At 72.3% G+C, this 56,461-nt stretch carries 47 protein-coding genes and 4 pseudogenes (1 of these 51 cut by a window edge); 14 read left to right on the forward strand and 37 right to left on the reverse strand.

What is annotated here, in order from left to right; all coding sequences use genetic code 11:
* Positions 1-211: 211 nt before the first annotated feature.
* Genes STRAU_RS24190 through STRAU_RS24200 form a run of 3 tightly spaced genes read right to left on the reverse strand, consistent with a single transcriptional unit; the run spans position 212 to position 5,968 of the window.
* Positions 212-769: a SigE family RNA polymerase sigma factor gene (locus STRAU_RS24190; RefSeq protein WP_016643011.1), complete on the reverse strand. Its 558-nt coding sequence runs from the start codon at positions 767-769 to the stop codon at positions 212-214.
* The gene (gene yicI, locus STRAU_RS24195) at positions 744-3,065 is read right to left on the reverse strand and encodes an alpha-xylosidase (protein WP_016643012.1); all 2,322 of its coding nucleotides are present in this window, start codon (positions 3,063-3,065) and stop codon (positions 744-746) included. Before yicI ends, STRAU_RS24190 begins: the two co-directional genes overlap by 26 nt.
* The gene (locus tag STRAU_RS24200) at positions 3,062-5,968 is read right to left on the reverse strand and encodes a glycoside hydrolase family 3 C-terminal domain-containing protein (RefSeq protein ID WP_016643013.1); all 2,907 of its coding nucleotides are present in this window, start codon (positions 5,966-5,968) and stop codon (positions 3,062-3,064) included. The genes yicI and STRAU_RS24200 overlap by 4 nt, the downstream gene beginning before the upstream one ends.
* A 260-nt stretch (positions 5,969-6,228) precedes the next feature.
* On the opposite strand from STRAU_RS24200, the gene STRAU_RS39145 reads away from it, so the two are divergent.
* The gene (locus STRAU_RS39145; RefSeq protein WP_016643015.1) at positions 6,229-6,519 is read left to right on the forward strand and encodes a hypothetical protein; all 291 of its coding nucleotides are present in this window, start codon (positions 6,229-6,231) and stop codon (positions 6,517-6,519) included.
* On the opposite strand, the gene STRAU_RS42450 is transcribed toward STRAU_RS39145, so the two are convergent.
* The gene (locus tag STRAU_RS42450; protein WP_158692117.1) at positions 6,512-6,733 is read right to left on the reverse strand and encodes a hypothetical protein; all 222 of its coding nucleotides are present in this window, start codon (positions 6,731-6,733) and stop codon (positions 6,512-6,514) included. The two genes, STRAU_RS39145 and STRAU_RS42450, sit on opposite strands and share 8 nt — an antisense overlap.
* Before the next feature lie 86 nt (positions 6,734-6,819).
* Positions 6,820-7,254: a hypothetical protein gene (locus STRAU_RS39150; protein ID WP_158692118.1), complete on the reverse strand. Its 435-nt coding sequence runs from the start codon at positions 7,252-7,254 to the stop codon at positions 6,820-6,822.
* Between STRAU_RS39150 and STRAU_RS41640 the strand changes: the two are divergent.
* Positions 7,226-7,384, forward strand: a pseudogene (locus STRAU_RS41640) (carbohydrate ABC transporter permease); the annotation flags it as partial. The gene STRAU_RS39150 and the pseudogene STRAU_RS41640 overlap by 29 nt on opposite strands.
* Before the next feature lie 33 nt (positions 7,385-7,417).
* On the opposite strand, the gene STRAU_RS24210 reads toward STRAU_RS41640, so the two are convergent.
* From STRAU_RS24210 to STRAU_RS24295, 19 genes and pseudogenes are all read right to left on the reverse strand, one after another.
* Entirely contained in the window at positions 7,418-8,425 is a 1,008-nt protein-coding gene (locus STRAU_RS24210) for a LacI family DNA-binding transcriptional regulator (RefSeq protein ID WP_016643018.1), read from the reverse strand.
* A gap of 198 nt (positions 8,426-8,623) precedes the next feature.
* Positions 8,624-9,988, reverse strand: coding sequence for a glycoside hydrolase family 6 protein (locus tag STRAU_RS24215; protein WP_016643019.1), 1,365 nt, complete (start codon positions 9,986-9,988; stop codon positions 8,624-8,626).
* A 35-nt stretch (positions 9,989-10,023) separates the two neighbouring features.
* Positions 10,024-10,137: pseudogene (locus tag STRAU_RS43845) on the reverse strand (glycoside hydrolase family 5 protein); the annotation flags it as partial.
* Between the two features lie 167 nt (positions 10,138-10,304).
* The gene (locus STRAU_RS24220; RefSeq protein WP_016643020.1) at positions 10,305-11,648 is read right to left on the reverse strand and encodes an ABC transporter substrate-binding protein; all 1,344 of its coding nucleotides are present in this window, start codon (positions 11,646-11,648) and stop codon (positions 10,305-10,307) included.
* 49 nt (positions 11,649-11,697) lie between these two features.
* Entirely contained in the window at positions 11,698-13,257 is a 1,560-nt protein-coding gene (locus STRAU_RS24225) for a glycoside hydrolase family 43 protein (protein WP_397892593.1), read from the reverse strand.
* A gap of 83 nt (positions 13,258-13,340) precedes the next feature.
* Positions 13,341-14,195 (reverse strand): DUF6807 domain-containing protein, encoded by an 855-nt coding sequence (locus STRAU_RS24230; RefSeq protein ID WP_016643022.1) that lies wholly within the window; start codon positions 14,193-14,195, stop codon positions 13,341-13,343.
* 7 nt (positions 14,196-14,202) lie between these two features.
* Positions 14,203-15,423, reverse strand: coding sequence for a Gfo/Idh/MocA family protein (locus tag STRAU_RS24235; protein WP_016643024.1), 1,221 nt, complete (start codon positions 15,421-15,423; stop codon positions 14,203-14,205).
* Positions 15,420-16,229, reverse strand: coding sequence for a carbohydrate ABC transporter permease (locus STRAU_RS24240; RefSeq protein WP_016643023.1), 810 nt, complete (start codon positions 16,227-16,229; stop codon positions 15,420-15,422). The genes STRAU_RS24235 and STRAU_RS24240 overlap by 4 nt, the downstream gene beginning before the upstream one ends.
* A gap of 20 nt (positions 16,230-16,249) precedes the next feature.
* A complete protein-coding gene (locus STRAU_RS24245; protein WP_016643025.1) occupies positions 16,250-17,128 on the reverse strand; it encodes a carbohydrate ABC transporter permease in 879 nt (292 codons plus the stop codon).
* Between the two features lie 144 nt (positions 17,129-17,272).
* Positions 17,273-19,003 (reverse strand): L-arabinonate dehydratase, encoded by a 1,731-nt coding sequence (araD, locus tag STRAU_RS24250; RefSeq protein ID WP_016643026.1) that lies wholly within the window; start codon positions 19,001-19,003, stop codon positions 17,273-17,275.
* A complete protein-coding gene (locus STRAU_RS24255) occupies positions 19,000-19,923 on the reverse strand; it encodes a dihydrodipicolinate synthase family protein (RefSeq protein WP_016643027.1) in 924 nt (307 codons plus the stop codon). The genes araD and STRAU_RS24255 overlap by 4 nt, the downstream gene beginning before the upstream one ends.
* Entirely contained in the window at positions 19,920-20,606 is a 687-nt protein-coding gene (locus tag STRAU_RS24260; protein WP_016643028.1) for a GntR family transcriptional regulator, read from the reverse strand. The genes STRAU_RS24255 and STRAU_RS24260 overlap by 4 nt, the downstream gene beginning before the upstream one ends.
* Positions 20,607-20,783: 177 nt before the next feature.
* Positions 20,784-23,369: pseudogene (gene pulA / locus STRAU_RS24265) on the reverse strand (pullulanase-type alpha-1,6-glucosidase); the annotation flags it as partial.
* 232 nt (positions 23,370-23,601) lie between these two features.
* Positions 23,602-25,017: pseudogene (locus STRAU_RS24270) on the reverse strand (alpha-amylase); the annotation flags it as partial.
* A 196-nt stretch (positions 25,018-25,213) separates the two neighbouring features.
* Positions 25,214-26,284 carry a LacI family DNA-binding transcriptional regulator gene (locus STRAU_RS24275; protein ID WP_016643031.1) on the reverse strand — a complete coding sequence of 357 codons (1,071 nt, stop codon included), beginning with the start codon at positions 26,282-26,284 and terminating at the stop codon, positions 25,214-25,216.
* Positions 26,272-27,990 carry a glycoside hydrolase family 13 protein gene (locus tag STRAU_RS24280; RefSeq protein ID WP_016643032.1) on the reverse strand — a complete coding sequence of 573 codons (1,719 nt, stop codon included), beginning with the start codon at positions 27,988-27,990 and terminating at the stop codon, positions 26,272-26,274. The genes STRAU_RS24275 and STRAU_RS24280 overlap by 13 nt, the downstream gene beginning before the upstream one ends.
* 69 nt (positions 27,991-28,059) lie before the next feature.
* Positions 28,060-28,938 (reverse strand): sugar ABC transporter permease, encoded by an 879-nt coding sequence (locus STRAU_RS24285; RefSeq protein WP_052029223.1) that lies wholly within the window; start codon positions 28,936-28,938, stop codon positions 28,060-28,062.
* A gap of 5 nt (positions 28,939-28,943) precedes the next feature.
* Positions 28,944-29,963 carry a carbohydrate ABC transporter permease gene (locus STRAU_RS24290; protein ID WP_016643034.1) on the reverse strand — a complete coding sequence of 340 codons (1,020 nt, stop codon included), beginning with the start codon at positions 29,961-29,963 and terminating at the stop codon, positions 28,944-28,946.
* A gap of 2 nt (positions 29,964-29,965) precedes the next feature.
* A complete protein-coding gene (locus STRAU_RS24295; protein ID WP_016643035.1) occupies positions 29,966-31,243 on the reverse strand; it encodes an extracellular solute-binding protein in 1,278 nt (425 codons plus the stop codon).
* A 277-nt stretch (positions 31,244-31,520) separates the two neighbouring features.
* On the opposite strand from STRAU_RS24295, the gene STRAU_RS24300 reads away from it, so the two are divergent.
* Complete coding sequence (locus STRAU_RS24300) at positions 31,521-32,588, forward strand: LacI family DNA-binding transcriptional regulator (protein WP_016643036.1); 1,068 nt, start codon at positions 31,521-31,523, stop codon at positions 32,586-32,588.
* Here the strand turns inward: STRAU_RS24300 and STRAU_RS40515 are convergent.
* A complete protein-coding gene (locus tag STRAU_RS40515; RefSeq protein ID WP_078621443.1) occupies positions 32,491-33,294 on the reverse strand; it encodes a TetR/AcrR family transcriptional regulator in 804 nt (267 codons plus the stop codon). The two genes, STRAU_RS24300 and STRAU_RS40515, sit on opposite strands and share 98 nt — an antisense overlap.
* A 118-nt stretch (positions 33,295-33,412) precedes the next feature.
* Between STRAU_RS40515 and STRAU_RS24305 the strand changes: the two genes are divergently transcribed.
* Entirely contained in the window at positions 33,413-34,114 is a 702-nt protein-coding gene (locus STRAU_RS24305; protein ID WP_016643037.1) for an NAD(P)-dependent oxidoreductase, read from the forward strand.
* Between the two features lie 35 nt (positions 34,115-34,149).
* Positions 34,150-34,572 (forward strand): ArsR/SmtB family transcription factor, encoded by a 423-nt coding sequence (locus STRAU_RS24310; RefSeq protein ID WP_016643038.1) that lies wholly within the window; start codon positions 34,150-34,152, stop codon positions 34,570-34,572.
* Between the two features lie 33 nt (positions 34,573-34,605).
* Here the strand turns inward: STRAU_RS24310 and STRAU_RS24315 are convergent, their stop codons facing one another.
* The 4 genes from STRAU_RS24315 to STRAU_RS24330 all read right to left on the reverse strand — a co-directional run bounded on the left by STRAU_RS24315 (position 34,606) and on the right by STRAU_RS24330 (position 40,069).
* Positions 34,606-35,403, reverse strand: a complete 798-nt coding sequence (locus STRAU_RS24315; RefSeq protein WP_016643039.1) for a hypothetical protein — start codon at positions 35,401-35,403, stop codon at positions 34,606-34,608.
* 218 nt (positions 35,404-35,621) lie between these two features.
* Positions 35,622-36,503 (reverse strand): hypothetical protein, encoded by an 882-nt coding sequence (locus STRAU_RS42455; protein ID WP_016643040.1) that lies wholly within the window; start codon positions 36,501-36,503, stop codon positions 35,622-35,624.
* A gap of 300 nt (positions 36,504-36,803) precedes the next feature.
* Positions 36,804-38,228 carry an ABC transporter ATP-binding protein gene (locus STRAU_RS24325; protein WP_016643041.1) on the reverse strand — a complete coding sequence of 475 codons (1,425 nt, stop codon included), beginning with the start codon at positions 38,226-38,228 and terminating at the stop codon, positions 36,804-36,806.
* An 86-nt stretch (positions 38,229-38,314) separates the two neighbouring features.
* Complete coding sequence (locus STRAU_RS24330; RefSeq protein WP_037661574.1) at positions 38,315-40,069, reverse strand: ABC transporter permease; 1,755 nt, start codon at positions 40,067-40,069, stop codon at positions 38,315-38,317.
* A 451-nt stretch (positions 40,070-40,520) separates the two neighbouring features.
* Here STRAU_RS24330 and STRAU_RS24335 point away from each other — a divergent pair, with 451 nt between their 5' ends.
* Entirely contained in the window at positions 40,521-41,255 is a 735-nt protein-coding gene (locus STRAU_RS24335; RefSeq protein WP_016643043.1) for an MgtC/SapB family protein, read from the forward strand.
* A gap of 31 nt (positions 41,256-41,286) precedes the next feature.
* Here the strand turns inward: STRAU_RS24335 and STRAU_RS24340 are convergent, their stop codons facing one another.
* Positions 41,287-41,745 carry a MarR family winged helix-turn-helix transcriptional regulator gene (locus STRAU_RS24340; RefSeq protein ID WP_016643044.1) on the reverse strand — a complete coding sequence of 153 codons (459 nt, stop codon included), beginning with the start codon at positions 41,743-41,745 and terminating at the stop codon, positions 41,287-41,289.
* Positions 41,746-41,847: 102 nt separating this feature from the next.
* Between STRAU_RS24340 and STRAU_RS24345 the strand changes: the two genes are divergently transcribed.
* Positions 41,848-42,642 carry a dioxygenase family protein gene (locus STRAU_RS24345; protein ID WP_037661577.1) on the forward strand — a complete coding sequence of 265 codons (795 nt, stop codon included), beginning with the start codon at positions 41,848-41,850 and terminating at the stop codon, positions 42,640-42,642.
* 65 nt (positions 42,643-42,707) lie between these two features.
* Here the strand turns inward: STRAU_RS24345 and STRAU_RS24350 are convergent, their stop codons facing one another.
* Positions 42,708-43,643 carry a hypothetical protein gene (locus STRAU_RS24350; RefSeq protein ID WP_037661579.1) on the reverse strand — a complete coding sequence of 312 codons (936 nt, stop codon included), beginning with the start codon at positions 43,641-43,643 and terminating at the stop codon, positions 42,708-42,710.
* A gap of 66 nt (positions 43,644-43,709) precedes the next feature.
* On the reverse strand, positions 43,710-44,726 hold the full coding sequence (locus tag STRAU_RS24355; protein ID WP_016643048.1) for a helix-turn-helix transcriptional regulator: 1,017 nt from the start codon (positions 44,724-44,726) through the stop codon (positions 43,710-43,712).
* A 135-nt stretch (positions 44,727-44,861) separates the two neighbouring features.
* On the opposite strand from STRAU_RS24355, the gene STRAU_RS24360 reads away from it, so the two are divergent.
* Positions 44,862-45,605, forward strand: coding sequence for an NIPSNAP family protein (locus STRAU_RS24360; protein ID WP_037661581.1), 744 nt, complete (start codon positions 44,862-44,864; stop codon positions 45,603-45,605).
* Between the two features lie 19 nt (positions 45,606-45,624).
* Here the strand turns inward: STRAU_RS24360 and STRAU_RS24365 are convergent, their stop codons facing one another.
* On the reverse strand, positions 45,625-46,290 hold the full coding sequence (locus tag STRAU_RS24365; protein WP_016643050.1) for a M15 family metallopeptidase: 666 nt from the start codon (positions 46,288-46,290) through the stop codon (positions 45,625-45,627).
* 130 nt (positions 46,291-46,420) lie between these two features.
* Here STRAU_RS24365 and STRAU_RS24370 point away from each other — a divergent pair, with 130 nt between their 5' ends.
* Positions 46,421-47,446 carry a hydroxyacid dehydrogenase gene (locus tag STRAU_RS24370; protein WP_016643051.1) on the forward strand — a complete coding sequence of 342 codons (1,026 nt, stop codon included), beginning with the start codon at positions 46,421-46,423 and terminating at the stop codon, positions 47,444-47,446.
* A gap of 36 nt (positions 47,447-47,482) precedes the next feature.
* Here STRAU_RS24370 and STRAU_RS24375 read toward each other — a convergent pair whose 3' ends face one another.
* Both STRAU_RS24375 and STRAU_RS24380 read right to left on the reverse strand, forming a co-directional pair.
* Positions 47,483-48,004 (reverse strand): hypothetical protein, encoded by a 522-nt coding sequence (locus STRAU_RS24375; RefSeq protein ID WP_016643054.1) that lies wholly within the window; start codon positions 48,002-48,004, stop codon positions 47,483-47,485.
* A 59-nt stretch (positions 48,005-48,063) separates the two neighbouring features.
* The gene (locus STRAU_RS24380; protein ID WP_016643052.1) at positions 48,064-48,717 is read right to left on the reverse strand and encodes a DJ-1/PfpI family protein; all 654 of its coding nucleotides are present in this window, start codon (positions 48,715-48,717) and stop codon (positions 48,064-48,066) included.
* Between the two features lie 263 nt (positions 48,718-48,980).
* Here STRAU_RS24380 and STRAU_RS24385 point away from each other — a divergent pair, with 263 nt between their 5' ends.
* Positions 48,981-49,931 (forward strand): GlxA family transcriptional regulator, encoded by a 951-nt coding sequence (locus STRAU_RS24385; protein ID WP_037661608.1) that lies wholly within the window; start codon positions 48,981-48,983, stop codon positions 49,929-49,931.
* Here the strand turns inward: STRAU_RS24385 and STRAU_RS24390 are convergent.
* Positions 49,912-50,679 (reverse strand): class I SAM-dependent methyltransferase, encoded by a 768-nt coding sequence (locus STRAU_RS24390; protein WP_037661610.1) that lies wholly within the window; start codon positions 50,677-50,679, stop codon positions 49,912-49,914. The genes STRAU_RS24385 and STRAU_RS24390 overlap by 20 nt on opposite strands.
* A gap of 129 nt (positions 50,680-50,808) precedes the next feature.
* On the opposite strand from STRAU_RS24390, the gene STRAU_RS24395 reads away from it, so the two are divergent.
* From STRAU_RS24395 to STRAU_RS24410, 4 genes are all read left to right on the forward strand, one after another.
* On the forward strand, positions 50,809-51,690 hold the full coding sequence (locus STRAU_RS24395) for a hypothetical protein (protein WP_016643057.1): 882 nt from the start codon (positions 50,809-50,811) through the stop codon (positions 51,688-51,690).
* A gap of 80 nt (positions 51,691-51,770) precedes the next feature.
* Positions 51,771-52,685, forward strand: a complete 915-nt coding sequence (locus STRAU_RS24400) for a slipin family protein (protein ID WP_016643058.1) — start codon at positions 51,771-51,773, stop codon at positions 52,683-52,685.
* A gap of 136 nt (positions 52,686-52,821) precedes the next feature.
* A complete protein-coding gene (locus STRAU_RS24405) occupies positions 52,822-55,290 on the forward strand; it encodes a polysaccharide lyase 8 family protein (protein ID WP_016643059.1) in 2,469 nt (822 codons plus the stop codon).
* Positions 55,291-55,363: 73 nt separating this feature from the next.
* The gene (locus STRAU_RS24410) at positions 55,364-55,936 is read left to right on the forward strand and encodes a putative glycolipid-binding domain-containing protein (protein ID WP_037661583.1); all 573 of its coding nucleotides are present in this window, start codon (positions 55,364-55,366) and stop codon (positions 55,934-55,936) included.
* 97 nt (positions 55,937-56,033) lie between these two features.
* Here STRAU_RS24410 and STRAU_RS24415 read toward each other — a convergent pair whose 3' ends face one another.
* A protein-coding gene (locus STRAU_RS24415; RefSeq protein ID WP_037661585.1) for a trimeric intracellular cation channel family protein crosses the window boundary here: on the reverse strand, positions 56,034-56,461 show its end. The gene runs 442 nt beyond the window's last position; only the last 428 of its 870 coding nucleotides appear in the window; the start codon falls outside the window, past its right edge; its stop codon occupies positions 56,034-56,036.

The raw sequence follows: 56,461 nt of genomic DNA on the forward strand, positions 1-56,461 counted from the left end.
CGCGGGCCCCGTCCCGGGCGCCCGCCAGGCCGCGTTCGACGCGGGCCAGCATGCGTTCCCGGTCGGGCCGGTGCGCGTGCGCCGCGCTGCGCAGCCGCCTGCGCAGGGCCGCGTCCCCCGCCTCGCGGTCCGCGCTCTCGTCGTCCGTCACGTCGTCGTCCGTCATCCGGCCCCCACAGGCGTCAGCCGCTTCATCGAGTCCCCGTCTCCGTCACGCGGTCCCCCCAGGGGCCTGAACGGCGGCATGCATCCGTGCCGGGGTGGCGTGCGGGCCGAGGCGGCGCTGCAGCTCGGCCATGCCCTTCGAGGTCTGGCTCTTCACCGTACCCACGGATATCCCGAGGGCGTTCGCCGTGTCCTTCTCGGACAGGTCGAAGGCGTGCCGGAGCACCACACAGGCGCGCTTGCGGAACGGCAGCCCGCGCAGCGCCTCCTGGACGTCGATGACGGCGGGTACGTCCGGGTCCAGTGTCTCGTCGCCGCGATTGGACCAGAACAGCGTGATGCGGCGGCGTTCGCGCACCGTGCTGCGGATGTGGCTGCGCGCCATGTTGGCGACGACTCCGCGCGCGTACGCGGCGGGGTGTTCGGCGGCGCGCACCCGGTCCCAGCGGTGCCAGAGCGCGAGCAGCGCGTCGGCCGCCAGGTCGTCGGCGCCGTCGTACTCACCGGTCAGCAGGTGGGCGAGGCGGGACAGCTCGGCGTAGTGCCGTTCGAAGAAGGCGTGGAACTCGGTGGCCGCGTCACCGGCGGCCGTCTGCGGGGGCACCGCCACCCACCTCCTTCACTGTCCTGTGCCGGACCACCCCCGGCAGCAGCACCTCACCTGGCCCGTCCGCCCGCGCGCCGCCGTCGACCGTCGTCACGTGGAAGGGCCGTTCGCTGCCGTCGACCACCACCCGCACCCCGTCGCCCTCGCGGGCCGCGCGGAAGGCGGCCGCGGCCCGCCCGTCGGGCCCGGGCACCGTGGTCTCGGCGCCGTCCGTGTCCGCGGTGACCAGGAGCGTCAGGCCGTCGAGCCAGTCGCCGTCGGGCCGCTGCTCGTCGGCGCCCAGGGGCAGCAGCGCGCCGGGGCGTACGTACAGCGGCAGGCTGTCGAAGCCGTGCCGTTCCCGCCGCCAGCCGGGCCCGGTGACCCGCTCGCCGGTCAGCAGGTGCGTCCAGGTGCCTTCGGGGAGATAGAACTCGACGTCCCCGTCCTCGGTGAACACGGGCGCGACGAGCAGGTCGGGGCCGAGCAGGTACTGACGGTCGAGCGTCCGGCAGGCCGGGTCGTCCGGGAACTCCAGGAGCATCGGGCGCATCACGGGCACGCCCGTGCGGTGGGCCTCGACGGCCGCGCCGTACAGATACGGCATCAGGCGGTGCTTGAGCCGGGTGAACTTGGCGGCCACGGCGACCGCTTCGGCGCCGAACGCCCACGGCACGCGGTACGACGCGTTGCCGTGCAGCCGGCTGTGCGAGGACAGCAGGCCGAAGGCGAGCCAGCGTTTGAAGACCGCCGGGTCGGGGGTGCCCTCGAAGCCGCCGATGTCGTGGCTCCAGAACCCGAAGCCGCTCAGCGACAACGACAGGCCGCCGCGCAGCGACTCGGCCATGGCCTCCAGGGACGCGAAGCAGTCGCCGCCCCAGTGCACCGGGAAGCGCTGCCCGCCCGCGGTGGCGGACCGGGCGAAGACCGCGGCTTGGCCGCTGCCGCGCTCCTGCTCCAGGACGTCGAAGACGGTCTGGTTGTACAGCTGTGTGTAGTAGTTGTGCATGCGCTCCGGGTCCGAGCCGTCGTGCCAGACCACGTCGGTGGGCACGCGCTCGCCGAAGTCGGTCTTGAAGCAGTCGACGCCCTGGTCGAGCAGTGCGCGCAGCTTGTCGGCGTACCAGGCGCGGGCATCGGGGTGGGTGAAGTCCACCAGGGCCATGCCGGGCTGCCACAGGTCCCACTGCCAGATGTCGCCGTTCGGGCGCGTGACGAGGTGGCCCTTGGCCGCGGCCTCGGCGAACGCCGGGGACTGCTGCGCGATGTACGGGTTGATCCAGACGCTGACCTTGAGGCCGCGCCCGGCGAGCCTGCGCAGCATGCCCTCCGGGTCGGGGAAGACGTCCGGGTCCCAGAGGAAGTCCGTCCACTGGTACTCGCGCATCCAGAAGCAGTCGAAGTGGAAGATGCTGAGCGGGATGTCGTGCTCGGCCATGCCGTCCACGAAGGCGGTGACGGACTGCTCGTCGTAGCGGGTGCAGAACGACGTGGTCAGCCACAGGCCGAACGACCAGGCAGGCGGCAGGGCGGGTCTGCCGGTCAGCGCGGTGTAGCGGCGCAGCACGTCCTTCGGCGTCGGCCCGGCGATGACGTAGTACTCCAGGGACTGGTCCTCGACGCTGAACTGGACCTGTCCGACGGACTCCGAGCCGATCTCGTAACTGACCTTCCCGGGGTGGTTGACGAAGACGCCGTAGCCGCGCGAGGAGAGGTGGAAGGGGATGTTCTTGTACGCCTGCTCGCTGCTGGTGCCGCCGTCGGCCTGCCAGATGTCGACGCTCTGCCCGTTCCGCACGTACGGGGTGAAGCGCTCGCCGAGGCCGTAGACGTACTCTCCTACGCCGAGGGCGAGTTGGCCGATCATGTGGTGGGTGCCGTCGGGCAGGGCGGCGAATCCGGTGCCGCGGCGGCCGGCGGAGGTCAGCTCCCGCCCGTCGCCGTCGAGGAACTCCAGGCACCACGGCTCGGCGGCGTCCAGGCGCAGGGTGAGCGGCCCGCTGCTCAGCTCGGTGACGGTGCCCTCCTGGCGGACCTTCGCCGCGACGGACTCGGTGCCGAGCAGTTCGAAGGCGGGGCCGCGCTCGCGGCGGCCCGCGTGGTGGGTGGCGCGCACCCCGATGACGCCCTCGGCCGGGGAGAAGCAGTCGACGGTGACGAGCGGGGTGTTGAGGGTGTCGCCCCGGTCGCGCACGCGCTGGACGGCCGCGTGCGCCGTGAAGTGGTCGTCGCCCGCGCGCAGGTCGCGCACCTCGGTCGCGTAGGCGGCGCGCACGCCGTCGCGCATGAGCCAGAAGCCGTCCGTGAACTTCATCGCGTGGGGGTCCTCTGGGTCGGGATGGCCGGGGAGCCGGCGCCGTGGAAGGTGAGCCGGGCGAGGCGGACGGGCCCCCGCAGCCGCACGCTCAGGTCGCGCACGCCGCTGACGGGGAACGCGGTGCTGCGCGTGGTGTACGCGTACGCGCCGCCGCCGGGCGCGAAGGTGAGGGTCGCGGTGGCGTGGCCCGCGCTGAGGTGGACGCTGCCGCCGAGGGCGGCCTCGACGGTCACCCCCGCGGTCGCGGCCTCCGCCCCGGCGCCGGCCACGTCGACGCCGGGGCCGAAGTCGCAGTCGCGGAAGAGCAGTTCGCCCTCGGTGCCGCGGGCGGCCGCGACCGCTTCCCCACGCGTCTTCGTCCGGTCGACGATCTCGGTGCCGCGCTGCTCGTCGTACGCGTGCGCCGCGAGGCCCGTGCCCTGAACGGGCCTCGCGGCGGCCGGCGCGCCGTCGATCCCGACGGCGTAGGTGAGGCGGATGTCCTCGCTGGAGGCACCCGCCTGGAGCTGGTACGTGCCCCGCGGCACGGTCCAGCGCTCGCGGGCCACGTCCCACATGCCCAACTCGGCCACCGGAACGCCGATTTCGACCCGCTGGGAGTCCCCGGCGGCCAGGTGCAGGCGCCGGTGGCCCACGAGCTGTCGGCGCGGCCGGGCCACCGGTGAGACGTCGACGGCGCGCACGTACAGCTGCGCCACCTCGTCGGCGGCGACGGAACCGGTGTTGGTGACGGTGAACGCCACCCTCAGCAGTTCCCCGTCGCGCACGGCGGTCAGCTCGTCGTAGCCGAACGTGGTGTAGCCCAGGCCGTGCCCGAACGGGTAGAGCGGGCTGCCGTCGAAGTACAGGTAGGTCTGCCGGGAGCCGATGACGTCGTAGTCGAGCAGGTCCGGCAGGTCCTCGTCATCGGCGTACCAGGTCTGCGGAAGGCGCCCGGCCGGGGAGACGTCGCCGGCCAGGACGCGGGCGAGCGCGGTGCCCGCCGCCTGGCCGCCGTGCGCGCTCCACAGCAGGGCGGGCAGGTCGGCGTCCGCGTCGCCGACGGCGTACGGATACGACGACACCAGGGCGAGGGCGGTGCGCGGGTTTGCGGCGCGGGCGGCGCGCCACAGCCGTCGCTGGTGCTCGGGCAGGGCGAGCGTGGTGCGGTCCTCGGTCTCGCGGCCGTTGATGTGCGGGTCGTTCCCGGCGACGACGAGCACCGCCTCGGCGGCGGCCGCCACGCGCGCCACGGCCTCCTCGCCGCGCTCGACGTACTCGATCTCGAAGAGTTCGCCCTTGTCGGCAACCTTCACGCCGTCGGCGGCGACAGAGACGTACCCACCCGTCGCCCTGTGCTGAAGGAGGCACCCGTCCTCGTGTCCGACCGGCGTGAAGGTCTCCTGGACCACCCAGCCGCCCGGCTCCCTCGCCGACGCGCGCACGAACCGGTCGTCGGCGACCGAGAGATGGCGGCCATCGGGCGCCCGCAGCGTGCACACCCCCTGGCCCCAGTCGGCCAGGGCGAACTCGGTGGCGTCCGCGGCGTCGGCGGCGACGGTCAGCGGCGGCAGGTCGGTGCGGCCCGTGAGCAGCGCCGGGTCGAGGGCTCCCGCGGCGGCGCCCGGCGCGTCGTCGGCGGCGCACTCGGGCACCCGGAGCCAGCCGGCCGCGCACTTCAGGCGGACGCGGTCGGTGCCTTCGGCGAAGGTGATGTGCTCGGCGCCGAAGCGGGCGCGCAGGCCGTCGAGGGGGGTGTCGCGACGCAGCAGCGCCCCGCTGTACCAGTCGGTCTTGCAGGCGTCGGCGAGCAGTCCGACCACGGCGATCCGGGTGCCGTCGGCGAGCGGCAGCAGGTCGTCGTTCTTGAGCAGCACGACGGCCTGCTCGGCGGCTTCCTGGGCGAGCGCCCGGTGCGCGGGCGTGTCGAAGCCGCGCGCGGAGGCGTCGTCGTACGGGCCGGGCCCGGGGTCGAACTCGCCGAGCCGGAAGCGGACGGACAGGTGGCGGCGCGCCGCGCGGTCGATGTCGGCCTCGCTCACCAGGTCCTGGACCAGGGCGCGGCGCAGGAAGCCGATGGTGGGGGCGGCGTCCGTGCCGTGGTCGGTGAAGCTGTCCACGCCCGCGACGAGCGCGGCGGCGACGGCCTCTTCGTGCGTGTCGAAGTACCCCTGGGAGGCGACGAGGTTGCTGGGCGCGCCCGCGTCGGAGCAGACGAGGAGGTCGTCGTCGGTCCAGGTGCGCAGGTGCTCGGCCAGGTGGGGCGACACGTGGTTCGGGCGGCCGTTGACCAGGTTGTAGGCGGGCATCACGCCGGCGACGGCGCCCGCCTCGACGGCGGCACGGAAGGCGCGCAGGTCGTACTCGTGCAGGACGCGGGGGCGGATCGACGCGGACGAGGTGTCCCTGGCGGTCTCGTTGTTGTGGGCGAGCCAGTGCTTGAGGACGGGGGCGGTGCGCCAGTGCGCCGGGTGGTCACCGCGCAGGCCGCGGGTGTAGGCGGCGGCGAGCGCGGCGGTGAGCCGCGGGTCCTCCGCGTAGCCCTCTTCGTTGCGGCCCCACAGCGGGTGGCGCAGCGGATTCACCGTCGGCGCCCAGACGTTGAGGCCGACGCGGTCGTCGCGGGAGCGCATGGCGCGCGCCTCGGTGCCGACCGCCTCGCCGACCCGCCGGACCAGGTTGTCGTTCCAGGTGGCACCGAGACCGACCGCCTGCGGGAAGACGGTGGCGGGGCCCATCCAGGCGACGCCGTGCAGGGCTTCCTGTCCGGTGCGGAAGGGGGCGATGCCGAGCCGGGGGATGCCGGGCGCGTACTGGTGCAGCAGGGAGATCCGCTCGGTGAGCGTCAGCCGGGACAGCAGGTCGTCCACCCGCTTGCCCAGGGGCAGTTCGGGGTCACGGAACGGCTGACACTCGGTCACGTGGGTTTCCCTTCCCGTATTCGAAGCGCTTCGATGCTCACCGCACGACGGTCCCCCTGTCAAGCGGCAGAAGCGCGATCGCTCCTACACCCAAAGACTCTCGGCCAGTCACCGAACTCACCCCGCACCCAGAGGATTTCGGGCCCGAGCCTTGTTGTGCCCGGCCCCTTCGCCCTAATCTCGCACCGGCATCGAAGCGCTTCGAAAGCTGATCCGCGGTGTCCGCCGTGTGTCCGGGCGCCCCACGAAGGGTTGACGCAATGACACCGAACTCCCCCTCCTCCCCCGGGTCGCTGAGCCGGAGAAGCCTGCTGTCGTCCACCGCCGCGGCCGCGCTCGCGGTCGCCGGCGGGGCGCCGCTGCTCGCGGCCTGCGGCGGTGGCGGAGCGAGGAACGAGGGGACCACCACGGGCAAGAAGCTCAAGGACCTGCTGCCCGCGTACGTGGCGTCGGACCTCGCCGACCCGGACATCCCGTCCAGGAACGGTTCGGCGGCGGGCTTCACGAAGGCGGTTCCCGCCGCCGAGCTGAAGGTGGCCGTGCCTACTTGAGCGGCGACAAGGTCAAGAAGTACCCGAACCTCGCCGCGATCCCCACCGGCGCCTGGCAGCGCTCGGTCTTCGGCGGCAGACTGCGCGGCCTGCCGATGCCCGCGCCCACCACACCGAACATCGCGATGCTCCACCGCGCCGACCTCTTCGCCGAGCAGAACGTCGAACCGCCGGGTACCGCGCGGGAGTTCTTCGACCTGTGCAAGGAACTCAACGCCCCAAGAGCGGGGGGTGGGCCTGCGGCGACATGTCGTGGGCGGCGTTCCGCGTCTTCGGGGTGCTGCCCGAGGACAGGCCGACCTACTGGAAGCTCGTCGACGGCAAGCTCGTCAACCGCTGCGAGACCGACGAGTACCTGGAAGCCCTGAGACCGGCAACCTCGGCGACCTCTGCGCCTCCGGCAAGATCCTCATCTACAACGGCGACCTGTCCGACTGGTACGGCAAGAGCGTCGTCAGCGAGAAGGCCGACGAGAGGACCGTGCGCGACATCCTCGCGCTGGCCGACTTCTGCGCGGCGCCGTACGGCACGAAGGAGCAGCGGCTCCGCCAGTACGGGGTCGAGGGCGTCCACCACACATACAAGGACGGCGTCCTCGCCAAGAACGGCAAGGGCAACAACGAGGTCTTCTCCACGTACGAGTACATCGCCTCGGCGGCCCCCTCCATCGCCCAGCCCGACCACCCGGACGTCGTCAAGGGCATAGCCGACGGGCCTGTCCCAGGCCATCAACACCGGTCAACTGTCGCCGCTCGCCATCCAGATGGCCGTGATGGTCCTCGCGCTGCTCCCGGTCGCCGTCCTCGCCCCCTTCGTGCAGCGGCACTTCAGACAGGGCATGCTCACCGGAGCCGTCAAGGGGTGAGCCCGTCCCGGCTGCGGGAGTTTTCGGCATCCGTCAGTCCGGGGCGGGCCCCGAGCTGGCCCGCACGGTCAGCTTCGGGGTGAGCAGCTCGACCTCGTCCGCGCCGCGCCCCTCCAGTTTGGCGACGATCCGCGACACGGCCCTGCGGCCCATCTCATCGGCGGGCAGGGACACGGAGGTGAGCCGCACGGACGCCTGGAGCGCCACCTGGTCCGAGCAGACGGCGACCACCGACACGTCCTCGGGCACCGCCCGTCCCCGCAGCCGGAGCAGGCCGAGCAGCGGCTCCACGGCGGACTCGTTCTGCACGACGAACCCCGTGGTCCCGGGCCGCTCGTCGAAGATCCGCGCGAGCGTGGTCGCCGTCGGACCGTAGCCCACCTCGCACGGGCGGTGCAGCAGTCGCACGTCCAGTTCCCGGGCCTTGGCGCGCAGCCCCTCCAGGGTGCGCTCGGCGAAGCCGGTGTGCCGTTCGTAGACGGCGGGCGCCTCGCCTATGACGGCGATGTCGCGGTGGCCGAGGCCGGCCAGGTGCTCGACGCACAGCGCGCCGGTCGCCACGAAGTCGAGGTCCACGCAGGTGAGTCCGGCCGTGTCGGCGGGGAGGCCGATGAGCACGGCGGGCTGGGGGGCCTCGCGCAGCAGCGGGAGGCGGTCGTCGTCCAGCTCGACGTCCATCAGGATCATGGCGTCGGCGAGCCCGCTGCCGGTGACGCGGCGCACGGCCGCCGGGCCCTCCTCGCGGGTCAGGAGCAGGACGTCGTATCCGTGGCCGCGGGCCGTGGTGGCGACCGCGACGGCTATCTCCATCATCACGGGGACGTACATGTCGGTGCGCAGCGGCATCATCAGGGCGATGACGTTGGACTTGCTGCTGGCCAGGGCGCGGGCGCCCGCGTTCGGGTGGTAGCCGAGCTCCTGGATGCTGCGTTCGACGCGCTCGCGGGTGCCGGCGGATATGGAGCGCTTGCCGCTGAGGACGTAGCTCACCGTGCTGGCCGAGACTCCGGCGTGCCTGGCGACCTCGGCGAGGGTGACCATTCAGTTCTCCCGGACTCGGCGCTGCATCCTGCACAGGACCTTATGGGGGGTGTCTCGGGCCTGTCCAGGGAGGGCGTCGAAGCGCTTCGAAAGAGCCTTCGGGGGCACGCTCGGCCGCTACGGCCATGCGCCCCGCGGTCCGGGAAGGGCCCAGCTCCTTCCGGACCGCGGGGCGAGCGGTGAGGGTGGCGCCCAGCGCTACAGCTTCGGGTGGGCGTTCTTCAGGAGTTCCTGGAACTGGGCGGGGAACCAGTGACCGGACAGCGGGGCGTTCGGCAGCGCGCCGGACATGTTGTGGCCGTTGCGCGGGTTGCCCGTGTACGTCGGGTCGCACATGCGGTCGAAGCCCTTGCCCTCGTCGTTCGGGATCTCCTTGCTGGCGCCGTCGGACTCGCCCGGCGGCTTCATCCACACATAGGCGTCGACGCCGGGCTCGGGTGCGGCCTTCGGGCGTTCACCGAGGCCCGCGCCGGACTGGTTGCACCAGTTGCCGATGTGGATGCGGCGGTCGAACCGGCCGCCGTTCACATAGGCGTTCACGTCGGTCGTGGGGCCGGGGCCCGTCGGCCGCGCGGTGCCGCCCCAGCCATTGCGGGAGGTGTCGATGAGCATGCCGATGTCGGACTGGAAGCCGGTGGACACGAGCTGGTTGCGGAAAGCCTGCGCGAAGGAGAGCGAGTCGGTGTAGCGGTTCCAGTCGACCCACTTCGACTCGCGCACGGAGCGGCCGCCGACCGTGTCACCGATCTTGACGTGGTCCTCCTTCAGGGCGCTGTAGTTGGCGGTGTTGACGATGAAGCCGTGTACGTTGCCGACGGCGCTGCCCTCGGCGGTCGCGGCCTGGTGCATCATCTGCGCGGAGGCGGCGAAGTTGTCGTCCCAGCCGATCCAGCCGTGGTGGCCCGCGTCCACGTAGTTGTAGACGTTGGGCACGGCGCCCAGCTGCTTCAGGGCGTAGCCGACGCCCTTCACGTAGTTGCCGTTGGCCTTCATCACGTCGCACTCGGGGGTCGCCGTGGGACGGCCGCCGGTGTTGGTGACGAGGTTGGGCAGCGAGTCGATCTCGACGGTGGTGACGATGCGCAGGTTCGCGTACCTGGACTCGGCGAGGATCTTCGCGATCGGGTCGATGTAGGCGGTCTTGTACTTGTCGATCTCGGTCGGGCCGAGTTCACCGTTGGAGGCGAGGGCGGAGCAGTCACGGCCCGGCAGGTTGTAGATCACCAACTGGACGACGTTCGCGTTCTGCTGGAGGGCCGCGTCGAGGTGGGCGCGCAGGCCCATCTTGCCGCCGGCGCCCTCGATGGCGGCGATCCGGTCGAGCCAGACGCCGGTGGGCTGGTGGGACACGGCGGTGCCGCCCGGTTCGGCCGCGGCCTTCTTGGACCACTCGGGGTTCACATAGACCTTGGCGCCCGCGTAGGGGTTGTCGACGCGGGCGGCGGCCTGCACGCCGCTGTCGCCGCTGTCGCCCGCGAAGGCGACGGCGGTGCCGCCGGTGACGGCGAGGACGGTGGACAGGGCGAGCAGGAGGGTGCGTGATCTGCGGTGTGTGCGGCTCATGCGTCAGGGACCTCTCGGGTGTGGAGGGATCGCTCTCAGATGTGGACGGATCGCAGATGGTCGCGCAGGCCGACGCCGAACGCGGTGGGTGTGCCGTCGTAGTCGCTGATCAGGGCCGGTCCCGAGGAGCAGTTCCAGGTGTTCCGGGTCGGGCTTGTGGGGTTCAGTCGCCACCGCGAGCGGAAAGGGTTGCCGCGTCACCCGGAGATTTCTCCGTCGGTCCCAAGGTGTACGGCCGGGTGTACGTGCCGACGAACGGCCGCGGCATCGTCCACGGCGACACCGCCGTCCGACTCGCCCCGTGAGGGACCGGAGGTCAGCCCTTCTGCTCCCGCCATTCGGCCTGCGCCTCGTTGAGCTCTTCCGCGAGGTCGTCGAGGAAAGCCCTCGCGGACGTCTTGCCGAGCAGGACCTTCTGGAACTCCGGCTCGTTGTCGGCCTTGCTGATGGTGTTCCAGTCGGGCAGGTGGTACGGCAGCTGCACGATCTTCAGGGAGCCGTCGTTGAGGGCCTTCGCAGCGAGCCTGGTGGGCTCGGCCCTGTTCACCCAGGGGTCCCGCGCCGCGTCGGTGTTGGCGGGGATGGCGCCCGCCGACTCGTTCCACTTGCTGTTGGCCTTGTGGGAGGCCGCGAACTCCATGAACTTCCAGGCCGCTTTCTTGTTCTTGCCGGCCTTGAACAGGCCGAGGCCGTCCACGGGGTTGGAGACCTGGACGCGGACGCCCTCCTTGACCACCGGGCTGGGGATGCCGCGGAACTTGTCCTCACCGAGCGCCTTCACATGGTCCGCGTACGAGCCGAGGTTGTGGCTGAGCATGCCGATCCGGCCGTTGTCCCACTGGGCGTTCATCTTGGTGAAGTCGTTGTTGAGGTCGGCGGCGGGTGTCGCCTTCTTGTAGAGGGCCGCGTACTTCTCCAGCGCCTTCACGTTCTCCGGCTTGTTCACGGTGGTCTTGTCGCCGTCCCAGAACGAGCCGATCCCGGACTGGCCGTACATCGCGTCGAGGGCCTGGGCGATGGAGCCCTCGCCGCCGCGGATGGTGTAGCCGAACCTGTTGTTCCCCTCGTCGGTGAGCCTCTCGGCGGCCTCGTAGAACTTGGGCCAGGTGGTGGGCGCGTCCAGGCCCGCCTCCCGGAACAGGTCGGTGCGGTAGTACAGGACGCCGTTGCTCGCGGAAGTCGGCACCGTGAACAGCTGCTTGCCGCCGCCTGCCGCCCGGACGCTCTCCACCATGTTCTTGTTCAGCTTGTCGTTCAGGGGGCCGCGCGTGACGCGGTCGTCCAGCGGTTCCAGAGCGTCCTGGGCGGCGATCCCGGCGAGCATCGCGGCGCCGACACCGCCGACGTCCGGCAGGCCGCCGCCCTGGATGGCGGTGTCGTACTTCGACTGGACGCTCTCGGCGGGGACTCCGACGTACTTGACCTCGATGCCGGGGTTGGCCTTCTCGAAATCCTTGATGATCTCCTGCCATATGTCGTGGCGCACGGCCGTGTTGTTGTCCCAGAAGGTGATCTCGCCCTTGCCGGAGCCCTCGCTGCCGCGGTCTCCCCCGGCGCCGCTGCCGTCGTCACCACACGCGGTGGCCGTCAGGGCGAGCGTGGTGACGACGGCGAGCGCGGCCGCTGTCCGGCCTCTGCCGATGCGGGTTCTGATGGTCATGGTCGGTTCTCCTCTTCCGTACGGAATGGGCGTGCGGGCATGGCGTCGTTCAGGTGACGCGGAAGTGGGCGAACGTGGCTGTGCCGGGTGTCGCTTGAGCTGCTGACGCGGCCGCGAACAGGCCCAGGACCGCCCCGCACCAGCCCCACGGAGTGGCGGCGAAGACCTGCCCGGACGGCTGGAACCCGTCGCCGGTGTCCGCCGAGAAGCGGCAGCGCGCGCCGTCCGTGACCTCGACGCGCAGGCGTGCCGTGCCGCCGGGTGCCGGGCGCGGGTGCGCGGCGTCCCGCTCCCGCTCGGCGCCCCGCTCGGCGAACCGGTGCACGAGCCGCAGCACGCCGTCGGCACCCCGCTCCAGGCCGATCCAGGAGTACGCGTCGCCGAGCACCACGAGTCCGGCGCGGGCGCCCACGTCGGTGTCGGTGTCGGTGTCGTCCAGGCGAAGCCGCACCTCTACGGCGCACGGCCGCAGCGGCAGGCGCTGGGTGAGGACCTGCGGCAGCCGGCGCACGTCGTCCGCGGCCGTCGAGGGCACGCACGCGAGGCGCAGGCCGTCGCCGGCGTGCGGGATCACCCACTCCGGGCGGGAGTTGGCGGCCCACTGCCACTGGAGTCCGTGCCGCCCGCCGGGGAAGTCGTCGTCGGTGGCGGGGCCGGACGGGGGCCGCCGGGGCAGCGCGGGCTTCTCGTGTACGAGGACGGGGGCGCCGTCGTCGCCGAGCACCGGCCATCCGTCGGCGTCCCAGCGCATCGGCTGGAGGTGCACGACGCGGCCGTAGGCCCCGCGGTCCTGGAAGTGCAGGAACCAGTCATCGCCGGACGGGGTACGCACCCAGCCGCCCTGGTGCGGCCCGTTGACCTCGGTGCGGCCCTGCTGGAGCACGACGCGTTCCTCGTAGGGGCCGTGGAAGTCGCGCGCCCGGAAGGCGCCCTGCCAGCCCGTCGGTACGCTCCCCGCGGGGGCGAGGATCCAGAACCAGCCGTCGTGCCGGTACAGCTTGGGGCCTTCGAGGGTGAACCAGCCGGGCACGCGGTCGCCGTCGATCAGCAGCCGTCCCTCGTCGAGGAGTTCGCGGCCGTCGCGGCTCATCCGGTGCCCGGTCAGCCGGTTCTTCACCCCGGAGCGGGACCTGGCCCAGGCGTGCACGAGGTAGGTCTCGCCGCTCTCGTCGTCCCACAGGGGGCACGGGTCGATGAGTCCCCTGCCGGGCTTGACGAGATGCGGGCGGCTCCACGGCCCCTCGATGTTCGGGGAGTTGACCTGGTGGATGCCGTGGTCGGGGTCGCCCCAGAAGATCCAGAACCGCCCGTCGTGGTGGCGCAGGGAAGGCGCCCACACCCCGCCGTCCGGGCGGGGCACCGCGAAGGCGTCGGCGGGTTCCAGGCGGTCCAGGGCGTGCCCGACGAGGGTCCAGTCGACCAGGTCCCTGGAGTGCAGGAGCGGCAGGCCGGGAGCGCGTCCGAAGCTGGAGGCGGTGAGGTAGTAGTCGGCACCGACGCGCACGACGTCCGGGTCGGACCAGTCGGCGGGCAGGACGGGGTTGCGGTAGATGCCGTCGCCGAGGTCACCCGTCGGCAGACCGGCGCGGGCCCCGGCCGCCGCTGTCACTCCGGCCGCTCCGGCCACCACTCCCCCTCCGGCCGCTCCGGCTCCCCCGGCCACCCCGCCCGCCCCGGCCGTCCCGCGCGCCCTCACGCCGTCACCGCCTTCCGCGCCAGCGCCGCCACCTCGTCCCGGCCCGGGCGGCCGTCGGCGACGACGGTGACCACGCGGCGTACGACGGTCTCGCCCTGCGCGACGGGCAGACGGTCCGTCGAAGCGAGCGAGGAGCCGACACCCGGATAGTCGGCGGCCCGCACGAACCACGGATCACGCCGGGTGCGCGCGGTGGCGCCGGCGAACACCAGCGTCCAGCCGTCGCCTGCGAGCGCCAGCCAGTCGGCGCACGCGGCGTGCGCGCGGACCTCGCCGTCGGCGGCGGCGGTGAACACCTCGGGCGGCTTCGCCTCCTTGGGGGCACGCCAGAAGAAGCCTCCGTAGGCGGCGCCGCGGCGGCCGTTGGTGGCGGGGCTGCCGATGCTCAGGTCGGCGCCGGTGGCGTTGGTGAGGGCGAAGGTGAAGTCGAGGGCCCAGGCGGACGCGGTGAGCGCGACGGCCGCCACGGTGCGGCGCTCGCGCAGCAGCACCTCACCCCCGGCCGCCCACACCAGTTCCTCCACGAAGCCGTCCGGGTCGTGCAGCTTGAACCCCTGGTGGCGCTGCGTGCCGTGGTTCTCCAGGTCGACCGGGCCCTGGTCGCGCACGAAGGTGCGCCCGCCCCAGAAGTTGCTCCCCGCCACGTCGGGCACGGCCACACTCGCGCCCAGGTGGTGGGGGTGGTCGTCGGGGCTCAGATCGGTGACGGTTCTGCCCGAGAGGGTGCTGACGGGATGGAGGTAGGGGCGCGGCGCGTGACGGCGGTCCACTTCCGGGCGGACGACGTAGCGGACGACGGGGCGTCCCGAGCAGCGCAGGACGAGGGAACGCGGGATGAGGGAATGGTTCATGACGTACTCACCTCTTCGTGGACGTCTTCGGCGGGGTCTGGGCCCAGCGGGCGCCCAGTTCGGAGTAGAGACAGAGGGTGTCGGCGGCGGTCGCGACCAGGCCGTCGACGCCGTGCACGACGCGTCGCCCGGCGCCGTCGCCGGGTGCGCGGGTCCACGCATCCGGGGGCAGCGCGACCGGGTCGGGGGCGGTGCGGACCGCCTCGACGACACGCGTGAAGGCGCCCGTGGCCGCGAGCGGGACGAAGAGCCCGGTGCCCCGCGTGAGGTGCTCGACGAGGTTCTCCAGGAGGTCCGTCCTGGCGAACAGCAGCTCCTCGTCGTCGGCGGAGGGAGCCGTGCGGGACTCCGTGCGGTGGCGCCGGAGGCGAACCCGAACGCGGTCCTGCCTGTACCAGAACGTGAGGGTGCCCTCGCTGCCGTGCACCACGACGTACGGCTCCTCGGGCGTGTCCGCGCACAGGGTCGCGGCGACGGTGATCCGGCGGCCCGGCGCCGTGGTGATCCGTACGCACGAGGTGTCGTCGGACTCGATGGCGTGGGCCCGGAACAGCTCCGTCTCCACCGCGCGCACGTCGTCGGCGCCCGTCGCGCCGTCGAGGGCGAGCGCGGTGGCGACGGCGTGCGCGAGCGGGTTGGTGAGCACCCCGTCGACGACGTCGAGGCCGTCTAGGCGGCGCCGTCCCGCCCAGCGGGCGCGGCGGAAGTACGCCTCGTCGCGCGCCCAGGCGCCGGCCGCGCCCACGCCGCGCACCTCGCCGATCGCGCCGTCCGCGATCCGGCGGCGGATCGCGGGGACCGCGTGCGAGCCGAGCGACTGAAAGCCGACCTGCACCGCCGTCCCGGCCGCCTCGGCCGCGTCGGCGATCCGCCGGAACTCGGCCGAGGAGGGGGCGGGCGGCTTCTCCAGGAGCAGGTGGACCCCGCGCTCGGCGGCGGCGAGGGCCAGCGGCGCATGGGTCGGGATGGGGGTGCAGACGACGGCGACGGCGGCGCCCGTCGCGTCGAGCAGGCGCGCGAAGTCCGGTGACTGCAGGGGCGCGCCGTGCCCGGCGAGCTCCTCGCCGGTGAGCGGCACGGGGTCACAGATCCCCACCAGCCGTACGCGACCGGCGAGTTGGAGCCGCCGGATGTTCTCCAGGTGCCAACGCCCGTGGCCGCGCGCGCCCGCGAGGACGACGGGCAGCGGCGACGCGGAGGGCAGGACGGGCGGCACGGCGGCGCTCATCCCTTCACCGCCCCCGCGCTGAACCCGGTGACCAGCCACTTCTGGATGAAGGCGAAGACGATGACGACGGGCACGGCGGCCACGACACCGCCCGCGGCGAGCGCGCCCAGGTCGACGCTGTCGGCGCCCATCAGCGTGGCGAGGCCGACAGGGATCGTCTGCTTGCCCTGGTCGCTGAGGAACATCAGCGCGAACAGGAAGTGGTTCCAGCTGTGCACGAAGGCGAAGGAGCCCACCGCGATCAGGCCGGGGCGCAGCATCGGCAGGACCACGGCGCAGAAGGCGCGGAACCGCCCGCAGCCGTCGACCCAGGCGGCCTCTTCCAGGGCGTACGGCACGTTCCTGATGAAGCCGCTGAGCAGGATCATCGACAGCGGGAGCTGGAAAACGGTCTCGGCGATGACGACGCTGCCGAGCGAATTGATCAGCTGTAGTTCGGCGAAGATCTCGAAGAGCGGCACCAGCATCAGCGCGCCCGGGATGAACTGCGAGCACAGCAGCGCCAGCATGAAGCCGCGCTTGATCCGGAAGTCGAACCGGGCGAGGGCGTAGCCGCCCGCGAGGGCGACGAGCGTCGTCATCACCATGGAGGCCAGGCCGACGAGCAGGCTGTTCTGGAAGAACGTCGCGAAGCTCCGTTCGGTCCACACCTTGTCGAAGTGCTCGAAGGTGACCGGCCACGGCACCAGCGAGGTGGAGCCGGAGGGGCGCAGCGCGAACAGCAGGATCCAGTAGAAGGGGATGAGGGTGAAGAGCAGATAGAGCCCGAGCGGGGCGTAGATCTGCCAGCGGGGAACGCCCCTCATCTGTCGGCCCTTTCGGCGGGTCACTTGACGTCACCGCCGAACTTGCTCAGGCGCAGATAGACGATCGAGCAGAACAGCAGGATCACGAAGGCGATGGCGGTCAGCGCGGAGGCGTAGCCGAAGTCGTGGGAGTCGACGGCGATGGACGCGATGCGCAGCGGCAGCGTCGTCGTCTCGCCCGCGGGGCCGCCGCCGGTGAGGGTGTAGAGCAGGTCGACGTTGTTGAACTCCCAGACCGCGCGCAGCAGCGTGGAGAGGATGATCGCGTCCTTCAGGTGCGGCAGCGTGATGTGGAAGAACTGCCGCAGCCGGCCCGCGCCGTCCATCTCGGCCGCCTCGTACAGGTCCTTCGACACGGACTGCAGGTCGGCGAGGATGAGGATCGCGAAGAACGGCACGCCGCGCCAGAGTTCGGCGACGACGACGGCCGGGAAGACGGTGCCGGTGTCCGACAGCCACGACGTGCCGTACGAGCCGATGCCCGCGTCGGCGAGATACCGGGTGACGCCCGTCTGGGAGTTGAAGATCAGCAGCCAGATCGTCGAGGTGAGGACGCCGGAGACGGCCCACGGCGAGAACACCAGGGACCGGGCGAGCGCGCGCCCGACGAAGGTCTGGTTGACGAGCAGCGCGAGCCCGAGGCCGAGCAGGAGTTGCAGCACGACCTCGACGGCCACCCACTGGAGGCTGAAGCCGAGCGTGCCCCAGAAGTCCGGGTCGTCGGTGAACGCGGTGACGAAGTTGTCCAGGCCGGCGAAGCCGTCGCGCCAGGGCTTGGTGGGGTTGTAGTGCCGCAGGCTGTAGTAGAAGACGCTCGCCACGGGATACGCGATGAAGCCGAGCATCAGTAACGCGGCCGGGGCGATCAGCAGGTACGGCAGGCGGCGCGGGGTCGCCATGACACTTCTCCGTTCTGGGGTGCGGAGGTGCGGGTGTGCGGGGGCGTGCCGGTGTGCGGGAGCGTGCCGGTGTGCGGAGATGCGGGTGAAGCGCTTCGCAGACGTCGTTCGAGATGTCGGACAAAGAGAGACCAGGAGCCGGGTTCAGCCCGCGTACGGGTCGGGGACCGCTCCCGGACGGGCCAGGAAGTCGAAGTCGCAGCCGGTGTCGGCCTGCGTGATGTGCTCGGCGTACAGGGCGCCGTAGCCGCGTTCGTAGCGGACGGGAGGCGGCGTCCACCGCGCCCGGCGGCGCGCCAACTCCTCCTCCGGCACGTCGAGTCGGAGGCTGCGCGCGGCCACGTCCAGGGTGATGGTGTCGCCGGTGCGGACCAGCGCGAGGGGGCCGCCGACATGGGATTCGGGCGCGATGTGCAGCACGCACATGCCGTACGAGGTGCCGCTCATCCGGGCGTCGGAGATCCGCACCATGTCGCGCACGCCCTGCTTCAGCAGCTGCCGGGGAATGGGCAGCATGCCGTACTCGGGCATGCCGGGGCCGCCCCGGGGCCCGCTGCCCCGCAGGACGAGGACGTGGTCGGCGGTGATGCCGAGGGACGGGTCGTCGATGGTGGCCTGCATCGTGCGGTAGTCGTCGAAGACGACGGCCGGTCCTGTGTGCTTGAGCAGGCGCGGGTCGGCGGCGATGTGCTTGACGACCGCGCCGTCGGGGCACAGGTTGCCGCGCAGGACGGCGACTCCGCCCTCGTCCGCGACGGGGTTCTCGCGGATGCGGATGACGTCGTCGTCGTGGACCCGGGCGGGGGCGAGCTGTTCGCGCAGGGTGGCGTGCGCGACCGTGGGGCGGTCCAGGTGCAGCAGGTCGGGGATGCGAGACAGGAAACCGGGCAGGCCGCCCGCGAAGTGGAAGTCCTCCATGAGGTACGTGGAGCCGCCCGGCCGCACATTGGCGAGCACCGGCACCCGCCGTGCGGCGCGGTCGAAGTCGTCGAGGGTGAGGCGGACCCCGGCCCGGGCGGCCATCGCGATGAGGTGGATGACTGCGTTCGTGGAGCCGCCGAGACCGAGGACCGTCGTCACCGCGTCCTGGAACGCCTCCGGAGTGAGGAGCCGGGACAACGTGCGTCCCTGGCGGACGAGTTCGACGATCCGCAGGCCCGACGCGGCGGCCATGCGGTCGTGCGCGGAGTCCACGGCCGGGATCGACGAGGCGCCGGGCAGCGTCACACCGAGGGCCTCGGCGGCGGCGGTGAGCGTGGACGCGGTGCCCATGGTCATGCAGTGGCCGGGCGAGCGGGCGAGGCCGCTCTCCAGCTCGGCGATCTCGCAGTCGCCGATCAGGCCGGCCCGCCGCTCGTCCCAGTACTTCCACATGTCCGTGCCCGAGCCGAGCACCTGGCCGCGCCAGTGGCCCGGCAGCATCGGCCCGGCGGGCACGAAGACGGTGGGCAGGTCGACGGACGCGGCGCCCATCAACAGCGCGGGCGTCGACTTGTCGCAGCCGCCGAGCAGCACCGCGCCGTCGACGGGATAGGAGCGCAGGAGTTCCTCGGTCTCCATGGACAGCAGGTTGCGGTAGAGCATGGGGGTGGGCTTCTGGAAGGTCTCGCTGAGCGTCGAGACGGGGAATTCCAGGGGGAAGCCGCCCGCCTGCCACACCCCCCGCTTGACCGCCTGGGCGCGCTCGCGCAGATGGACGTGGCAGGGGTTGATGTCCGACCAGGTGTTGAGGATCGCCACGACCGGCTTGCCCAGGTGCTCCTCGGGCAGATAGCCGAGCTGGCGGGTGCGGGCCCGGTGCGAGAACGACCGCAGGCCGTCCGTGCCGTACCACTGGTGGCTGCGCAACTCACGTGTGCCATCGGGCCCGTTCACGCCGCCCACCCCGCGACTATCCTCGCGACCTCGGTCCGCGTGTGCGGCGGCAGCGGGCTGCTCGGCGGGCGCACGTCGCGCCGGCACAGGTCGAGGGACGCCAACGCCTCCTTGACCACCGTGACGTTGTCCGCCGAACGGTCGGCGGCACGCAGCTCCTCGAAGCGGCGGATCCGTTCCCACACCCGCATCGCCGCCGGGTAGTCCCCGTCGCGCAGCGCCCGGAGCATGCCCAGGGAAAGCCGCGGCGCGACGTTCACCAGGCCGGAGGTGAAGCCGGTCGCCCCGGCCGAGAAATACGCCGGAGCGTACGGCTCGGCCAGGCCCGCCACCCACACGAAGCGCTCCAGGCCCGCGTCCCGCGCGAAGCCCGCGAACCGGGCCGCGTCCGGCACGGCGTACTTCACCCCGATGACGTTCGGGCAGAGGTCGGCCAGCTCGGCGAGGCGTTCCCCGGGAAGCCGGGCGTCGCGGAGATAGGGCACCACGCCGAGCTCGGGCACGGCCTCTGCGATCGCCCGGTGGTAGTCCACCCAGCCGGTCCGCGAGACGTAGGGGTGCGCGGGCTGATGCACCATCACCATGCCCGCCCCGCAGGCGCGGGCGTGCCGGGCGTCGGCCACGGCCGTCGCCACGTCGTGCCCGACGCCCACGAGGACCACGGCCCGCTCGCCCGCCTCCTCCCCTGCCACCTCAGCGGTCGCCTCGGTGACGGCACGTCGCTCCTGGGGCGTCAGGGCGTAGAACTCGCCGGTGTTGCCGTTCGGCGTCAGCGTGCGCACCCCCGCCGCGACCAGGCGGCGCAGCAGATCCCGGTGCGTCACGAGGTCGATCGAGCCGTCCTGGGCGAACGGCGTCACCGGGATGGCGACGACGTCGGCGAGCGCGGCCCGCAGCCCTTCGTGTGCCGCGTGCGTCATTCCGCGTCAGCCCCTTCCTGAGGCCCCGGCTCCACGTCCGCGCCGGGGAAGGCGCGCCGCACGAAGGACCCGATGTGGCGGCGCAGCGCGCCGGCCGCGGCGTCGGCGTCGCCGCCGAGGGCGAGCCGCAGGATGTCGCGGTGCTCGGCCGCCTCCCGTTCCCAGGAGGGGTCGGCCGCCCAGGCGACGGCGGAGACGAGCGCGGCCTGGTCGCGGACCTCGTCCAGCATCCGCGCGAGCAGCGGGTTGCCGCAGTCGACGTACAGGGCGCGGTGGAACTCCCGGTTGGCGAGGGACCGTTCGGCGGCGTCGGCGGCCGCCTCGGCACGCTCAAGGGCCTCCCCCGCCGCCGCCAGTGAGCTGCCGCGCCGCACCGATCGCCGCAGGGCCTCCGGCTCCAGGAGCAGCCGTACGTCGTACACCTCGCGCGCCATGGCGGCGTCGACCTCGCGGACCGTGCCGCCCTTGTACTGGCTCATGACGACGAGGCCGGTACCGGCGAGGGTCTTCAGGGCCTCGCGCACCGGCGTCTTCGACACCCCGAACCGGGCTGCCAGCTCGGCCTCCACCAGGGCCTGCCCGGGCCTCAACTGCCCGGTGAGAATGCTGCGTTTGATCGCTTCCTGCACGAACTGCGTACGGGAGGGGATCGGGACGGGGGCGGGGGCAGGGACGGATGTCATGGGCGCTTCGGATCTCCCCTGATCGCGTCTCATATATGACGCATGACGTATGACGCGTCGAAGCTAGAAGAGGCACCACGGATCGTCAACGCTTGTGACAGAAACGCTTGTACAGACAGGCGCGCCCCGCACGGTCAGCCGCGCGAACGCGGGGACAGACAGGCGCGCGGAGGCCGGTCAGCCGCGCCGGAAGACGGCGACCGTGCGCGCGGGCACGTGGAAGGTTCCGGACCTCCGCGCGTACGAGGCCGACTTGACCACCTCGTCGGCGCCCCGCGCCTGCACGGGGTGCAGCGAGTACGCCGCGCCTTCGAGCGCCGCGACGCGCTGCGTACGCTCCTGCGGCGTCGCGTTGAAGACGACCACCAGGTCACCGAGGCGCATCGTGATCACACCCGGGGTCTCCCCCGGGGTCCCGGACAGCGGGAAGGACAGCGCCTTCTGCACCTGGCCGGTCGTCGCCAGTGAGAACGCCGGCTCGGTGGCGCGGAGCTTCAGCAGGTCCCGGTACGCGGCCGAGGCGCCGCCGATCTCCGCGCAGCCCGGCGACAGCGCCGGGTCGGCCAACAGGGGCTTGCCGTAGGGCCACTTGTTCTTGTTGTCCGCCGCCGGCGGCAGCCCACGGCCGAAGCCGTTGCCGTCACGGCAGTCCCAGTGGATCGCGTTGAACCAGTCCCCGCTGTCGTAGGAGTTGCGGTCGAGGGACTTGGAGCGCAGCAGGTCGCTGCCCGCCTGATAGAGCGCCGGGCCCTGCGAGAGGGTCGCCGTGGCCGAGGCGAGGACCTGCATCCGGGCCCGGTCGGCGGCCGGCGTCTGGCGGGGCAGCTTGAAGGCGAGCGCGTCGTACAGCGCCTCGTTGTCGTGGGCGTCGGCGTACGCGAGGGCGTCACCGGGAGCGGCCGCGTAGCCCGCGGGGGCGCCGTTGTAGTCGACGCCCGCGCCGGTCACCTTCCGGCCCGCGGAGTCGGTGAAGGCGTACCCGGCCAGGTTGCCGGTGAGGCCGACCTTGATCAGGTCCTGGTAGTGCAGGAGGCGGGCCTTCTGCTCGGCCGGAGTGCCGTTCGCCTTGGACGTGTTGGGGTCGGTGTGGAGGCCGCTCGCGAAGCCCTGTACACCGGGGTCCTCGTCGAACGGGCCGCCGCCGCGCACGGCGTCGCGGGCCCGGTCGGAGAAGGTGGCGATGCCCGTGCCCGCCATGTTCCGCTGCGTGGCCTGCTCGAACCGGGCGTCGTCGGCGATCTCGCCGAAGTTCCAGCCCTCGCCGTAGAGCACGATCTTCTTGCCGTCGACGCCGTCCTTCTTGGGCGTCAGCGCGTCGAGGGCCTTGCGGACGGCGAGAATGTTGGCCTTCGGATGGTGTCCCATGAGGTCGAAGCGGAACCCGTCGACCTTGTACTGCCTGGCCCAGGTGACGACGGAGTCGACGACGAGCCGGCCCATCATGGCGTTCTCGGGCGCGGTGTTCGCGCAGCAGGTGGAGGTGGCCACGGAGCCGTCCGCGAGCAGCCGCTGGTAGTAGCCGGGCACGATCTTGTCGAGGACGGACTTGTCGGCCTGGCCGCTCGCGACGGTGTGGTTGTAGACGACGTCCATCACGGTGCGCAGCCCGGCGCCGTTGAGCCCTTGCACCATCTTGCGGAACTCGACGGTGCGGCGGGTGCCTTCGGGGTCGCTCGCGTACGAGCCCTCCGGCACGGTGTAGTGCAGCGGGTCGTAACCCCAGTTGTAGGCATCCTTGGCGGCCGCCTTGCCGACGCACGCCTGCTGCTCCTCCGAGTCCGCCGCGAAGGACGCCAAGTCACAGTCGGGCACGGCCTGTTCCGACTTGCGCTCGGGGATGGTGCCGATGTCGAACGCGGGCAGCAGATGGACGTACGACGTACCGGCCTTGGCGAGCTTGCGCAGATGCCGCATGCCGTCGGACGTCCGGTCCGTGAACGCCAGGTACTGGCCCCGGTGGGCGGCGGTGCGGTCGCCGACCGAGAAGTCCCGGACGTGCAGCTCCTGGATCTGCGCGTCGCGCAGCGGTGTCGCGGGCGGCTTGCGCAGGGTCCGCCAGCCCTCGGGCGCGAGCTTCGGGTCGTCGAGGTCGACGAGCAGGCTCCGGGCGGAGTCGGTGGTGAGGGCCGTCGCGTAGGGGTCGGTGACCTTGTTGGTGACGACCTTCCGGACGCTCGGCGCCCACACCTTGACGACGTACCGGTACGGCTTGCCGTACCAGCTCTTCGGCCCCGCCGCCGACCAGACACCCGAGGCCGCGTCCCGCCGCATCGGTACGCTCCGGCCGCCGATGTCGAGCCGGACGTCCTGGGCGGTGGGCGCCCACACGGTGAGCGAGGGCCTGCCGCGGGTGAAGCCGGGGCCCAGCGCGGCCTTGGTGGCGGCGGGGGCGTAGAGGTCGTCGAGTACGCCCTGTGTCTGTACGCCGGTGGCGGCGCGCAGGTCCCCTCCGGCGGCCCGGTGAACCGCGACGACCTGACCGGTGAGGGCCGTGCGGACGCGGCCCCGGTCGCGCGGGTCGACGCGGAAGGCCGCGTAGGCCCGCAGGTGCGGGAATTTCGCCCGCTGCGCGTCGGTGAGACCTCCGGGCACCGGGTCGAGACGGATCCGGCGCGCCGCGCCGGTGAGTTCACCGTCGTCGACGGCGATCCCACCCTTCCGCGCGTACGCCAACTCCGCGTCGGCGCCCGCGCCGGTGTTCCAGGCGACGGTGTCACGATCGATCCACTGCGCCTCGGCCTTGGCGAGGTCGGGGGCGGCGGGGGCGGAGGCGGGCACCGCCACCGCGCCCGTCAGGGGCACGGTGGCGGCGACCAGAACCAGGGCCGCTGCGGCAGCGGTACGGCGTACGAAGCCGGTCACGGGCTTGCGTTCTCCTTCGGTGTAATCAGCAGGACCTAAACGGCTGCGGTGCGGAGGCGCCCTAAAGGGGCGCGGGGAACTGCGCGACCAGCCACAACGAACCCGCAGGCACAAGACGGCCTCATCCGGCACATCCAGCGGAGCGCTTCGCGCCGGTGTGCAGGGCGAGGGCAGTACCAGGGGCGACGGAAGCCGTAAACCGGCCGTCACCGCCGACAGTGACGTTCCGCCCGCTCTGCACGTCGCAGTAGACGCCCGCGGCAAGCGAGGTCTGGAACGTACGGTCCAGCGCCGAGCCCTCGTGGTTGATGACGACGTAAGCCTTGTCACCCCGGCCGAAGGCAACCGCATCGTTGCCGTTGTCCCACCAGTTGGTCACGGCCGCGCCGCGCGAGGCGTTCCGCAGCTTCACCATGCCCGCGACCTCGGGCCACGCGTGCTGGCACTTCCAGCCGTCGCTGTAACAGGAGTTCACCTGGCCGCCGTTCGGGGGCCCGGCGTCGCGGTCGGTGAACTCGAAGCCGGAGTGCACGTCCGGGGAGCCGTAGGGCCAGGCCAGCATGAACACGTGCGCCAGCGTGTGGCTCGAACCGTCCTTGTAGGTGAGGGTGTCGCCGCTGCGCTCGGTGTCGTGGTTGGCGACGAACACGGCGGACTTGCCGGAGGGCATATAACCCCAGCCCTCGCCGTAGTTCTTCAGGTACGCGAGCTTCTCGCCGGTGAAGACGCGCTTGAGGTCACGGGCGTACCGGAACTCCTGGACGTCTCCGCTGCCGAGGTACTCGTCCGGCGAGACGGCCTCGCCCGCGCCGAAGATGGCCTCCTGCTTCCAGTAGGCGTTCGGGTCGCTCAGCCGCGACTTGATGTTCTTCAGGTCGTCCGCCGCCATGTGCTTGGCGGCGTCCACGCGGAACCCGTCGACGCCGAGGGAGAGCAGGTCGTTCATGTACGCGGCGATGCGGCCGCGTACATGGTCCTCGCCGGTGTCGAGGTCCGCGAGGCCGACGAGCTCGCACTCCTGGACGTTGAAGCGGTCCTGGTAGTTGCTGATCGGCGTGGTGCAGTTGTCGAAGTCGGGCCGCGAGTAGATGCCCGGGTAGTCGTACTTCGTGTACGAAGTACCGCCGGTGCCGGTGCCGTTCCCGGCCGCCATGTGGTTGATCACCGTGTCGACGACGACCTTCACACCGGCGGAGTGGCAGGTGTCGACCATGTTCTTGAAGGCCGCCCGGTCACCGAGGCGGCCGCCGATCTTGTAGCTGACGGGCTGGTACGAGGTCCACCACTGGGGGCCCTGGATGTGCTCCTGCGGGGGCGACACCTGGACGTAGCCGTAGCCGTCGGGGCCGAGCCGGTCCGTGCACGCCTTGGCCACCGAGCTGAACTTCCACTCGAAGAGCACGGCGGTGACGTCCTTGGCGCCGGGCGGGGCGGCGGCGGCCTGCGGCGCGCCGCCGATCAGGCCCCCGCCGACGCCGGCGAGGAGAGCGAGCGTGGCGGCCTGCGATCTGCGGCCGACCGAGGGCTTGGTGCGCGTGCGACGGGTCACGGGGGCCTCCTGCGCGGGTGAAGTGGGGGGCCTTCGCGGGCAACGTGCCGTGTTCATCGGGCCGTTGAAGGATGTTGCAGCAAGATTGCGGCAATGTTTTCGGTCGTGACCGTACGACCCTCAACCACCCCGGTCAACCCTCCGCGCGCCCTCAATCCCGCGCGCACCGAACGGCCTTCACCGCCGCCGGACGCCCTCAGTGCCGCGCCTGCGCGGTCGAGCCGCGCACCACCAGTTCCGGCTGGAAGACGAACTCCGTGCGCTGCACGGGGTTTCCGTTGATCTCCTCCAGGAGGGCGCCGACCGCCGCCGAAGCCATCGCCTGCACGGGCTGGCGCACCGTGGTCAGCGGCGGGTCCGTGAACGCGATGAGCGGCGAGTCGTCGAAGCCCACCACCGAGACGTCGCCGGGCACGGCGAGACCCCGCTCCCGGGCGGCGCGGACGGCGCCGAGCGCCATCATGTCGCTGCCGCACACCACGGCGGTGCAGCCGCGGTCGAGCAGCGCGCTCGCCGCCGCGTGCCCGCCCTCGACGGTGAACAGCGTGCGCTGCACGAGCTGTTCGGCCTCCCCCTCCAGCAGGCCGACGTAGTCGTGCAGCGCCGTCGCGAACCCCTCGGCCTTGCGCCGCGAGGGGACGTAGCGCGTCGGACCGATGGCGAGACCGATCCGCTCGTGCCCCAGGTCCACGAGGTGCCGCACCGCCATCCGCACGGCCGCGCGGTCGTCGGGCGACACGAAGGACACCGGGATGTGCTCGTTGTAGCCGTTGATGAGGACGAACGGCACGCCCCTGCCCGCGAGCGCCAGATAGCGCCCGTGGTCGGCCGTGGCGTCGGCGTGCAGCCCGGACAGGAACACGATGCCGCTGACACCGCGCTCCTCCAACTGCTCCACCAGCTCGTCCTCGGTGGCGCCGCCCGGCATCTGCGTACACAGCATCGGCGTGTAGCCGTGCCCGGCGAGCACCTGCTCCACGACCTGCGCGAACGCCGGGAAGATCGGGTTGGTCAGCTCGGGGATCACCAGGCCGACCAGGCCCGCGCTGCGGCGTCTCAGGCGCAACGGCCGTTCGTAGCCGAGCACGTCGAGCGCGGCGAGCACGCGGCGCCGGGTGGCGGCCGCGACGCCCGCCTTGCCGTTCAGGACGCGGCTCGCCGTGGCCTCGCTGACCTCGGCCTGGGCGGCGATGTCCGCGAGCCGCGGGGCGCCCCGGCCCCCGCCCTCGGAGGCCCCCGGCGCCGACGTCGTCGTCACACCGCCCACCAGGCGGTGGTGTCGGCGGGCAGCTCCACATCGCCGTCACCCACGTCGACGGGGCCGCTGGCGAGCAGCAGTCGGCCCGGTGCCGTCAGCCGCACGGGTTCGCCCGTGGTGTTGGCGGTGCACGCGAAGTCCTCGCGGCGGAAGGCCAGCACCCCCTCGGGGGCTTCGGTCCACTGCAGCGCGTCGCCCGCGCCGAGCCCCGGCTGGGTGCGGCGCGTCTGCAAAGCCTTGCGGTAGAGCTCCAGCGTCGAGGTGGGGTCGCCGGTCTGCGCCTCGACGCTCAGCTCGCCCCAGCCCGCGGGCTGCGGCAGCCAGCTCCCGCCGGTGCCGAAGCCGTACGACGGTCCCTCGACGGTCCACGGGATCGGCACCCGGCAGCCGTCGCGGAACCCGTCCTGGCCCTGCGCCCGGTGGAACGACGGGTCCTGGCGGACCTCGTCGGGCAGATCGGTGACGTCGGGCAGGCCGAGTTCCTCGCCCTGGTAGAGGTAGGCGGAGCCGGGCAGCGCCAGCATCAGGAGGGTCGCGGCGCGGGCCCGGCGCAGGCCGAGCGCGCGGTCGCCCGCGGTGCGCAGCTGGGTGCCGAGGCCCGGCGGGTTGGCGAAGCGCGTGGCGTGCCGGGTCACGTCGTGGTTGGAGAGCACCCAGGTGGCGGGCGCGTCGACGGGGCGCATGGCGGCCAGCGAGCTGTCGATGACCTCGCGCAGCTCGGCGGCGTCCCAATGGGTGCCCAGGTACTGGAAGTTGAATGCCTGGTGCATCTCGTCGGGACGTACGTAGTGCGCGGTGCGCTCGACGGTGGGCGTCCACGCCTCGGCGACCAGCACTCGCCCGCCCGTCTCCCGCCCCCGCCCTTCCAAGGAAGGCCCTTCGGGCCCTATTTCATTTTCCGCATATTCCGCAAGGACGTGCCGCCAGCTGCGGTAGATCTCGTGCACGCCGTCCTGGTCGAAGAACGGCATGGTGTCGTTGCCGAGCAGCTTCAGCTGGTCGTGGTGGCCGATGTCGGGCAGCCCCTCGGCCTTGACCAGGCCATGGGCGACGTCCACCCGGAAGCCGTCGACGCCCATGTCGAGCCAGAAGCGCAGGATGGAGCGGAACTCGTCGCGTACGGCGGGGTGTTCCCAGTTGAAGTCGGGCTGCTCGGGCGCGAACAGGTGGAGGTACCACTCGCCGGGCGCGCCGTCCGGGTCCGTGGTGCGGGTCCAGGCGGGGCCGCCGAAGATGGACTCCCAGTCGTTGGGCGGCAGTTCCCCGTCGGCGCCCTTGCCGGCCCGGAAGTGGTAGCGGTCCCGCAGCGGCGAGCCGGGGCCCTCCTTCAGGGCCCGCTGGAACCAGTCGTGCCGGTCGGAGGAGTGGTTGGGCACCAGGTCCACGATGATGCGCAGGCCCAGGGCGTGCGCGTCCCGGATGACCGCGTCGGCGTCGTGGAGGGTGCCGAACATCGGGTCGATGGCGCGGTAGTCGGCGACGTCGTAGCCCGCGTCGGCCTGCGGCGAGGCGTAGAACGGGCTGAGCCAGACGGCGTCGACGCCGAGGTCCCTGAGGTGCGGCAGACGGGCCCGGATGCCCTCGAGGTCGCCCATGCCGTCGCCGTTGCCGTCGGCGAAGCTGCGCGGATAGACCTGGTAGATCACCGCGTCGCGCCACCAGTCCGTACGCGTGCCGGAGTCAGGGGCGGCAGGGGCAGCGAGATGCTGGGTCATGTGTTCCCTGGGAGGTCGAGTCTGTGGGCGGATCGAAAGGGGAGCTTCAGAGGTTCGTCGCGCCGGAGTTCAGGACTTCGTCGCGCCGGCCGTCAGTCCGGAGACGAGGTGGCGCTGCACGAAGCCGAAGATCACCGCCGCGGGCACCGCGACGATCACGGCCGCGGCCGTCAGCGAACCCCAGTCGCTGGTGTACTGGTTGACGAAGGTCTGCAGGCCGCCCGCGAGGGTGAGGTTCTCCTCGCCGGTCATGAAGGCGGAGGCGTAGGCGACCTCGGCCCAGCCGGTGATGAAGCTGTAGAAGCCGGTCACGGCCAGGCCGGGCTTGGCGAGCGGCATGATGAGCCGCCAGAAGGTGCCGAACGGGTTGAGGCCGTCCACCCGGCCCGCCTCGTCGATCTCCACGGGGATGGTGTCGAAGTAGCCCTTCATCATCCACGCGGAGAACGGCACGGCGATCGTCAGATACGTGAGGACCAGGCCCATGGGCTGGTTGAGCAGCTCCATGCTCGCGAGCAGGTTGTACAACGGCACGATGAGCACGGCCACGGGGAACATCTGCGTGATCAGCAGCAGCCACATCAGGGGCCGCATGCCGGGGAACTTGAACCGGCTGACGGCGTACCCGGTGGTCGCCGAGATGAAGACGCCGATGACGGTGGTCAGCCCCACCACGAACAGGGAGTTGCCGACCCAGCTCAGGAACTCGGTGTCGTTCAGCACGTGGTCGTAGTTGCCGAAGGTGAAGTCCTTCACGAGCGCCGTGGAGAACGCCTCGCTCTTCGGTTTGAACGAGGTGACGAGCAGCCACAGCGGCGGCAGGACCGCGACCGCGCTGGCGATCAGGAGCGTGACGTGCAGGGCGACGGAGGCCAGCGGGCCGCGCTCGCCGCGCGGCCTGATCCTGCCCTTGCGCGGGGCCCCGGGTGTGGCCGAGGTGGTTTTCATGGCGGTCACCACACCTCTCCTTGCTTGCGGAGCGCGCGGCGGTAGACCACCGCGAAGAGCGAAAGGAGCAGCAGGATGAGCACGCCCCAGGCCGCGGACCCGGCGAAGTCGCGCGGGCTGACGACGAACGAGAGCCGGTAGGCGTACGTCACCAGGATCTCCGTCGCGTCCCCTGGCCCGCCCCGGGTGAGCAGGAAGATCACCGGGAACATGTTGAAGGTCCAGATGGCGCTGATCAGGATGACGGTGCTGCTCACCGAGCGCAGGCCCGGCAGCGTGATGTGCCGGAAGCGCTGCCAGGCGTTCGCGCCGTCCATCTCGGCGGCCTCGTACAGCTCGCCGGGGATGGACTGCAGTCCGCCGAGCATGGCGACCAGCATGAAGGGCACGCCGAGCCAGACGTTGACGGCGATCACCGAGAGCTTCGCCCAGGTGGGGTCGTTGAGCCACGGGATCGCGTCGATGCCGCCGCCCGCGAGGATCTTGTTGAGGATGCCGCTCTTCTCGTTGAAGAGCAGCCGCCAGGTGAAGACCGAGACGAACGCGGGCACCGCCCACGGCAGGATGAGGGCCATCCGGTAGAAGGAGCGGCCCTTCAGCTTGCGGTTGAGCATGTTCGCGAGGGCGAGGCCGAACACGAACGACAGGGCGACGCAGGAGACCGTCCATATGACGGTCCAGGACAGCCGGTCCCAGAAGACGCCGTCGTCGAGGATGGCCGTGTAGTTGTCCAGGCCGACCGATTCGTACGTCGCCGGGATGTGGTTGACGCCGATGGTGCGCTCGACGTTCGCCTCGTTGGCGTCCGTCGTCGACAGGTACACGCCGCGCAGCAGCGGATAGCCGACGATCACGCCGATGACGGCCACCACGGGGGCGACCATGGCCCAGGCGTACCAGTGGGTGCTGAGCGCCCTGCGCAGGCGGCCAGAGTTTCCGGAGGGCTTGCCGTTCCGCCGGCCGGGGCCGTGGACGCGCCGGGCGTCCACGGCCTCGGTCACGGAGTGGCCGCTGTCGACCGCCATGCCTACTTGTAGTCCTTCAGGAGCTTGCGGTAGGCGTCGCCGATGTTCTTGGCTCCGTCACCGGGCGACGTGCTGCCGTTCAGCACCTTCCCCATCTGCAGCCGGATCGGCTCGAAGAGGGAGTTGGCCTCGGGGATCCAGGGGCGCTGCACCGACTTGTCGACGGCCGGCTTGAAGAACTGGACCATCTGGTTGTTCTTGACCGACGGCACCTCGTAGACGGAGGTGCGGGTGGGCAGCAGGCTCAGCTTCTCGGTGGTCTGCTGCTGCACCTTCGCGGAGCTCATGTACTTGATGAACTCGTAACTGGCGTCGAGGTTCTTGGAACCGGCGTACGCGGCGAGGTTCCAGCCGCCCTGCGGCGACGCCTGGCGGGCGCTGCCGCCCGGGACGGGCGCGACACCGAGGTTGCCCTTGCCCGCGGAGCCCTTGAACTGCTTGCCCTGCAGGGCGCCCTCGATGGACCAGGGGCCGTCGAGCGCCATCGCGACGTCGCCGTCCTTGAAGGCGTTGAGCTGGTTGTTGTAGCCGTCGCTGGCGTCGGTGACCGCGGCCTTGGAGTCGACCAGGTCCTTCATCACCTTGAAGGCGGCGGCGCCTTCGGCGTCGTCGACGGTGATCTCCTTCTTCTTGGTGTCGAGGAGGTCACCGCCCTCTCCGTAGAGGTACGGCAGGTAGAAGTACGGGTCGTCCCCGCGCAGGTAGAGCCCGGTCTTGCCGGACTTCGACTTGATCTTCTTCGCGGCCGTCCTGACCTCGTCGAAGCTCTTGGGGACCGCGACGCCCGCGTCCTTGAGCATCTTCTTGTTGTAGAAGAGCGCGAGGGTGTCGATGGTCTGCGGCGCCGCGTACGTCTTGCCCTTGAACCTGGTGCTCGCGGCGGCCTGCGGGAGGAAGTCGTCCGGCTTGTCGAGCGCGGGCGTGTTCTCCAGGGGCGCGAGGTAGCCGAGGTTGGCGAAGTCGGCCACCCAGGCGACCTCGGTGCGCATCACGTCGGGGGCGCCGGAGTTGCCGCCGGCGGCATTCTTGAACTTGGCGTTGGCCTCGCCGAACGGCACGTTCACGTACTTGACCTCGACGCCCGGGTGGAGCTTCTCGAAGCCCTTGGCCAGCTTCTGGTACGTGGCCTTCTCGGCGTCGTTCGAGGTGTCCCAGAAGGTGACGGTCCCGGAGAGCTTGCCTCCGCTCTTCTTCCCGCTGTCACCGTCGTCGCCGCCGCACGCTGCCGCTGTCATCGCCAGGGCTGCGACCAGTGCGGTGGCCGCTATGCCACGCCGCATGTGAACTCCTTCAACTGGTCCCGGAATGGCCCGGAATGAGGAGAGACGAAGAGGTGCCTCCTGCAGGCCGCACTCGAGGCGGCGCCGGGTTGGCAGGAACGTAACAGGCTTGAAAACGTCCCGAAAGACCTTGCGAGAAATTTCTGCAAGAGCACCGGATCGTTACCGCCGCGTGTCCTTGGGATTTCCGTCCGGCCCGGACTCGGCCAGGTCAGAGCGCCCTGCAAGCTTGCGCAACAAGTGGGCAGACCCCCGGTCGGCCTGTACAGTCCCGTCCATGACCGCGCGGCTCGTCGACATCGCAGCACAGGCAGGGGTCAGCGAAGCCACCGTCAGCCGGGTGCTCAACGGCAAGCCCGGCGTGGCCGCGGCCACCCGCGAGGCCGTCCTGGCCGCGCTCGACGTGCTCGGCTACGAACGGCCCGTCCGGCTGCGCCGGGGCACCAGCGCGGGCCTGGTCGGCCTGATCACGCCCGAGCTGGACAACCCGATCTTCCCCGCGCTCGCCCAGGTGATCGGCCAGGCCCTGACGCGGCAGGGCTATACGCCGGTGCTCGCCACCCAGACCCCCGGCGGCTCCACCGAGGACGAGCTGACCGAGATGCTGGTGGACCGCGGTGTCGCCGGGATCATCTTCGTGTCCGGGCTGCACGCCGACACCACCGCGGACATGGAGCGCTACGCGGCGCTGCGCGCCAAGGGCGTCCCCCACATCCTGGTCAACGGCTTCTCCCCCAAGGTCGACGCGCCGTTCGTCTCCACCGACGACCGGGCCGCGACCCAGCTCGCCGTGCGGCATCTCGCCTCGCTCGGCCACACCCGCGTCGGCCTCGCGGTCGGCCCCCGGCGGTTCGTGCCGGTGGTCCGCAAGATCGAGGGCTTCCGGCTCGGCCTGCGCGAGCGGCTCGGCCTGTCCCCCGCCGAGGCCGACGAGCTGGTCCAGCACTCCCTCTACACCCTGGAGGGCGGTCAGGCCGCGGCGACGGCTCTGATCGCCAAGGGCTGCACCGGCATCGTCTGCGCCAGCGACATGATGGCGCTCGGCGCCGTCCGGGCCGCCCGCGAGCAGGGCCTCGACGTGCCCCGCGACGTCTCGGTGGTCGGCTTCGACGACTCCCCGCTCATCGCCTTCACCGACCCGCCGCTGACCACGATCCGCCAGCCCGTCCAGGCCATGGGCCAGGCCACGGTGCGCACGCTCCTGGAGGAGATCGGCGGCACCCCTGCGCCGCACAGCGAGTTCGTGTTCATGCCGGAGCTGGTGGTGCGGGGGTCCACGGCTTCGGGGCGGCGCGGGGGCTCCGCGGCGACGGTCCGTCCGCCGGGCCGACGCCCAACGAGCTGACGAGCTGGGCCAGTTCCTCGCGGAACAGCTTGTCCGGGCTCGCCGTCTGGCCGCGCAGGTGGCCGTAGATCTCCAGGGACACCAGGCCGTGCAGGCGGCCCCAGATGCGCAGGGCCAGGGCCACCGCCGCCGGGGGCAGGTCGGGGAACGCGGGGCGGACCTTGTCGAGCAGCCCCGGCTCGAAGTCGGACCACGCGAAGTCGCTGTCCGCGTACAGGTGTTGGACATGCGGCCAGGCGGCGGCCGCGAGGGCCGTCAGACCGGTGCAGACCCGGCGGGCGGCGTCGGGCGCGGCGCCCGGCGCCGGAGCGCGGTAGCCGGGGACGGGGTCGCCGTAGATGAGCCGGAAACCCTCGGGGTTGGCCAGGGCCCAGCCCCGGAACGCCTCCGCCCATGCCTGGATGCGCGCGGCCGGGCCCTTGCGTGACGCGTCCTTCCAGGCGGCGTCGACGGTGTCGGCCAGAGCCGTGTACACGTCGTTCACCAGCGCCGTGACCAGGTCGTCCCGGGTGGCGAAGTATCCGTAGATCGCGTTGGCGGTCATGCCCATCTCGCGGGCGATGGCCCGCAGCGTGATGGCGTCCGGACCGCCCGTCGCCATCAGGCCGAGCGCGACCTCCTTGATCTCCGCCGTGGTCTCGGCGCGCAGCCGCGCACGGCGCCCGCCGCTTCCGCTACGTCCCGTGCTTTCGGTGCTGATCCCCACGACGGCCACTGTACAGGCCCCCAGATTCTGATTGCCGTACGGAAACTTCACGCCATATAGTCACTGCACGCCGTGCACTCACATGGGGGCGCGGAAGCATCAGGCACAGGGGAGAGCCATGCACATCGGAGTCATCGGGGCCACGGGCACCATCGGCAGCCGCGTCGTCACCGAGGCCCTCGGGCGGGGGCACACGGTCACGGCGTTCAGCCGGGACGCCTCCCGCGTCACGGAGGACCGGCCGAACATCACGTGGCGGAGCGTCGACGTGTTCGACGCCGCGAGTGTCGCCGGGGCGCTGCCCGGCATGGACGTACTGATCAGCGGCTATCAGCCGGGCAACGCGGCCCGGGACATGGCCGACACGCTGCGCCGCTCGATCGCCGATCCGACCGTGTACGCCACGGCGGCGCGGGCCCTGCTCAAGGCACTGGAGAGCCACCCCCGCACCCGGCTCGTCGTGATCGGCGGGGCGGGCAGCCTGGAGATCGCGCCCGGCGTCGTCCACGCCGACTCCGACGACGTGGTGCGCGAGAGCCTCGACGGGCTCGGTCTGCCGCGCGAGTACGCGGTCGCGGTGCGCGGGCACCGCGAGGCCCTGAACGTCCTGCGTCTCTCCGACCGGCTGTGGACCTACTTCAGCCCGGCGGAGGACATCGCCCCCGGCGAGCGCACCGGGCGCTTCCGGGTCGGCGGCGACCATCCGGTGCTCGACGCCGAGGGGCGCAGCCGCATCTCGGCCGAGGACGCGGCGGTCGCCCTCGTCGACGAGGCGGAGCTGCCGCGCTTCGTGCAGCGGCGGTTCACGGTCGGGTACTGAGGCGGGCCGCCGGAGCCACCCGCTACCCTACTTGCATGGACGCGCAAGGACAGGCGTGGGACGCGGCGGCCGCGGACCGCGCGGTGGCGGTGCTGAAGGCGGTGGCGGATCCCTCGCGGTATCGGCTCCTGTGGGCGCTCAGCCGGCAGGAGCTGCCCGTCAGCGCGCTCGCCGAGCTGCTCGGCGCGCATGTGGCCGCGACCTCCCAGCATCTGGCGAAGCTGCGGGCCGCCGGACTCGTGGTCTCGCGCCGTGAGGGCACCCGGATCTACTACCGCGCGGCGGAGGTGCGGGGGCTGCTGGACGAGGCGGCGCTGGTGGCGGGCGCCGCCGGGGGTGGTGGCGCGGCGGCCGACGCGCCACCGGAGTCGGCGGCCACGGCCGCGCAGGAGCAGGCCGCTCCCGCGCGCCGCCGACCGGTCGGGACGGGCCGCCGCCGACCGGCCACCGAACACTAGGGACTGCCAGCACTGGCGCCTGCCCGGTGGGGCCTAGCACTCCGGCTGACGGCCCAGGGGCCCGCTGACGTACTCGACGCGCACGGAGTCGTTCTCCCGCACCACCCACAGCGTGCCCTTGGAGGGGCGCCACTTCCAGGCCACGAGGTACACGCGGTCGCCGGAGACGTAGAACAGGCGCAGGCCCGTGTAGCGGAACGCGTACGCGCTGTCCTTGCCCTTCACGTACTGGTAGCAGGACCCGTCCCCGCGGATCATGAGGTCCTTCTCGCTGAAGACCACGACGCTGGGGAACGCGGACGTGTTCACCGCTCGCGCGGCTTCCTCGGCGCGGCCGCGGCCGACGATGCCCGCGTACGAGGAGACCGCCCAGAACAGGGAGAGCAGGCACAGGACGAGGGACAGCGCCCAGATCTGGAGGCGCAGCCGCCGTTGCGCTGCGTCGGACGCGGCGTCCGGCGGGGTCCGGGTGAAGGCGTAGGCGGTCGCGAGGAGTCCGGGGATGGCGACGAGGGGGATGATCAGCTCGAAGAGGGCCGGATACAGGCGGTAGAAGGGCGCGAGGGCGGCGGGGAGCAGCCATCCCCAGCGCATGCGCCGTACGGCGGTCCCGGCCCGGCCGGGAGACTTCGTGACCCAGCGCTGGAGCCCGATGCCGGCGAGCAGGGCGCCGACGAGCAGCAGGGCGGGCAGGAAGAGGGGCTCGACGCTGCGCAGCAGGTAGTCGCTGGTGGAGAGGCGGAAGATGCTGTCGTGCAGGCCGAGGGCGCGGGTCTCCGCGTCGGTGCTGGCCCAGCCGAAGTAGAAGAGGACGGCCGCGAGCAGGGACACCAGTGAGCCTACGGTGCCTAGGAGTTCCATCCAGCTGGGGCGTTCGGGGGCCTCTGGTTCCGGGGCTGGGGCCGGTGCCGGCTCTGGTTCCGGTGGCGGTTCTGGTTCCGGTGCCGGTTCTGGTTCCGGCTGCGGAGGAGAGGGGGCAGGTACAGGGGTACGCGTGCCCCGGAGGCGGGCTGTCAGTGATCTGAACCAGGGACCGTCGTCCGGCGTGGTCATGGTCTGGGGGCGGTGATCTCGATGGTGCCCCCGTCCAGGGTGACGGATCCGGCTGTCAGGGTGAGCGGCGCACCCCCCGTGGGCATGTCCGCGGGCACGTGGAAGTTCACGGTGGCGTTGTGGCAGCAACCGGCGTCCGGGTTGCCTTCGTTGACTTCGACCTTGGGCTCACGGCTTCCCAGCCGGATCGTCACCGCGCTGGGCCAGGTCCCGGTCACCGACACCCTGGTTCCCCGAGCCACCTTCCTGTCGGACACCCTGGTGATGACCGCCGGGCAGGCCCGAACCCCATTCGACGCGGGGCGAATTCGAACTCTGCCGTTCGGATGTGCGACGCGGAATTCGGCCAGCGCCTTCAGCGTCCCGTGGCCCGCCCTGAACTTGCAGTCTCCCGACGACGTATTCCTGACGGCGGAGTACGCGTCGATCACCTTTCGCCACTCGTCTTCCTGCCCGCCGACCGCGTGGCAGGCGGCGATCAGCCCTTCCAGGACTTTCCACGGAGCGGGATTGCTCTGCCACCTCTCCGGACCTGCCGCGTTGTACTTGTACCTGGCCTCAGCGCATTTCCTGGACTGCACCAAGTCGTAGACGTGGTCGGTGTTGACCGAGTTCCACTGCGGGGAATTGGGGCCGAACGGAGGCCAGGAGAACTCCTTTTCGGGGGGCGGCTCGGTGGACCTGTCGCGATCCCCGCCGGAGCCGCCGTCGCCGCGCCCGCCGTCGGTCCGGCCGGGCTTCCACGTGGAGCCGCCGCCGCTGCCGGGGTCCCAGGTCGCGCCATCACGGCCCGAGCTGCCGGAGCCACCTGATCCGGACGTGCCGCCGGACGATGAACCTCCGTTCGCCGACCCGCCGTTCGCCGACCCGCCGTTCACGGAGCCACCGTCGGAGGAGGAGCCACCCTCCGAGGAAGAGTCTCCGTCCGCGCCGTCCGCGTCAGGCGCTCCCCCGCTGTGCGGCGGACCATCGGGAGCACCGCCACCCCGAGAATCGTCAGGCGAACCACACCCGGCGGTCACCAGAACACCGGAGAGAACGATCACGGAGATGGCCGTCAACGGATTCCATCTGCACGAATTCGCCCGCCCCGATAAGCCGTCGAGAAACACCTTCACCTTGCGCCCCCCACCCCCACGGCACGGCTGAGAACTGCTCAGCACACCGGCGATACGGGGTCAGATTTTAGCCGAAGCACCCTCGTCCAACCGGTACTCCTGCCGATCGGCGTCGTACGTGTAAAGCTCCGCATAGCGGCCCCAGTCCGTGGCCGTCTCCAGTTGCCGTTCCACCTGTTCGCTCGTGAAGTGGTGGGCGAGCAGGTCGCGGAAGAACCCCGCGCGCACGGCGGCGTCCGGCCGCTGCCGCAGGCTGTTGGTGATCAGCTTGACCAGCGGCACCTCGGTCGCGGCGCGGGCGAAGAGGGGCTTGGACGCCTGTACGTCGGCTCCGGCGAACTCGGTGCCCGCCTCGGTGAGGACCAGGTCGTCGCCGCTGACGCGGGCGAAGCCGAGCAGGTCGAGCGCGTCGACCTGCGGGAGCATGTCGTCGACGTCCAGGCCGAGTTCGTCGGCGAGGTCGGCCAGGTCGCAGCGGCCGCCGCGGTGCGCGACCATCTCGGCGAGGCCGGAGAGGCCGTCGACGGTGGCGGCGGGCAGCGGGGTCCCGGCGACCGTGCGCCTGTCCTGGTCGGCGGCGGGCTGGTCGGCGGGTTCGGCGCGGCCCGAGATCCGCGTCTCCTTGGCGCGGCCGGTCATGATGCGGTAGACGCGGTCGATGAGTTCCTGGAAGGCGGGCGCGTCGCGGTCGCGCGGCCGGTCCAGGCCGACCTCGACGGTCTCGCGGATGGTGCCGTAGGGGCGGGAGCCGAGGACCACGATGCGGTCGGCCATCAGGACGGCCTCCTCGATGTTGTGGGTCACCAACACGACGGCCCGCGTGGGGAATTGACCCGACTCCCACAGCTCCATCAGCTCACCGCGCAGATTCTCGGCGGTCAGGACGTCGAGCGCGGAGAACGGCTCGTCCATCATCAGCACGTCCGGCTCGACGACGAGGGCGCGGGCGAACCCGACGCGCTGCCGCATCCCGCCCGACAGCTCCTTCGGGTACGCGGACTCGAAGCCGTCGAGGCCGATCAGGTCGATGGCCTGCACGGCGGCGCGGGCCCGCTCCTCGGCGGGCACGCCCCGTGCCTCCAGGCCGAGTTCGACGTTCTGCTGCACGGTGAGCCAGGGCAGCAGGGCGAAGGTCTGGAAGACCATGGCCGTGCCGGGGTTGGCGCCGGTGAGCGGCTCGCCGCGGTAGCTGACGGTGCCGGAGCTGGCCGGGATGAGACCGGCCAGGCAGCGCAGCAGCGTGGACTTGCCTGAGCCGGACTTGCCGAGCAGCGCGACGATCTCCCCGGCGCGGACCTTCAGGTCGATGCCGGCGAGGACGGGCAGCTCGCCGTCGGCGCCCGCGTAGGACTTGGTGAGGCCCGCGGTCTCCAGGAGGACGTCGCCGTCGGCGGCGCGCGGCGGGGTGGCGACCGGGCCGGTGGGGGTGCCGGGGGCGCCCGTGGTGCCGGTCGGGAGCAGCTTGCGGAGGGCCTTGAGTGCCATGAGAGGGGCTCCAGTTCGCCGGAGGGAAAGGGAAGTCTGCGGGTGGGCGGGGGATTCGGCCCGGGCCCGGGGGCGGATCGCGCGGATCACAGGGCGTACCTCGTGTCGGCGAGGCGGTAGAGGCGCCGCCACAGCAGGCGGTTGAGCCCCACGACGTACAGGCTCATCACCGCGACGCCCGCGATCAGCCGCGGGAAGTCGCCGTCGGAGGTCGCCTGCGCGATGTACGCGCCGAGACCGGTCGCGGTCAGCGTGGTGCCGCCGAAGGTGACGACCTCGGAGACGATCGAGGCGTTCCAGGCGCCGCCGGACGCGGTGATGCCGCCGGTGACGTACGACGGGAAGATCCCGGGCAGGATCAGCCGCTTCCAGCGCTGCCGGCCGCGTACGCCCAGGTCGTCCATGGCCTCGCGCAGGTCCGTCGGGATCGACATGGCGCCGGCGATGGTGTTGAAGAGGATGTACCACTGGGCGCCGAGCGCCATCAGCAGGATGCCGCCCACGTTGATCGAAAGGCCCGTCTTGAGGAAGAACCAGACGGCGAGCGGGAAGAGGAAGTTGGCCGGGAAGCTCGCGAGCACCTGCACGATCGGCTGGGCGACGCGGGTCAGGCGCGGCGAGAAGCCGATGCGTACGCCGATGGGCACCCAGACGACGGTGGCGACGGCGACGAGCACGACGACGCGGACGAAGGTGACCAGGCCGAGGAGCAGCGGTTCGCCGAACACCCCGAGGCCGGTGCGGTCGTTGAGGTAGAAGCCGAGGTCGACCAGGCCCCAGGCGATGAGGGCGCCCGCGACGATCCCGAAGGTGAGGTCGCCGGTGCGCCTGCGCGCCGGGTCGACCGTGAGCGGCCGGTCGTCGGTGCCGAACACCCGGGCGGCGCGGCCGAGCGCGCGGCCCACGGGACGCAGCGACGCACCGAGCAGGCGGGGCCAGTGGGAGCGGCGCAGGAAGTCGAGGACGGCGGAGCGCTGGATCTCGGTCGCCTCGGACTGCTCGTTCTTGAACCGCTCCGCCCAGGCCGTCAGCGGGCGCCAGAACAGGAAGTTCACGCCGATGACCATGACGGCCATGGTGAGGATGGCCCAGCCGACCTTGCCGAGGTCGCCGTCGGTGACGGCGGCTCCGGCGTAGGAGCCGACGCCGGGCAGCGCGTAGTCCTTGTTGTTGACGCTGATCGCCTCGGACGCGACAAGGAAGAACCAGCCGCCGCCGAAGCTCATCATGCCGTTCCAGACCAGGCCGATCATCCCGGCCGGGACCTCGACCTTCCAGAACCGCATCCACTTGGTGAAGCGGAACGACCGTGACAGCTCGTCGAGTTCGCGCGGCAGCGAGGTCAGCGAGTGGTAGAAGGCGAACGTCATGTTCCATGCCTGGGAGGTGAAGATCGCAAAGATCGACGCGCATTCCAGACCCAGCATCGAGCCGGGGAACAGGGCGATGAACCCGGTCACGGCGACCGTGAGGAAACCGAGCACCGGCACGGACTGGAGGATGTCCAGGGCCGGGATGAGAATCCGCTCCAGGCGGCGGCTCTTCGCGGCGGCGTACGCGTACACGAAGGTGAAGGCGATCGACGCGGCGAGGGCGGCGAACATCCGCAGGAGCGAGCGCGCCGCGTCGTACGGCAGCGCGGACGGGTCGGTGTCCACCGCGACCGACTGATCGGTGGAGAAGCGGACGGTGGTGCCCTGGCCGACCCGCAGGACGAGGTAGAGCAGGACCAGGACGGCCGCGGCCACCACCACGTCCACCCAGGTCATCCGGGACAGGCGGCCGGCGAACCGGGAGGAGAGCGGGGCGCGCGGCGGGGCGCCGCCGGCCTTGAACGACATCACAAGAACCTCCGACCACACTCTGGGCACAGCGGTCCCCAGGCCGCTACCGCAAGGCGCGGACGGCAGCCGGGGTCACGAAGTGGGCAGGTGTGCGCACGTGAACTGGCAACAGGAAGGAGCGGCCGGGGGCGCGCGGTGTGCGCGGGGGCCGCGTCGCGCCGGTCCCGTGCCGTGCGTGCGGCGGGGAGCGGCGGATCAGGTGCTGCCGGGGAGGCAGCGGCTGCTACTGGGAGGGTCCGCGCCCATGGCTGCCTCCTTCGCGAATGCCGGGGTCGTGCCTCCGGCTGCGACGCCGGGGCCTGGTCCTTGCCTCCGGAAGTGTGCGCTTCTTTGCGTGGATACGCAAATAAGGGCACCGAGCGCCGGCCGTCACCCCGGCCCTTTGTTCTTACTTGCGTAAATATGCAAGTATGGACGCGTACCCGGCCATGCCTCAGGAGGTGCCGCCATGCAGTCCCTGACCACGTTCGACTTCGCCCTGCGCCTGGCCACCGGCGTCGGCTGCGGCGCCCTCATCGGCGTCGAGCGGCAGTGGCGCGCCCGCATGGCGGGGCTGCGCACCAACGCCCTGGTGGCGGCCGGGGCCACGCTGTTCGTCCTCTACAGCGAGGCGATGCACGACCCCACGAGCCCGACCCGGGTCGCCTCGTACGTCGTCTCCGGCGTCGGATTCCTCGGCGGCGGCGTCATCATGCGCGAGGGCGCGTCGATCCGCGGCCTCAACACGGCCGCCACGCTGTGGTGTTCGGCGGCGGTGGGCGTCCTCGCGGCCTCCGGGCGGCTGACCCTCGCGCTGCTCGGCGCCGCCACCGTCGTCGGCGTGCACCTCGTCCTGCGGCCCACCAGCCGCCTGATCGACCGGGCCCCGCAGGGCAACGACGACACCACTGCGCACGTCACCTTCCACGTCACCTGCGACCGCCGCGACGAGGCCCACATCCGCGCGCTGCTCGTCCAGCTGCTCAGCAGCGCCGATCCGCGCCTCGCGGGGCTGCGCATCCGGCGCGGCGAGGACGACGGCACGACCACGCTGGAGGCCGCGGTCGTCATCGACGGCGCTCCCGGCGCGGACATGGAGCAGCTCGTGTCGCGCCTCTCCCTGGAGCCGGGCGTCCGCGACCTGCACTGGCACGTCGCCGACCAGGACGAGCAGGCCCGCGCGGAGCGCGAGGCGCTGGTCTGAGCCGGAGCCCCGCCGGGCGGCGTCCCCTGAGTCACCCTCCGCCCAGCCTCCGCACAACCTCCTCAAGGCCCTCCCGCACGGCCCGGCCCCGGTCGTCGCCGAGGACGTCGATCAGCTGGTCGCGGACGACCCGGACGTGGCCGGGCGCGGCCCGCTCCAGGCGTGCGCGGCCCGCGTCGGTGAGGACGGCGTGGACGCCGCGCACGTCGTCGGCGCACGAGCGGCGGCGCACCAGGCCCGCCTTCTCCATCTGCGTGATCTGGTACGTGAGTCCGCTCTTGGTGGTGACCAGGGCGCCGGCGAGTTCGCTCATGCGCAGCTCGCCGCCCTCGGCGGCGGACAGCCGCACCAGCACCTCGTACTGCACATGGGACAGCCCCGACTCGGCCTTGAGCTGCTCCTCGACGCGCCGGTCGAGGAGCGCCCCGGCCGTGAGGAATGCCTGCCAGAGGGCCATCTCGTCGTCGTTCAGCCATTGCGTGTCGCCCATGGGAGCAGCGTACGCCTGTTGTTCAAATTCGAACCATCGAGTACGGTCGGCATGCGTATGTGCTTCAAATTTGAATCACACCCGCACGTCAAGGAGGCGACCATGACCACCGCTCCCCCGGAACGCCCGCCATCGCGCATGCCTGCCCTCTTCATGAGCCACGGCGGCCCGACCCTCGCCGAGGACGCCTTCTGGCCCGGCCAGCTCGCCCGGTGGGGCGCGGGGCTGCCGCGCCCGACGGCGATCCTGATGGTTTCCGCCCACTGGGAGGAGGCCCCGCTCGCACTCGGCGCGACCACCACCGTGCCGCTGGTCTACGACTTCTGGGGCTTCCCCGAGCACTACTACCGCATCCAGTACGCCGCGCCCGGCGCCCCCGGGCTCGCCGAGCAGGTCCGGGGCCTGCTGCGCGCCCCGGGCATGCCGGTGCACGACCTGCCCGAGCGCGGCCTCGACCACGGCGCGTACGTCCCGCTGCGGGAGATGTACCCGGACGCGGACATCCCGGTGCTCCAGATGTCCCTGCCGACGCTGGAACCGAAGAAGCTGATGGACATCGGCCGCAGGCTCGCGCCGCTGCGCGACGAGGGCGTACTGATCGTCGGCAGCGGCTCCTTCACGCACAATCTGCGCGCCATCAACCCGCAGAACGAAGTCCCCTCCCCCCTGGCCGAGTTCGACGACTGGGGGCGCCGGGCCCTGGAGGCCGGTGACGTCGACGCGCTGCTGGACTTCGCGCAGAAGGCCCCGGCCGCCCAGTACGCCCACCCCCGCGAGGAGCACTTCGTGCCGCTGGCGGTCACGCTCGGCGCTGCGGCGGACGACCTGGACAGCCCGCGGAGCGTCATCGAGGGCACCTGGCTGGGGTTGTCGAAGCGGTCGGTGCAGTTCGGCTGAGGGCCTGGTTCATTCGGCTGAGGGCCTGGTTCAAAGGCAGGCTCTCGGGGCCCGCCGCGCCGGTCTCACCCGTGCTGCCAACCCCGGTCGGTGCGCACCAGTTCCGTGAAACCGAGCGCCGTCAGGCGTGCGATCGCTTCCGGGTCGTCGGCCGCCTCGTAGGCGAGCAGCCGGTCGGCTCCGGCGAGGCGCAGCCACTCGGCGGCTTCGCCCAGGAGCCAGGCGTCCAGGGCGTCGATGCCGTGGCCCGGCTCGGTGCGGAAGTTGCCGACGTCGGCCAGCGAGCCGTTGCGGGCCTGGCGTTCGGGGCGGCCGAGCGCGGTGTCGACCTCGATGAAGCCCAGGTCGCGCCCGTCGGCATGCGCGGTCAGCCGCGTACCGCACTCTCCGAGGGTGCGGCGGACGGCCAGGCCCGGCAGCGGCGGCGGGGTGCGCCGCAGGTCGGGCACGGCGGCGATCAGGACGACCTCGGTGTCGCCGGTGTGCCGGAATCCGGCGCGCTCGTAGGCGGCGCGGACGTGGGGCCAGGCGCGCGGCAGGCCGTAGACGGCGGGGGCGGGCAGCGCGCCGTCGGCCGCGCGGGCGCGCACGTCCCAGCGGGCGAGCTGCGCGAGGCAGGCGCTCATGAGCAGGTCCGCGGCCGTGTCGGCGTCCGGCCAGAAGGACGCGGCCGGGTGGCAGACGAACCAGTTGATCTCGCCCAGGTCGCGGTAGTCAGGGCCGACGTCGGCGCCGTCCCGGTAGCGCAGCAGATGCGCGGCGGCCACGACGAACGCGCGCTGCTCGGCGACCAGCGTGACGCGCTCGGCCACCCACGGGTCGGTGATGAACTCGTCGGGCTGCCGCGCGAGATGGCCGAGGACGGTGTTCACGGACACGGAGACGCCGGGCACGACGGCGGCGACGTGGCTGTTCACCAGCTCGGTGAGCTGGTCGCGGTCGTCGCGGTGGAAGGGGCGTACCTGGAGCGCGGACGCGGACACGCGTGGGGACGCGGACATGCGGGGACCTCCCGGTCGGGCTTCGGATGCTTCAGGAGGCCGCCATGCGATGCGGTATGCCGCAGATCATACGGGCAGTCGGCCGACTCCGTACGTCCGGGCGAGCGCGGCCACGGTGTCGGACATGGCCGTGCGCAGCTCGGCCGGGGCGACCACCTCCACGTCGGTCCCGAGCCGCAGCAGTTCGCCGCAGGCGTGCCCCGTGCTCTCGGTCGGGATGACCGCCTCCACCCATCCGTCCGCGCCGACGGCGGTCGCGGTGGACTCGACCGCCCGCACCACTTCGGGGGCGACGTTGTCGGGCAGGCGCAGGCGCCCCCGCGGGGACAGCCGGACGGTGGCGGTGCCGGTGTAGCGGCGGGTGCGGAAGTCGTCGAGGTACGCGGCCCAGTACGCGCCCAGGTCGAAGTCCGCCGGGCGGTCGAACCGCTCCTCAGTGACCTCGGCGTCGAGGACTTGGGCGACGCGGTAGGTGGCCGCCCGGTCCTTCCCCGCGTCGGCGGTCTTCCCGGCGGCCACGACGTACCAGACACCGGATTTGAGGACCAGGCCGTACGGGCGGAGCCGGCGGCGCACCTCCTGGGGCGCGCGCCAGCGGCGGTACCGCACGTCCACCGCGCACCGGCCGAGCACCGCGTCGGCGAACAGGGAGAGGAACGGCGTCTGTTCGGGCTCCCGGTACCAGCCCGGGGCGTCCAGGTGGAACGTTTCCGCGGACCGCGCCGCCTGCTCGCGCAGTCCCGCCGGCAGCGCGGCCAGCAGTTTCAGCCGGGCCGCCGTCACCTCCGCGGCGAGCCCGAGATCGGCGGCGGGGCCGGGCAGCCCGGTGAACAGCAGCGCCCGCGCCTCGCCCTCGTTCATGCCGGTGAGGCGGGTGCGATAGCCGTCGAGCAGGCGGTAGCCGCCGCCGCGGCCCGGCTCCGCGTAGACCGGCACCCCCGCGTCCTGCAGCCGCCCCAGGTCGCGGTAGGCCGTCCGCACGGACACGCCCAGTTCCTCGGCGATCCCGCGGGCCGACACGCGGCCGCGGGACTGCAGCAGCAGGAGCACCGACAGGAGCCGGCCGGGAGCGGACGCAGACATGCGCCCATTCTCCAAAACCCTGACAGCCCCTGGCACACCGCTCCCCTACCGTCGGCTCGCGCCCGGCCCCGCCACAGCCGCCCGGCCCCGCCACAGCCGACGCGGCCGACCGAACCGACGAAACAGGAGCCGTCCATGCCCCCGACCGATCCCCGCCGCGACCCCGCCGTGGTCGAACTCCGCCAGTACACGCTGCTGCCCGGCCGCCGCGACGAACTCATCGAGCTGTTCGACCGGGAGCTCGTCGAGACCCAGGAAGCGACCGGGATGGCCGTGCTCGGTCAGTTCCGCGACCTCGACGACCCGGACCGCTTCGTGTGGCTGCGCGGATTCCGCGACATGGCGGCACGCCACCGCGCGCTGACGGCGTTCTACGACGGTCCCGTCTGGGCCGAGCACGGCCCCCGGGCGAACGCCACCATGGCCGACTCCGACGACGTCCTGCTGCTGCGCCCCCTGTCTGACGACACCAAGGGCCTCGCCGTCCTGCCGTCGGAGCGGCCGGGCATCGGCGCCGCCGCACCGAACCGGTTCGTGGCCGCGACCGTGTGGTCCTTCGCTCCCGGACGGGACAAGGGACGCACGCTGATCCGCGACCAACTCCTGCCCGTCCTGCGCGAGACGGGACCCGCGCCGCTCGCCGCGCTCACCACCGAGACGGCGCACAACACCTTCCCCAGACTGCCGGTCCGCGCCGGGGAGAACGCCGTCGTGGTCCTCACCTCGTACGCGGACGAGCGCGCGCACCAGCGCCACCTCACCGAGGTGCGGGCCCGTACCTTCGCGCGCGAGGCGATCCTGCCGGCCATCGAGCGGGAGCAGACGGCCGCGCCCCGGACCCTCCGTCTCGCGCCCACCGGCCGTTCGCTCATCGCCTGACGCCGCCACGGCACCGCCGTCAGGCCGCTCGGCCCTCCCCGGGCCACGGCCCGTACAGCGCGCACTCGGCCCCGGTCGCCAGCGCCCAGTAGCGGTCGCCGTACGACCAGTGCCACCACTCCGTGGGGTAGTTGACGAGGCCGGCGGCGGTGAGTGCGGCGCCCAGGATCTCGCGGTTCGCGCGGGCCTCGGCGCTGATGCCGGGCGCGTCCGTGTAGCAGGCGCCCGCGCTCTCCTCGGGGCTGGCGTCGATGGCGGTGCCGAGGTCGCACTCCGTGCCGTCGGCGGCCGCGAGGGTCAGGTCCACCGCCGCGCCCGCGCTGTGCGGGGCTATCTCCGGCGGGGCGACGAAGCGGCTGGCGGCGGCGTGCACGCGGGCGGGCGGCCAGGTCGGGTTGTCGGCGCCGAGCCCGGCGGCGTACTGCTCGAAGTAGTGGCGCTGGAGGGACAGCGGGCGGTATCCCTCGACGAAGAGGAGCCGCAGGCCCCGGGGCAGCAACTCCTGTGCGCGCAGGAGGCGTTGCAGTACGCCCTCGCGCAGCTGGGCGTAGGCGTCCGCCGGGTCCGCCGCCCGCGCGTCGACGAGCAGGGTGCCCGCGGCGCGCACGTCCACCAGGGGTTCGCCGCAGTCGCGTACGGGTACGGCGGCGACGCTCGCGTCCGACATCAGGGTGATCTCAGTCATGCGAAGATCATGCCGCCGGGGCGCGGCGGATGCGGAATAGGCGCGGCAGGAAGAGACTCGTACGGATCCGGCGCCGCCGGAAGTCTCGTACGGATCCGGCGCCGCCGGAAGTGAGGAGTCCCCGCCGCGTATGCCCACCCCACCGCACCGTCCCCGGCCCACCGCCGCGCTCGCCATGTCGCCCGGCGCCGCGGCGGCCCTGCTGGCACCGGACGCGCTCACCGCGTTCGGCGAAGTCTGCGCGCTTCAACACCCGCCCGTACTGCACGACTTCACCGGCGAGCGGGCCCGGGACCTGCTGGGGCGGGCCGAGGTGCTGATCACCGGCTGGGGCTGCCCGCCGCTCGACGAGGCCGCGCTCGCCGCGGCGCCGCGGCTGCGGGCCGTCGTGCACACCGCGGGATCCGTACGCGGCCATCTCACCCCGGCCTGCTGGGAACGGGGCATCGAGGTGTCGTCGGCGGCCGCCGCGAACGCGCTGCCCGTCGCCGAGTACACCGTCGCGATGATCCTCCTCACCGGCAAGCACGTCCTGGAGCGCGCGCACGCCTTCAAGGCCACCCGCCGCCGCGACGACCCGCTGGACACCCCGCGCACCGTCGGCAACTACGGCCGCACCGTGGGCATTCTGTCGGCGTCGCACGTCGGGCGGCGGGTCGTCGAACTGCTCCGCCCGTACGACGTCCGAGTGCTGCTCCACGATCCGTACGTGGACGAGGCGGAAGCCGCGGCGCTGGGCGTGCGGGCCGTCGGCCTCGGGGAGCTGTTCGAGCGGAGCGACATCGTCAGCGTCCACACGCCGCTGCTGCCCGCCACACGTGGTCTCGTCGGCCGACGGGAGATCGCGGCGATGCGGCGCGACGCCGTCCTCATCAACACCGCGCGCGGAGCCGTCGTCGACCAGGACGCGCTCACCGAAGCGGTCCTCGCGGGCCGCGTCCGGGTGGTGCTCGACGTCACCGAGCCCGAAGTCCTGCCGCCGGGACACCCGTTGTGGGGCTGCGAGAACGCCCTCATCACCCCGCACCTCGCGGGCTCCCAGGGCAACGAGTGGCAGCGCCTGACCGATGTGGCGACGCGCGAACTCGCGCGGTGGGCGGCCGGCGACGGCTTCGCCCATCCCGTACGGGCCGACCGGCTGGAGTTCCTGGCGTGAGCCGGACGCCTCGCGCCCGACGCCGGGCCGCCGGGGTCAGCCTCCGGTCGTCGAGCCCGGCCTGACGATCATCAGGATGGTGACGGTGGCCCACAGGACGTTGAAGATTCCTGTGAACATGGCGAGTTGGACGCTGGTGCGCGCGTCGAGCCGCACGGCGCCCTGCGCGGCCGTGGCTTCCTCGGTTCCACCGGTCCCCCCGCCCGCGGCGCCCACCGCGGCGACCGCCTCAAGCGCCGACTCCTGCCGGGGCAGCACCAGCACGATCAGGATCACCGCGGCGATGAACGTCAGCGCGATCGACGTGATCAGCCAGGCGCTGTCGAGCACGCCCATGCTGCTGGCCGTGGCGAAGCCGAAGATCACCACGGCGATGCCGACGCCCGCGTAGACACGGCAGATGCGGTGCAGCGTACGCAGCGTCGTGACGGGCGCCGCCTCGCCCGGTCCTGCGAGGGCGCCGCGAAGGACCGGCGGGAACATGCTGGCCGCGACGGCGACCGGGCCGACGGCCATGATGGCCGCGAGGACGTGCAGGATCAGGAACAGCTTCGTCATGGGAGGACTTCCGGGTCGGGCTTCGGGGCGGGAACGGGGGCTGATCAGATCTGATCTGATCAGATCGGCGCGGGCTCCGCCCCGGTGGGGCTCCACACCACCCCGCGCCGCTCGTGCGCGAACATCTCCTCGACGGCGTGCGCCACCCGCGGCCCGAACTCCCGCTCCAGCAGGTGCAGTCCGAGGTCGATCCCCGAGGTCACCCCGGCCCCCGTGACCAGATCGCCGTCGTCGACGACGCGGGCCCGCACGACGGACACCCCGAGGCCCCACAGGGCGTCGAGCGCGTCGTGGTGGCCGGTGGCGTACCTGCCCTTGAGCAGCCCCGACATCGCCAGGACCAGGGAGCCGCCGCACACGGAGGTCATGGTCAGGCCGGGGTGCGCCATGGCGTCCGACAGGAGCGCGGGCAGGGCGGTCCGCTGGGTGCGGGCAAGGCGGGAGGGGATGCTGTCGTCCTCGGGGTCGTGCTGCTCGCTGGGCCCCGCGGCGCCCGGCACCAGGATCAGGCCCGCGCGTTCGGGGTCGAGCCGCGCCGTGGCCCTGAGGGTGACCAGCTCCAGGCCGCTGGGCACGTCGCGGGCGCCCTCCGCCGAGACCAGCTCGACGGTGATGCCGCCGTTCGTCGCGATGCCTCCGGCGTACAGGATCTCCAGCGGACCGAGGACGTCCAGCGGGTCGAAGCCGTCGAAGAGGACTACCTGAGCGTGCATGCGCGGGTTCCGTTTCCTGGTGGTGACCGTGGCGGCCGGGGCGGCCCTGGCGGCGCAGGGCTCCGGTCCGCCTTCCCGGCGCCGACGTTAGCCAGCGGCATCACGGCACCGACAGTGGCCGTAATGACAGCTTTCAACGGAAAATCGCCACGCGGTCGGCGTGGCGGACCGCCCCGCTAAGGGCCTGGTCCCGCAGGCGTGCGGGGGCGCATGGCGGGGAGAGCGCGCTTGGCGGGATGACGGCGGTGCCGTACGTTGCCGCCATGCACACCGTGGCCATCCTCGCGCTCGACGACGTCATCCCGTCCGACCTGGCGATGCCCCTGGACGTGTTCAACAGGACCCGGCTGCCCGGTGAGCGGCCGGGCTACCGGGTGCGGGTGTGCGCGGCCGAACCCGAGGTCGACGCGCGCACGTTCACGCTGCGGGCGCACCACGACCTGAGCGGGCTCGTGGACGCGGACACGATCGTCGTGCCCGGCACCCACGACCCGACGGCGCCGGTGCCGGAGAAGACCCTGGCCGCGCTGCGCGAGGCGGCCGCCGCCGGTACCCGCATCGCCTCCATCTGCGTGGGCACCTTCGTCCTCGCGCAGGCCGGGCTCCTCGACGGCCTGCGCGCCACGACGCACTGGTTCGCGACGGACCACCTGGCGGCGGCCTACCCGGACATCGACGTCGACCCCGACGTGCTCTACGTCGACAACGGTCAGATCCTCACGTCCGCGGGCGCCGCCGCCGGCATGGACCTGAGCCTGCACATGATCCGGCGCGACTACGGCTCGGCGGTCGCCGCCGACGCCGCGCGCCTGTCGGTGATGCCCCTCGAACGCGAGGGCGGGCAGGCCCAGTTCATCGTCAACCAGCCCCCGGCGCACCCGCGCGGCCGCGAGCTCGAACCGCTGCTGCGCTGGCTGGAGGAGAACGCGGCGCGCGAACTCACCCTCGACGACATCGCCGGGCACGCGGGACTGAGCAGCCGCACCCTGCTGCGCCGGTTCCGCGAGCAGACCGGCACGACCCCGCTGCAGTGGCTGCACCGCGCGCGGGTCCGCCAGGCCCAGCACCTCCTGGAGACCACCGAGCACCCGGTGGAGCGCGTCGCCGCGCAGGTCGGCTTCGGCTCGCCGACGGCGTTCCGGGACCGTTTCAAGCGGATCGCGGGGGTGAGCCCGCAGGCGTACCGGCGGGCGTTCAGGGGCGCGCCGAGGTAACCGGGCCCTCGTGCAGGAATGGCTTGCGCGCCACCACGAGCCGCCAGCGCGGGCTGCCGTCGTCCCGGCGGCCGAACTCCTCCAGCGGCCGCAGCTCCACGGCGAACCCCGCCCGTTCCAGGTCGGCCCGCACCCCGGCCAGCCCGAAGGTGCGGTAGTACATGACGAAGCGCGGCCGCCACAGCAGGTTGCGCGCCCGCATCGCCCCGTCGAAGCCGAGCATGGCCCAGTACCATGGTGACGTGAGTGGCTGTGGTGCGCCGAGGGGAAAGGCGCCGGGGCGCAGCGCCCCGTGCACCTGGCGGAAAAGGCCGGGCCGCTCGGCGGGCAGGAAGTGTCCGAACGCCCCGAAGCTGACGGCCACGTCGAAGCCCTCGATGAAGGGCAGCGCGCGGGCGTCGGCCCGTACCCAGTCGACCACCGGCCCCCTGTCCCCGAGCCGGTCGTCAGGCGTGAGCGCCGCGCGCGCCTCGGCCAGCATCCCGGCGCTGAAGTCGACCCCGGTCACATGCTCCCGGCACATCGGCCGCAGGATCTCCACGCCCGCGCCGGTGCCGCAGCACACGTCGAGACCCGCCGCGAACGGGCCAAGTGGACGCAGGGCCTCGGCACACGCGTCGAGGATGCGCTCGGGCGTACGGAAGGGCGTGTGGTCGAACTTGGGAGCCAGCAGGTCGTAGCCGTGCTCGGTGGAGGACAGCGCCTGCACGGTCAGTTCGCGGAGCGAGGGGCCCTGGGAGGTGAACACCGGCACAGCCTAGTGAGTCCAGGGGGCCAGGAGTGGCCAGGAACCGTCTTGTGGCCTTCCGGGCCCGTGAGACGTCGGGTAGTGCTTCAGCTGCCGCACCCCCGAACCCATGTCACGAGAGGCACACCCATGCGCGCACGCAGGCACCCCGGCGCACCCGGCACCCCCGACGCCGCGGCGGACCCCATGGCGGGCAAGACACGCTTCGACGACATCTACGACCTGCCCGACCCGCGCTCGTACTTCCGCCGCCTCGCCCCCTACGAGTACGAGATCCCGCACCATGCCCAGGGCGTCTTCCGCCGGACTCTCGCGGCACGGCGCGCGAGCACGCCGCCCGCCCCCGACGGCGGCGACGGGTTCACCGTGCTCGACCTGTGCTGCTCGTACGGCATCAACGCCGCCCTGCTCAACCACGATCTGACACTCGCCGACCTGTACGCGCACTACGCCGGCGAAGACACGGCGGAGCTCACCACGAGTGAACTCGTCGACGTGGACAAGGAGTTCTACGCCGCGCGCCGCCGCCCGGACGCGGTGCGCCTGGTCGGCGTGGACACCGCCGCCAACGCCACCGCCTACGCCCTGGCCGTCGGCCTGCTCGACGAGGCGTACGCGGAGAACCTGGAGCGCGTGCCGCCCAGCCACGGCCTGGCGCGCGCGATGTCCGGCGTCGGCCTGATCACCGTCACCGGCGGCATCGGCTACGTCACGCACCGCACCTTCGACGCCCTGCTCGACTGCGTCCGACTTCCGCCGTGGGTCAGCGCGTTCGTCCTGCGCACCGTCCCCTACGACCGCATCGCCGACAGCCTCACCGCGCGCGGCCTCGTCACCGGGTGCGACCCCGCGCGCACCTATCCGCAGCGCCTGTTCACCAGCCCCGACGAGCAGCGCGACGCCGTCGAGCGCGTGCGCGCGCTGGGCCTCGACCCCACCGGACTCGAGGCCGCGGGCCGCTACCACACGCGCCTGTACGAGTCCCGGCCCCGGCCCGTCCGGCCCGTTTGACCCGCTCCCAGGGGCTCGCCCCGCCCCCGCGTCCGGGCGTATCGTTGATTGACGACGGCTCGGAGCGACAGGGGGTCGTCATGGTGCAAGAGCTTCTCGCGGCGGGCGCGGCGACACTCTCCGCCGCCCTTGTGTACGTGATGTCGGCCGCCCGCGTCGTCAAGCAGTACGAACGCGGCGTCGTCTTCCGCCTCGGCCGCCTCTCCGGTGACGCGCGCCAGCCCGGATTCACCATGATCGTGCCGGGCCTGGACCGGATGCGTAAGGTCAACATGCAGATCGTGACGATGCCGGTGCCCGCGCAGGAGGGCATCACGCGCGACAACGTCACGGTGCGCGTCGACGCCGTCGTGTACTTCAAGGTGGTCGACGCGTCCAGCGCGATCGTCCGGGTCGAGGACTACCGCTTCGCGGTCTCGCAGATGGCACAGACCTCGCTGCGGTCCATCATCGGCAAGAGCGACCTGGACGATCTGCTGTCCAACCGCGAGAAGCTCAACCAGGGCCTGGAGCTGATGCTCGACAGCCCGGCCATCGGCTGGGGCGTGCAGATCGACCGCGTCGAGATCAAGGACGTGTCGCTCCCGGAGACGATGAAGCGGTCGATGGCCCGGCAGGCCGAGGCCGACCGGGAGCGGCGCGCCCGCGTCATCAACGCCGACGCCGAGCTCCAGGCGTCCAAGAAGCTCGCCGAGGCCGCCAAGCAGATGTCCGAGCAGCCCGCCGCCCTCCAACTGCGGCTCCTGCAGACCGTCGTGGCCGTGGCCGCCGAGAAGAACTCCACGCTTGTGCTGCCGTTCCCCGTCGAGCTGCTGCGCTTCCTGGAACGGGCCGCGAACCAGCAGCCGCAGCCCGGGGCCACGCCACCCCCGGCCGCCGCCCCGCAGGCTCAACCCACCCCGCAGGCTGAAACCGCTCCGCAGGTCGAGGCCGCGGCACCCGATGCAGCGGCCCTCGACGTCAAGGCGCCCGACAGCATCGCACCCGGAGCCTGACCGCACGGTCGACTTCTGTCACGGCCATTGAGTCCGTCGACGCGTACATGCTAGAAAGCGCTTACCAAGCCTCGGTCACCCTCATCCCGGCACGTGCCCCGCTCCCCCGCCCTCGCCCCAGCCCACGGAGCCCCGCATGCCCCCTCCCTGGCCCCGCCGCGCCTTCCTCCTGACCACCGGCACCTCGGCGTTCGCGCTCGCCGCGCCCGGCACTCTCCCCGCCGCCGCGCGCGACACCGCCGGGCCGCGCCCCACCGCCGCTTCGACCCCGGCCGCCGACGCGTACGCCGCGCTGCGCGCCAAGTGGCGCACCCTCGTCCTCGGTGAGGGCTTCAGCCCGACCGCCGAGCCGTTCAAGAGTCGCCTCAGCGAACTCGGCGCCACAGCTGGGGAGTTGATGGCCACGATGGCCCCGGCGACCGGATCGCTCTGGCCCGATGCCTCGTACGCGGACCCCGAGCCGGACACCGACCAGGAGTCGTACGGCTACTCCGCGAACATCGTCACCAGCTGCACCCGGCTCGCCACCATGGCCCACGCCTACAGCCAGCAGGGCACCGGCCTCACCGGCGACGCCACGCTCAAGGCCGCCGTCCTGACCGGGCTCGACCACCTCTACGCACAGGTCTACAACGAGCGGCAGGCGCGCTTCGGCAACTGGTGGAGCTGGCAGATCGGCGCCCCGCAGGCGCTGCTCGACATCTGTGTGCTGATGTACGACGCGCTGTCCGCCGACCGGATCGCCCGCTACTGCGCGGCCGTCGACCACTTCGTGCCGGACTCGGCGGTGGCTCAGTACACGGGCACCAGCACCGGCGCCAACCGCGTGGACCTGTGCCGGGTGCTCGCGCTGCGCGGCGTCGTCGGCGCGAACGCGGCGAAGATCGCGCTGGCCCGGGACGCCCTGTCGCCCGTCTTCCCGTACGTGACCAGCGGCGACGGCCTGTACACGGACGGGTCGTTCATCCAGCACACCACCGTGCCGTACACCGGCTCCTACGGGTCGGTGCTGCTCGGCGGGCTCGGCCTGCTGTTCGCGCTGCTCGACGGGTCGCAGTGGGAGGTGACGGACGGCGGGAAGCAGATCATCTTCGACGCCGTGGAGAAGGCGTGGGCGCCGTTCCTCTACAACGGCCTGATCATGGACTGTGTCGCCGGGCGCGCCATCAGCCGCGGTGTCGCCGCCTCCGACGCCAAGAGGGTCCAGGCCGACGACCATCTGCGCGGCCACCCGATTTTGGCCTCGATCGCGCTGCTCGGCCAGGGCGCGTCCGCGGCCGAACACGCCCGCTGGCGCGGCCTGGTGAAGGGCTGGATACGCCGCGACTACTACAGCCCGCCGCTGAAGGACCCGCAGCTCGGCCTCGCGCACCTGGCCCGGCTCAAGGCCATCGAGGACGACGCCGCCGTCACGCCCGTGCCCGAGCCGACCGGCCACCGCCTGTTCACGAACATGGCGCGCGCCACGCACCGCCGCCCCGGCTGGGCCGCGTCGATCAGCATGGCCGACTCCCGCATCACGTACTACGAGACCGGCAACGGCGAGAACCTGCGCGGCTGGCACACCGGCTCGGGCCTGCTCGCCTGGTGGGGCGACACCTACGCCAACGGCCAGTACAGCGACGCCTTCTGGCCCACCGTCGACCCGTACCGGCTGCCCGGCAGCACCGCGTCGCGCAAGGTCCTCGCGGACGGGGCGGGCGGCGACTGGGGCGCGGCGCGGCCGGACGTGAGCTGGGTGGGCGGGGCGAGCGACGGCCAACGAGCCGTCCTCGGGCAGCACTTGAAGGGGCTGCAGAGCACGCTGTCGGCGCGCAAGGCGTGGTTCTGTCTGGACGACGCGATCGTGTGCCTGGGCGCGGGCATCACCTGCGCGGACGGGGCGACCGTGGAGACGACCGTCGAGAACCGCAACCTCGGCCCGGAAGGACGCGCCCCGTTCCAGGCCGACGGCGTCACCAAGCCCACCACCACGCCCTGGTCGCAGCGGCTCACCGGCGCGAAGTGGGCGCACATCGGCGGCCACGGCGGCTATGTCTTCCCCGGCGGCGCGACCGTCGAGGCGCGCCGCGAGCAGCGCACCGGCAAGTGGAGCGACATCAACAAGGGCGGCGCGACGACCCCGCTGACCCGCACCTATCTCACGCTGTACGTGAACCACGGCACCGATCCCACCGACGCCACGTACGCGTATCTGCTGCTGCCCGGCGCGAGCGCGGCCCGCACCGCCGAGCGCGCGGCGGCCACCGGCTGGCTGCGGATCCTCGCCAACTCCGGTACGCGGCAAGGCATCAGCGTGCCCTCGCTCGGCTTCACCGGCGTGACGTTCTGGGCGGCCGGGACCGCCGGCGCGCTCACCGCGAGTGCCGCCTGCGCCGTCCTGATCGGCGAGCGGCCGGACGGGACGGCGGTGGTGTGCGTCAGCGACCCGACCCGCGCGGCGCGCTCCGGTCTCACCGTCACCTGGAACCGGCCGGTCGCCGCCGTCACCGCCAAGCCCGCCACCGTCACGTCGGCCACGACGGGCACGTTCCTGAAACTCGTGTTCGGTGATCTCGGCCCCACGAGAGGAGCGACTCAAAGAGTTGCTGTGCGGCTCGCGTGAACACCCTGCGACGCGCGTGAACACCCTGCGGCCCGGCCGTTGCGCGCACGCCCGCGCCGCTATGGTGCCGCCCATGTCGATCTCGCGCGTCCTCACCTGGCAGGTCACGGAGAGCACCGGATACGAGACGGCCTGGGCCGAGGTCGACGGCGAGTCGCTGCGGGCGCGCGGCCGCGCCGTCGGCACGGTCCCCGATCCCTATTGGATCTCGTACACCCTCGAAACGGGCGACGGCTTCGTCACGCGCGTGCTGCGCGTCTCGTCCGAAGACGCGCTCGGCGCCCGGGAGTTGGAGCTGGTGCGCGACGGCGCGGGGCGGTGGAGCGCGGACGGCGCGGCGCTGCCCGCGCTCGACGGGGCGCTGGACTGCGATCTGGGGCTGTGTCCGCTGACCAACACCATGCCGGTGCTGCGGCACGGGCTTCACCGGTCCGCCGCGCGCGGCGAGCGGCGGTTCCTGATGGCCTGGGTCTCGGTGCCGGATCTGACGGTGCACGCCTCGCCCCAGCGGTACGCGCCGCTCCCGCGCACGGTGCACGGGGCGCGGGTCCGCTTCACGTCCGGCGACTTCCAGCGGGACGTGACGTTCGACGGGGACGGCTTCGTCGTCGACTATCCGGGGCTGGCGCACCGCCTCACGCGCTGAGGGCCTGTCTTTGAGGGCCCGCCCCGCCGGGCCGCGTTCGGCCGGGCGGGTGAGGCGCTCGCGGAGTCACCCCGCCACCGGACGACGAGGGGGGCCGTCACCGTCGGTGCCGTTCTCGCCCTCGACGTCGTGCGGATGCGCGGGGGCGGACTTCCGGCGCAGGGTGCCCGGTGCCGGGCGGGCGCCGCGGAACCGCAGCCGCCGGGCGGCGCCCGCGCTCCGGCCCCTCGCTCGCCCCGGGCGGTCCCCGGCCGGGGGCGCGCCGCGCCACCTGCGCCGCAGCGCCCCCGCGAGCCGCGAACGGGGCCCCCGCGAGCCGCGAACGGGGCTGCCAGTCGAGTCCGCTCGGCAGCCCCCAGCCCCGCTTGTACGCGGTGAGCCGCAGGACGAGCGCCACGGTGACGCCGAGCACGATGCCGAGGGTGGGCTGCTCGGCGTAGCTGCACACGACGGTGATCGCGGCGGCGACCACGGCCACGGACGCGTACAGCGCGTTCCCTCCCAGCACGGCCGGAACGCGGCGCA

It is taken from the genome of Streptomyces aurantiacus JA 4570, from assembly GCF_000414115.1.
Taxonomy (GTDB): Bacteria; Actinomycetota; Actinomycetes; order Streptomycetales; family Streptomycetaceae; genus Streptomyces; species Streptomyces aurantiacus_A.

What these genes read in the sequence shown, in the direction of transcription:
- STRAU_RS24410 (WP_037661583.1), top strand. Translation starts at nt 55,364, where the DNA reads ATGTCGATCTCGCGCGTCCTCACCTGGCAGGTCACGGAGAGCACCGGA.
- STRAU_RS24290 (WP_016643034.1), bottom strand. Translation starts at nt 29,963, where the DNA reads ATGGCGGTCGACAGCGGCCACTCCGTGACCGAGGCCGTGGACGCCCGG.
- STRAU_RS24255 (WP_016643027.1), bottom strand. Translation starts at nt 19,923, where the DNA reads ATGACGCACGCGGCACACGAAGGGCTGCGGGCCGCGCTCGCCGACGTC.
- STRAU_RS24375 (WP_016643054.1), bottom strand. Translation starts at nt 48,004, where the DNA reads ATGACGAAGCTGTTCCTGATCCTGCACGTCCTCGCGGCCATCATGGCC.
- STRAU_RS24345 (WP_037661577.1), top strand. Translation starts at nt 41,848, where the DNA reads ATGACCACCGCTCCCCCGGAACGCCCGCCATCGCGCATGCCTGCCCTC.
- STRAU_RS24245 (WP_016643025.1), bottom strand. Translation starts at nt 17,128, where the DNA reads ATGGCGACCCCGCGCCGCCTGCCGTACCTGCTGATCGCCCCGGCCGCG.
- STRAU_RS24355 (WP_016643048.1), bottom strand. Translation starts at nt 44,726, where the DNA reads ATGTCTGCGTCCGCTCCCGGCCGGCTCCTGTCGGTGCTCCTGCTGCTG.
- STRAU_RS24305 (WP_016643037.1), top strand. Translation starts at nt 33,413, where the DNA reads ATGCACATCGGAGTCATCGGGGCCACGGGCACCATCGGCAGCCGCGTC.
- STRAU_RS24400 (WP_016643058.1), top strand. Translation starts at nt 51,771, where the DNA reads ATGGTGCAAGAGCTTCTCGCGGCGGGCGCGGCGACACTCTCCGCCGCC.
- yicI (WP_016643012.1), bottom strand. Translation starts at nt 3,065, where the DNA reads ATGAAGTTCACGGACGGCTTCTGGCTCATGCGCGACGGCGTGCGCGCC.
- STRAU_RS24215 (WP_016643019.1), bottom strand. Translation starts at nt 9,988, where the DNA reads ATGAGCCGCACACACCGCAGATCACGCACCCTCCTGCTCGCCCTGTCC.
- STRAU_RS24340 (WP_016643044.1), bottom strand. Translation starts at nt 41,745, where the DNA reads ATGGGCGACACGCAATGGCTGAACGACGACGAGATGGCCCTCTGGCAG.
- STRAU_RS24280 (WP_016643032.1), bottom strand. Translation starts at nt 27,990, where the DNA reads ATGACCCAGCATCTCGCTGCCCCTGCCGCCCCTGACTCCGGCACGCGT.
- STRAU_RS24220 (WP_016643020.1), bottom strand. Translation starts at nt 11,648, where the DNA reads ATGACCATCAGAACCCGCATCGGCAGAGGCCGGACAGCGGCCGCGCTC.
- STRAU_RS39145 (WP_016643015.1), top strand. Translation starts at nt 6,229, where the DNA reads ATGACACCGAACTCCCCCTCCTCCCCCGGGTCGCTGAGCCGGAGAAGC.
- STRAU_RS24235 (WP_016643024.1), bottom strand. Translation starts at nt 15,423, where the DNA reads ATGAGCGCCGCCGTGCCGCCCGTCCTGCCCTCCGCGTCGCCGCTGCCC.
- STRAU_RS24295 (WP_016643035.1), bottom strand. Translation starts at nt 31,243, where the DNA reads ATGCGGCGTGGCATAGCGGCCACCGCACTGGTCGCAGCCCTGGCGATG.
- STRAU_RS24385 (WP_037661608.1), top strand. Translation starts at nt 48,981, where the DNA reads ATGCACACCGTGGCCATCCTCGCGCTCGACGACGTCATCCCGTCCGAC.
- STRAU_RS24210 (WP_016643018.1), bottom strand. Translation starts at nt 8,425, where the DNA reads ATGGTCACCCTCGCCGAGGTCGCCAGGCACGCCGGAGTCTCGGCCAGC.
- STRAU_RS24240 (WP_016643023.1), bottom strand. Translation starts at nt 16,229, where the DNA reads ATGAGGGGCGTTCCCCGCTGGCAGATCTACGCCCCGCTCGGGCTCTAT.
- STRAU_RS24335 (WP_016643043.1), top strand. Translation starts at nt 40,521, where the DNA reads ATGCAGTCCCTGACCACGTTCGACTTCGCCCTGCGCCTGGCCACCGGC.
- STRAU_RS24325 (WP_016643041.1), bottom strand. Translation starts at nt 38,228, where the DNA reads ATGGCACTCAAGGCCCTCCGCAAGCTGCTCCCGACCGGCACCACGGGC.
- STRAU_RS24405 (WP_016643059.1), top strand. Translation starts at nt 52,822, where the DNA reads ATGCCCCCTCCCTGGCCCCGCCGCGCCTTCCTCCTGACCACCGGCACC.
- STRAU_RS24285 (WP_052029223.1), bottom strand. Translation starts at nt 28,938, where the DNA reads ATGAAAACCACCTCGGCCACACCCGGGGCCCCGCGCAAGGGCAGGATC.
- STRAU_RS24350 (WP_037661579.1), bottom strand. Translation starts at nt 43,643, where the DNA reads ATGTCCGCGTCCCCACGCGTGTCCGCGTCCGCGCTCCAGGTACGCCCC.
- STRAU_RS24395 (WP_016643057.1), top strand. Translation starts at nt 50,809, where the DNA reads ATGCGCGCACGCAGGCACCCCGGCGCACCCGGCACCCCCGACGCCGCG.
- STRAU_RS24310 (WP_016643038.1), top strand. Translation starts at nt 34,150, where the DNA reads ATGGACGCGCAAGGACAGGCGTGGGACGCGGCGGCCGCGGACCGCGCG.
- STRAU_RS24300 (WP_016643036.1), top strand. Translation starts at nt 31,521, where the DNA reads ATGACCGCGCGGCTCGTCGACATCGCAGCACAGGCAGGGGTCAGCGAA.
- STRAU_RS24330 (WP_037661574.1), bottom strand. Translation starts at nt 40,069, where the DNA reads ATGTCGTTCAAGGCCGGCGGCGCCCCGCCGCGCGCCCCGCTCTCCTCC.
- STRAU_RS24380 (WP_016643052.1), bottom strand. Translation starts at nt 48,717, where the DNA reads ATGCACGCTCAGGTAGTCCTCTTCGACGGCTTCGACCCGCTGGACGTC.
- STRAU_RS24260 (WP_016643028.1), bottom strand. Translation starts at nt 20,606, where the DNA reads ATGACATCCGTCCCTGCCCCCGCCCCCGTCCCGATCCCCTCCCGTACG.
- STRAU_RS24365 (WP_016643050.1), bottom strand. Translation starts at nt 46,290, where the DNA reads ATGACTGAGATCACCCTGATGTCGGACGCGAGCGTCGCCGCCGTACCC.
- STRAU_RS24370 (WP_016643051.1), top strand. Translation starts at nt 46,421, where the DNA reads ATGCCCACCCCACCGCACCGTCCCCGGCCCACCGCCGCGCTCGCCATG.
- STRAU_RS24360 (WP_037661581.1), top strand. Translation starts at nt 44,862, where the DNA reads ATGCCCCCGACCGATCCCCGCCGCGACCCCGCCGTGGTCGAACTCCGC.
- STRAU_RS24230 (WP_016643022.1), bottom strand. Translation starts at nt 14,195, where the DNA reads ATGAACCATTCCCTCATCCCGCGTTCCCTCGTCCTGCGCTGCTCGGGA.